Raw genomic sequence first — 56,614 nt, forward strand, 5'->3', positions numbered from 1 at the left:
GAACTTGTCGGCGCTGGTTGTGATGAACCCTTGCTTGAGAATGCCGTCTATAGCCATATTCGTCTCTGATAGCGTGCTGTGAGATAACCCGGCGGGTCATTCCCAATCCAGCGCGCCCTTTTTCCATTCGTAGATGAAGCCGACGGTGAGCACGGCCAGGAAGACCATGACCGTCCAGAACCCGACGAGCCCGACCGTGCCCTGGGCGATGGCCCACGGGAACAGGAACGCGATTTCGAGGTCGAAAAGAATGAACAGAATCGCCACGAGGTAGTAGCGCACGTCAAACTTCATGCGGGCGTCTTCGAAAGCCTCGAAGCCGCACTCATACGGCGAAAGCTTCTCGGCGTACGGACGCCGCGGACCAAGGAGGGAGCCGGCCGTTAGAAGCGCGAACCCGATGAGGGTGGCCACTACGATAAACAGCAGGACGGGGAAATACTGTTGCAGGTTCATTCAGGCGTCCGTCAAATGCGCAAACCTTAGGATTGTAGCATTCGCGCGGTTACTTCTGGCTGAACTCTGTAGCCCGAACAGCAGGTGAAAGACTGCATTCCTCAGATGGAACAGTCGCAGCTTTCCGGACAGCGCTGCAAGCTTACAACAGCCGGCCCGAACCTCTCCGCCAGGCGCCGGAAATCCGTCCACAGGGCGAAAAAAAACCACCCCGAAGGGTGGCTTTCATGCGAACGGGCCGAAGCCCGTTCGCACGCTTTGAATCCAGGCAGGACTTGCGCCCTGCTTTGGATTAGAAGCGGTGACGGATACCGACGCCGACAGCGGTCGACTTGACGTCGTCGATGAAGGCGTAGTTCTTGGCGTACGAACCGTAGGCGTACAGGTTGGTGCGCTTCGACAGGTCGTAGGTGTAGCCCAGCGAGAAGACGTTCATCTTGTCGTCGCCGCCCGTCAGCTTGTCGTTCGACGGGTCAACCATTTGCCACGAACCGAACAGCTTGCTGGCGCCGCCGATGGGGGCGCTCAGGCCGACCATGTACGAATTGGCCTTGAAGCCGTCAGCGAAGATGTTGGTGCCCAGGACGTCACCGGAGGTGATGCCGTTGATGCCTTGGCCGCCGAACCAGCCGTCGGTCGTGCGGGCATAGGCCAGCGACAGCTTGACGACTTCGAAGTCGTACGAACCGCCGATGCCATACGAACGCGGGGTAGCGTCAACAGCAGCTTGCGACTGGTTGTTGCTGGCGTTCAGTTGGTCGTACGACAGAGCGACGTTCAGGGGGCCGTTGACATAGCGCAGGCCGGTGGTGATGCCACGGACGTTGTCGGCGGTGCGGAAGCCAACGCGGTCGGCGCCAGCGTTGTCGTCAACGCTGAACGAGTAGCCAACGCCGAACTGGAAGCCGCTGAAGGACGGGGTTTGGTACATGACCATGTTGTCCCAGCGAACCGTGTTCATCGCGCTCATGCCCATGCCGATGTTGGCTTGGCCGAAGCCGGCGCCGAACGGATCGATCGAGCCGAAGTACTTCGAGGCGATGTTGGTTTGACGACCGAAGTCCAGTTGACCCCAGCTGTCGGAGGCCAGACCGACCGTGGCTTGACGGCCGAACAGACGGCCACCTTGAGCCGACTTGCCGTTGCCCGAATCAAAGCCCGATTCCAGTTGGAAAACAGCGCGCAGGCCGTCACCCAGATCTTCCGAACCACGCAGACCCCAGCGCGAACCGTTCTGGACGCCGTTGATCATGCCAAAACGGCTGCCGTTTTGGGCATCAGTACCGCCGCTGATCTTGTTGTAGCCGAGGCCCGTGTCGATGATGCCGTACAGGGTGACAGACGTTTCTGCCTGGGCGACACCGGCAAAACCGGCGAGCAGGGCGGCAGCGAGCAGAGTCTTTTTCATTTAAGAAATCTCCGTTGATTTGAGTGACAAGAGCAGCAATCCAGCAAACCAGCCTGCCGCCCCCCTAACTCCGCGAAGGGAAGTTGACGCTATTGCATCAAAAATCAGGGGGGCTGGCTATGGTCGGCATCAGAAAAGTGCAGGTTTGCGACAGGCTTGTTGGGATATTGCAACATCCCGCCGACGCTCCGACGATCCCGTTGGGGCTTACCCTAGCAAAAGTGGACAAGGTCCTATTCATGCGACTTTCAGCCCTGCCCCTAATTATTGGGCCCATTTCGGCGGCCATGTTCGCGCCGGATTTCATGCCGGCGAGTCCCCATTCCGGCGCTGCGCGCAGCCGCCCGCCCGCGTATCCCTCTAGAGCCTCCCCCGGCCCGTCCCGGCTTCGTCCGGCGCCTGGCAAATAACATTGTTATAAATAAAAATCGCCGATATGATCGAACGCACCGGATCCTGCTTCCACGCCATGCCCTCCTCCTCTTCCCGCCCCGGCCGCAATGAACGCCTGAACGCGCTGCGCCGGCAGCTCGTTCTCGATGCCGCCCAGCGCGTGTTCGAGCGCGACGGCCTGGAAAAAACGACGATCCGCGCGATCGCTGCGGAAGCCGGCTGCACCACCGGCGCGATCTACCCATGGTTCGCCGGCAAGGAAACCATCTATGGCGCGCTGCTGGAGGAGTCCCTGGAGCGCCTGCACGCCCACCTGAGCCGCGCGGCGGAAGCGGCGGACGCCCGGACGGCCGCGCGCAGCGCGATCCACGCCTTCTTCGGCTACTACGCCGAGCGCCGCACGGACTTCTCGCTGGGCATGTACCTGTTCCAGGGGCTGGGGCCGCGCGGGCTGGGCCGGGAAATGGACGAAAGGCTCAATGCGCGCCTGCGCCAGTGCGTCGACCTGCTGGGCCAGGCCCTGGCCAGGACGAAGTCGTGGAGCGCCGCCGTGGTGGAGGTCGAACAGATGAATCTCTTCACCTACCTGATGGGGCTGCTGCTCCTGCAGCACACCCATCGCCTGAAATCCCTGGGCCAGCGCGCGGACGCGCTGCTGGACAACTACTGCCACGCCCTGGAACAACGATGACCGCAACCGACCTGGACACCCGGACCGAGGCTCCGCTGATCAGCCTCGCCGATTTTCACATCCTGCTGGCGGACCAGCACCCCTTCTCGATGCTGCTGGGCATCGACGTGCTGCGCATCGGCCACGGCACGGCGCGCGCCGTGCTGCCCGCGCGCGACGCCCACCAGCGGCTGGGCGGCATCGTCGCCGGCCCCATGCTGATGGGGCTGGCCGACCTGACCATGTACGCCGCGGTGGTGGGCGCCACCGGGCAGGCGCACGCCGTCACGGCCAGCCTGACGATCAATTTCCTGCGCAAGAGCCCGGCGGGCGCGATTTACGCCGACGCCCGGCTGCTCAAGGTGGGGCGGCTGTCGGCGGGAGAAGTCATCCTGACCGGCGAGGGCTCGGACGAGCCCCTGGCCCATATCGTGAGCACGTGGTCGGTGCCCAAGCCATGAGCCTGCGCGTCAGCATCGTCGGCATGGGCAGGACCGGCACGCAGGCCGCCCAGCGCCTCCTGGCGGCGGAGCCGGACATCGCCCTCACCCTGTACGACATCGAGCCCGATCGCTGCGAGGACTTCCGCGGCAGCGCCACGCTTGCCACGTCCGCGCGCGAGGCGCTTGCGGAATCGGACACCATCGTGCTCGCCTTGCCCCGCGAGCGCGAGATCGACCGCACCCTGGAGCGCTTCAGCGACGGCAACGTAACCGCAGCCATCGCCGGCAAGCTGATCGTGGACCTGGAGCCGCCGTCCGCGGAGCGCGCGCGCCGGCTGAACCAGGCCATCGTCGCGGCGGGCGGGCGCTACGCCTGCGCGCCCTTGGTCGCGGCCGAGGCCGCGGGCGCCGCCGAAGCGCGCTTATTGCAGGCGCTCGCCCCGCTCGCCTGACGCGCGCAGGCCGCGCTCCGCCGCGACGCACAGGGCCAGCCAGCCCAGGCTGACCGAAAAGCCCGCGATCACATCGCTGGCGAAATGGACCTGCAGCAGGATGCGGCTGAGCCCGATCGCCACGATGAGCGCCGCCAGGACCGCAATGCCCGGCAGCCGCCAGGACGGCGGCGCCAGCCGCCACAATAGATAGCAGGCCGTGCCGTAGACCGCCATGGAGGCCGAGGAGTGGCCGCTGGGAAAGCTCCATCCCGCCGCGCTGGCGTAGCCGTGGTCGTGTTCCGGGCGCAGCCGTTCGAAATTCTGCTTGAGCAGCCAGTTGAGCGCGCCGCCCGCGCCCGTGGTGATGGCGCAGAACGCCGCCAGCCGCCATTGCCGGTTCCAGAGCAGGTACAGCGTCATCAGCACGCTTATCCCCGTCAGGAAATTCCGGTCGCCCAGATAGGTGAACCAGGACAGCAGCCATAGCAGGGGCATCGACATCGACATGCTCAGGGAACCGGCCAGGGCCCTGTCGAACTCCACCACCGCGCCCTGGCTGCCGACCGCAATGGCCAGGGCCAGGAACACCGCGAAGGAGGCGCCGATGCCCAGCGCGAAGCACAGCCCGCGCCCTCGGCGCGACAGGCCGCGGCAGCAGCGCGCGAACAGCAACGCCCCCGCGCCGCTCAAAAGCGGCAGCAGGATGAACAACAGCAGGGCATGGGCCGCGGCCCACGCGGCATAGACGTCCGTCATTTGCAAGCGTCCATGAGAAGATTCTCGCCGCCGGCCACGCTACCGCGCGACAAGCGTCTTGTCGACCGGCGCGAATGCATTCGTCCCCGCGGCGTAATCCCACCGCTCGACGTGGCAGCCGCCCTCTGCCTCGCGCGTAATCACATTCACCGAGTTGGGAATCTTGCCGCGCACCCGATGCGAGCAGGTGGTCCCCGCCTGGACGATCCAGCCGCCGGCCGGCGCGGACGGGTCCAGCGGCAGCACGTAGGGCAGATGGATATGGCCGCCAAGCACGAGATCGACCCCGGCCTGGGCCCAGGCCTCGAGCGCGTGCTGGCGTCCGATCAGCAGGTTGGACAAGTCGGATTCCACCTTGGCGCGCACCGGGTGGTGCGCCACCACCACCCGCAGCTGGCCGGGCCGAGCCTGGCGCAGACGCTGGGCGACCCGAGCGATCTGCCCGGCCGAGATCTCGCCGTCCTTGCGGCGGCGCGGTCTGGTCGTGTTCACGCCGATGGCGAGCAGGCCATCGTTCTCGAACACGGGTTCCAGCACGGCGCCCAGGGCGCGCTTGTAGTTGCCATAGGGATTGAGCGCCCGCGCGAACACGTTGAACAGGGGAATATCGTGGTTGCCCGGCACCGCCAGGACGGGCAGCGACAGGCGTTCGATGAATTTGCGCGCGGCGGCGAACTGGCCGCGCCGGGCGCGCTGCGTGATGTCGCCGCTGAGCACGACCAGGTCGGGCGCGAGCGCGCGGGCCAGGTCCAGCGCGGCTTCGACGACCGGCTTGCGCTCGGTGCCGAAGTGAGTGTCGGAAAGATGCAGAATGCGCGTCATGAACGGTCCAGGCATTGCGGGTCCGCCGGCACCACCAGCGGCAACGGATCGGCAGCCACCTTGAATTCCAGCGGCGTATTCATCCAGGAGATCTCGCCGTCCATCGCCACCTTGACCCGCCGGCGTCCGCGGACGTCCACGGTCAAACGATCGAAAGCGAAGCTGACGACGTGCTCGGCGTCGCCGAGCCGGCTGGCCAGGCCGCGCAGCAGCAGGCCGTAGAGAGCCAGCGAGCCGACCGGCCGAGCCGCCATGGCGATGAGGCGGCCCTGGCCGAGCTCTTCGGAGGGGATGCCCACGTGTTCGAGCTGAAGTTTGTTGTTGCCCACCACCAAGGTGGGGGACCGCAGGTTCCGGGCCTTGCCTTCGTAGTCGAGCAGCAGGCTCAGCTGGCGCGGCGCGCGCAGCAGCGTGACCAGCCCCGACCAGAGGGCCACCATGCGGCTGCGGCCGTATTTCTGTTTGTAGGCCTCGCGGTCTTCGAGCAATTGCGGGTACAGGCCCAGGCTGGCATTGACCAGGAACGGCCGGCCGTTGAGCAGGCCGACCTGCACCGGCCGGGGCTGGCCTTGCAGGAAGCCGCGCAGCGCCGTTTCCGTGTCCTGGGAGATACCGTAGCTGCGGCCGAAGTAATTGAAGGTGCCCTGCGGCAGGATGCCGAACGGCACGCCCTGGCCCAGCACGGCGCCGGCGACCGCGTTGAGCGTGCCGTCGCCGCCCGCGGCGATGACGACGCCCTGCTCGCCGCGCGCGCGCCGGACGGCGGCCTGGGCCGATTCGGCCAGCCGGGAAGGATCTTCGATAGGCATCAGCGCATAGCGCCGCCCGGCCGCATCGAGCATGCGGCGGACGGTGTCCTGCAGGGCCTGCGCGTCGCCGCGCCCCGATCCTGTGTTGAGGACGATGAAGAGCGGTTCCTGCCCCGTCAGGGACCGGGCCCCTGCCGCGGGGCTCTGCTGGGATGGCGTCATGGGTCAAACATACCCCATGCCGGCAAACCGCCGCAACAGAGCCCGCCGCGCGGATCGCGGCAGGTCAGCGGCCGACGGCGTAGGCTTGCATCAGGCGCGGCGTGGCGGCCGCGTGCAGCAGTCCGTCGGCGTCGCGCGACGCGGCGGTCAGTCGGCCCACGGACCATTCCGGCACCTGCTCGATCCGGTGCCCGCGCTGGCGCAGCGCCTCGATGACCTCGGCGCCGAAGCTGGCCTCCAGCGCCAGATGCCCCGGCTTGCGGTCCCGCGGATAGAAGGACGTGGGGAAATGCATGGTGTGGGACATCGGCAGGTCGATCGCTTCCTGCAGATTCAGTCCGTGGTGGACGTGGCGCAGGAAGAACAGCAATTGCCACTGTTCCTGCTGGTCGCCGCCCGGCGTGCCGAAAGCCAGATAGGGCTTGCCGTCGCGCAGCGCCAGGGAGGGCGTGAGCGTGGTGCGCGGGCGCTTGCCCGGCGCCAGCGTGCCGGGCAGGCCTTCCTCCAGCCAGAACATCTGCGCGCGCGTATTCAGGCCGAACCCCAGCTCGGGAATGACCGGAGAGGACTGGAACCACCCGCCGGACGGCGTGGCCGAGATCATGTTGCCCCAGCGGTCGATGACATCGACGTGCGTCGTGTCGCCGCGCTTGGCCGAGGCGCGCATGTCGGCAAGGGTAGGCTCGTTGGTGGCGCTGCCGGGCGCGGAGACCGGCGACAGGCGCTGCAGCGTGTCCATGACGCGCGCCACCTGCGCCTCGAAGCCCGGCACCCGGCCCGGCAAGAGGTCCTGCGAGGCCATGTCGCCGATCAGCGCGCGGCGTTCGTCGTTGTAGGCGTCGGACAACAGGTGCTGCAGCGGCACGTCCACGAAGGCCGGATCGCCGTAATAGGCCTCGCGGTCGGCGAAGGCCAGCTTCATGGCCTCCGTGATCCGATGCACGAATTCCGCGCTGGTCGGGCCGACGCCCGCCAGGTCCATGCCCTTGAGCAGCGCCAGGGTCTGCAGGAACACCGGGCCCTGGCTCCACGGGCCGGCCTTGGCCACCGTATAGCCGTGGTAGTCGTAGGCGACCGGCTTGTCGTAGCTGGCGGACCAGCCCGCCAGGTCGTCCGCGGCGATGACGCCCCGATGGGCCGAGCCGCTCTCGTCCATGACGTCGGTGCCGCGCGCGAACCGCTCGATCTCTTCGGCCACGAAGCCTCGATAGAACGCGTCGCGCGCCGCCTCGATCTGGCGTTCGCGATCTCCGCCGGCGCTTTCGGCCTGCTTCAGCACCCGGGTCCAGGTACGCGCCAGCGCCGGGTTGCGGAACAGCTTGCGGGCTTCCGGCACCTTGCCGCCCGGCACATAGACCTGGGCCGTCGTGGGCCAGTGGGTTTCGAAGAAGTCCTTCAGCCCGGCGATGGTGTTGGAGATGCGCGGCATCAGCGCGTGGCCATGCTCCGCGTAGTAAATGGCCGGCTCCAGCACGTCGCGCACGCGCATCGTGCCGTGGTCGCGCAGCAGCAGCATCCAGGCGTCGAAGGCGCCGGGGATGACCGTAGCCAGCAGGCCGTTGCCGGGGATGAGCGTCAGGCCTTCGGCTCGGTAGCGCTCCAGCGTGGCCGCCGCCGGGGTGGTGCCCTGCCCGCACAGCACCTCGACGCGGCCGGTGCGCGCCGAATGGAAGACCGCGGGCACTTCACCGGCGGGACCGACCAGATGGGGCTCGACCACCTGCAGCACGAAGGCCGAGGCGACGCAGGCGTCGAACGCGTTGCCGCCGCGCTCCAGCAGCGACATGCCGGCCGCGCTGGCCAGCCAATGGGTGGAGGTCACGACACCGAAGGTGCCGAGAATTTCCGGACGCGTTGTAAACATGGCTTACCCCCTACCCGCTGCGCGGGTCGCCTCAAGGGGACGACGCCTACGGACCGGCAAAGCCGGATCCGTGGCGTCCCCCATAGCGCGTGCTACGTAGGGACTGTTGTTGACTTGCGCATGCGGCGCGCTGGACGGCATATCCACGTTCTACCTCACAAAAGCTGTCAGACACCAAGAAGGACCGCGATAGAGATACGCAGTGTCCGGCACCCCTGCGAGGCGGACGTCAATCCGCGACGGCGTTCCCCGGGTGCCTGACACGGAATCCGATCTATTTTTTCGCGACGGTTACGCCCTTGAGCCGGATGAGGCCATCGGGGTACGGCACAAAGCCTTCCAGCTTCTTTTGCACGCCGAACGTCCACGGCAGGTAGAACAGGTAGACGATGGGGCGCTGGTCCTGCATGGCCGTCAGCACCTGGTCATACAGGGCGCGGCGCTTGGCCTCGTCGGATTCGGCGCGGGCGTCGTTGAGCAGCTTGTCCACCGCGGGATCGCAGAACTTGCCGTCGTTCAGGTTGCCCTTGCAGCTCACGTACTGGTGGATATTGCCGCTGGGGTCCACCCGGCCGGACCAGCCGCTCTGCCCCACCTCGAAATCACCGCGCGCGAGCGAAGACTGCAGCGACGCGAATTCCACCGGCCGCAGGGTAATGTCGAAGCCCGCCTCGGCGCCCATGGCCTGCACCAGTTCGAACACCTGCTGCATGGTCGTGTTGTTGCCGAAGGTGATCTCGAATTTGACGCGGTCGAAGCCGGCCTCCTTCAGCAGGGCCTGGGCCTTCTTCGGATCGCGGCCCTTGTGCTCGAAAGCGGTGTTGTAGGCGAAGCTGGCCGGCGGGAACGGCTGGTAGGCAGGCTGGAACATACCCTCGCCGACCACCTGGTTCAGTACGTCGCGATCGATCGCCAGGTCCAGCGCCTGGCGCACGCGCTTGTCCTTGGCCAGCGGATTGTCGGCGCGCGCGCCGTTGCCCAGGTTGACCGAGATCGACTGGAAGCCCAGGCCCGTCACGGGAGCCAGGCGCAGGTTCTTGTCGTCCTTGACGGCCTTGGCGTCGCTGGGGGCCACGCGCTCGATGATGTCGAGGTCGCCGGCGCGCAGGTTGTTCAGCCGCACCGTGGTGTCGGGGATCGGCGTGAAGACCAGGCGGTCGAAATGATAGTTGGCGGCATCCCAGTGCTTGGGAAACTTTTCGAGCACGATGCGATCGTTCTGCACGCGCTCCTTGAATTGGTACGGACCCGAGCACACGGGCTTGCCGCCCGGATCCTTGTCGAAGGAGGCCGGCGACATCATCATCCCGGCGCGGTCCGACAGTTGCGACAGCAGCGACGCGTCCGGCTCGGACAGGTTCAGCACGACGGTCCCGGCGTCCGGGGCCTCCACGCTGGCAACCGTGGCCAGCTCGCTCTTGCGGTTGCTGTCGGGCTGGGTGCGGGCGCGGTCCAGGTTGGCCTTCACGGCCGCGGCGTTCACCGGCGTGCCGTCGTGGAAGACGGCATCCGTGCGCAGCTTGAAGGTCAGCACCTTGTTGTCGGGGCTGATGGTCCAGGATTGCGCCAGCTGCGGCACGATCTTCAGGTCAGGCGTAATCTCCACCAGCTTGTCGCACAGCGAGGCGAAAACGATGCGGCCGACGAAAGTGCGGGCACGCACGGGATCCAGCACGTCCGGGTCATCCTGCAGCCCGATGCGCAGGGTCGATTGGGCTTGCGCCAATCCGCTGGCCAGCATTCCCGCCATGGCCATGGCGAGGCAAAGTTTACGCATGAATATCTCCGTCGATTCAGGTCGGCCTGCTTCCCCGCGCGCCTGCGGCACGCCGCCCGGCATGGAGGAACAGACCCGAGCCGTGCTGCACTGCCGGGCCCATCCCCCGCTGCGCACGTTCTTGTCGGATTCTGCGCCAGGCGCGCGGCGATTGTATAGAGCCTCGGCGGTCGCGGGCCTAAATTCCGAGGGAGACGGCCGCCTTGCGGACAAGGCCCCCGCCATGCCGAGCCGCGGGAAGCGGCCTCGCGCTCACGGAATCCGGCAAGGCGCCGAGAAATCCACGGCGGCCCGGACCTGGTCGCGCAGCTTGCCGACGAGCGGCCGGGTGTCGTCGCGCCGATACTGGAACGCATAGGGCAAGGCCGCCAGCCCGGGATCGCAATCCAGCACGCGCAGGCTGCCCTCGGCCTGCAGCGCCCTGGCCCAATGGCTGGGAAGCAGGCCCACGCCGGTGCCTTCGATCAGCAGGCCGACCACCGCGCCCCAGTTGTTGCAGCACAGGCGCTCGCCCCCCGCGTCCCGGCCCGCGAGCCAGCCGTCGATGATGCGCGTGGTGCCCGCGCCCGCCGGCAGCGTCACCAACGGCAGACGCTCCAGCAATTCGGGAACCATGCGGGTGGCGCCAGCCAGCACGGCCGGCGAGGCCGACCAGGAAAAGTCGGCCTGCCCGATGGGCGTGGATGCGATCCCGGGGCGCGACGAACTGCCGGCGATCACCGCGAAATCCAGTTCGCCGTCGGCCACGCGCCGTTCCAGCACCTGCCCGATATCGACATAGGGCTCCAGCACGAGGTCCGGATAGGCGGCGCGCACCCCCCGGATCAGACCTGGCAGCCACGTCAGCGCCGTCAGTTCGCCCACGCCGAAGCGGCAGCGGCCGCGCAGCCCCGGGCTTTCCGCCAGCGAGGCCCGCAACTGCTCGGCGGCGGCCAGCAGGTCGCGCGCCTGGGGCAGGAGGCGCAGGCCGGCGTCGGTAAGCACCGCCTTGTGCCCGCTGCGGTCGAACAGCGGCTGGCCCAGGGCCTCCTCAAGCTCGGTGATGCGCTTGGACAGCGACGACACCGACAGGTGCAGGCGCTCCGCGGCCACGGCGAAACTGGCGCAGGTGGCGGCCCAGTAGAAGGCTTCGAGTTGCTTGAGGGTCATGCGGTGATTGTAGGGGCGCCCGGCTGAGGGGTGCCCGGCTGAGGGGCGCCCGGCTGAGGGCCTACGCGGCTTGAGGCGTCCGCAGGTGCATGGAGAGCCGCAGGGTGTCGATGGCGGCGCGGAGCATGCGATCGACGCGCGGCCAGAGATCGCCCTTGAGGCGGTCGGACCAGCAAAGGCTGTCGAACACACCGTCGACCAGCGAATGCAGGTAGATGTTGGACAGCCTGATATCCAGCGCGCGCGGCAGGTCTTCGCGCTTGACGGCGGCGCGCAGCAATTTCTCGGACGTGCGCAGGGCATGGCGTTCCCAGAGGTCGCGGCGGCGCAGCAGCGGCGCATTCTCGTCGCTGCGTTCGCACTTCAGGTACAGGATCTCCAGCACGCGCTGCACGGACCCCTCTTCGGCGTAGATCTGGATGTACTGGCGCATCGAATCGTAGAGCGCCTCCAGCGCCTCTCCGTCCGTCGACACCTGCGTCAGCGGCGCCGCCTCGCCGAGCGCCCGGTCGCACATCGCGATACAGACATCGATCTTGTTCTTGTAATGGCCGTAGACGGCGCCCCGGGAAATGCCCGCCTGGTCGGCAATATCGCTCATGGTGGTGCCGGCCACGCCTTTGGACAGGAACACGCGCTCCGCGGCATCCAGGATGCGGGTGCGGGTGCGTTGGGACTCTTCTTTCGTCTTGCGGGCCATGCGGAAACCTCCCTTAAAAAAAAGACGGCCTCCCGATCCGAGAGCCGTCTTTCCGTGTTGTGTGAATAAGTGTGAAGCCCGAAGCATACTTTCGAACAAAGTAATTAATCAAGCATGACGGATTAAATGCTAGACTCGCTTCCCCACCTGGAAAGTCGGCGCCTTTCCGCATTCCCTGCCCCCTGCGGGCACATCACAACAATTTTAAAAATGAAGCATCGAGTCTCCTTGCCCTTAGTCGCTCTCTTATCCGTATCGATTCTTATTACAGGCTGCTCCAAGCCTGCGCCTCAGGAGGCCGCGCAGGCGCCGGCCGAGGTCGGCGTCATTGTGGCGGTGGCCACGCCCACCAGCGTCGCCACCGAACTGCCGGGCCGCCTGGAGCCCTATCGCGAAGCCGAGGTGCGCGCCCGCGTGGCCGGCATCGTCACCGCGCGCCTGTACGAGGAAGGACAGGACGTGGCGCGCGGCGCCGCCCTGTTCCAGATCGATCCTGCGCCTCTGCAGGCCGCCTACGATTCCGAAGCGGCGAACCTCGCGCGCGCGCAGGCGAACCTGTCCGCCGCGGCCGACAAGCTGCGCCGATATGCCGACCTGGTGTCCGACCGGGCCATCAGCGAACGCGACCACGCGGAAAGCGTGGCGCAGGAGCGGCAGGCCCGCGCGGAGGTGGCGCTGGCCCGCGCCAACCTGCAGAGCGCCAGGCTGAAGCTGGGCTATGCGCGCGTCACCTCGCCCATCGACGGCCGGGCGCGCCGCGCCCTGGTGACGGAGGGCGCGCTGGTGGGCGAAGGCCAGGCCACGCCCCTGACGATGGTCCAGCAGATCGATCCCATCTACGTGAACTTCGCGCAGCCGGCCGCCGACGTCATGCGGCTGCAAAAGCAGATCCGCGCCGGCACCTTGCAAGGCGTATCGCCGGACCAGGTGCGGGTGCGGCTGCTGCTGCCCGACGGCTCCGAGTACGGGCGCGGCGGCACGCTGTCCTTCGAGGATCTGGCGGTCGACCCCGGCACCGACAACGTGACGATGCGGGCGCTGTTCGACAACCCGGACCGGGTCCTGCTGCCTGGCATGTACGTGCGGGTGCGGCTGGAGCAGGCGATCAACCGAGACACCTACCTGGTGCCGCGCGACGCCCTGCTGCGCAACGCCGAGGGCGCCCACTTGCTGGCTGCCGGCGAGGACGGCGAGCTGCGGAAGGTCGCCGTCGAGGCCCACCGCCTGCTGGGCCCCAACTGGATCGTCACGCAAGGCCTGGAAGGCGGCGAACGCATCGTCGTCGAGAACGCCGCCCAATTGGCGGCGGGCCAGAAGATCAAAGCGGTAGAGCGGCCCGCGCCCGGCGCACCGGCGCGCCCCCCCGCCTCCGCCCAACAAGGATAAGCCGCCATGGCGCGTTTTTTCATCGATCGTCCCGTCTTCGCGTGGGTGATCTCCCTGCTGATCGCGCTGGTCGGCATCCTCTCCCTCCGCGCGTTGCCGGTGGCGCAGTATCCGGACATCGCGCCTCCCGTGGTCAACGTGGGCGCCAGCTATCCCGGCGCCTCGGCCAAGGTGGTCGAGGAAGCGGTCACCGCCATCATCGAGCGCGAAATGAACGGCGCGCCCGGACTGATGTACACCTCGTCCTCGAGCGACTCGACGGGATGGGCCAGCATCAACCTGACCTTCAAGCAAGGCACCAACCCGGACCTGGCGGCCGTGGAGGTGCAGAACCGCCTGAAGGCCGTGGAGCCCCGGCTGCCGGAAGCCGTGCGCCGCGACGGCGTGCGCGTGGAAAAGGCCGCCGACAACATCCAGCTGGTGGTGTCGCTGAAGTCGGATGGCGCCCTGGACGACATGCAGCTGGGCGAGCTGGCCGCCTCCAACGTGCTGCAGGCCCTGCGCCGCGTGGAGGGCGTGGGCAAGGTGCAGTCCTTCGGCGCCGAGGCGGCAATGCGCATCTGGCCGGATCCGGCCAAGCTGACGGCCATGTCGCTGACGCCCGGCGATCTCGTCGCGGCCCTGCGCAGCCACAATGCGCGGGTCACCATCGGCGAGCTCGGCAATCAGGCCGTGCCCAAGGACGCCCCGCTGAACGCCAGCATCGTGGCGGCCGAATCCCTGCAGACGCCCGAGCAATTCGCCAACATCCCGCTGCGCGCGCAGCCGGACGGCGCCACCCTGCGCCTGAAGGACGTGGCCCGGGTGGAGCTGGGCGGCACCGACTATATGTACCTGTCCCGCGTGAACGGCATGACCGGCACCGGGCTGGGGATCAAGCTGGCGCCGGGATCGAACGCGGTGGAAACCACCAAGCGCATCCGGGCGACCATGCAGGAACTGGCCCAGTACTTTCCGCCCGGCGTGAGCTGGGACATCCCGTACGAAACGTCCACCTTCGTCGAAATCTCCATCCAGAAGGTATTGATGACCCTGCTGGAGGCGGTGGCCCTGGTTTTCTGCGTGATGTACCTGTTCATGCAGAACTTCCGCGCCACGCTGATCCCGACGCTGGTGGTGCCGGTGGCGCTGCTGGGCACGCTGGGCGTGATGCTGGGGCTGGGCTACTCCATCAACGTGCTGACGATGTTCGGCATGGTGCTGGCCATCGGCATCCTGGTGGACGACGCCATCGTGGTGGTCGAGAACGTCGAGCGCATCATGACCGAGGAAGGCCTGCCTCCGCGCGAAGCCACCGTGAAGGCCATGCGCCAGATCAGCGGCGCCATCGTGGGCATCACGGTCGTGCTGGTGTCGGTGTTCGTGCCCATGGCGTTCTTCGACGGCGCGGTCGGCAACATCTACCGCCAGTTCGCCGTGACGCTGGCCGTGTCGATCGCGTTCTCGGCATTCCTGGCGCTGTCGCTGACGCCGGCGCTATGCGCCAGCATGCTGCGGCCGGTCGCCGCCGGACACCACGAGAAGCGGGGCTTCTTCGGCTGGTTCAACCGGGCATTCGCGCGCCTGACCGTCCGCTACACGGCGACGGTATCCGGGGTGCTGTCCCGGCCGGTGCGCTTCGGCCTGGCGTACCTGGCGGTGATCGCCGCCGTGGCGCTGTTGTTCGCGCGCCTGCCGTCGTCTTTCCTCCCCGAGGAGGACCAGGGCAGCTTCATGGCCATGGTCATCCTGCCCCAGGGCTCCCCCCAGGCCGAGACCATGGCGATCGTGAAGGACGTCGAGCGCTACATGATGGAGAACGAGCCCGTCGAATACGTCTATTCCGTCAACGGTTTCAGCCAATACGGCAGCGGCCCGAACTCGGCCATGTTCTTCGTGACCCTCAAGGACTGGAAACAGCGCCGCGATCCCGACCTGCACGTGGACGCGGTGGTCGAGCGCATCAACGCCGCCTTCGCCGCGCGCAGGAACGTCATGGTGCATGCGCTGAACTCTCCGCCGCTGCCCGACCTGGGCTCCACGTCGGGATTCGACTTCCGCCTGCAGGACCGCGCCGGCCTGGGCCACCAGGCCCTGGCCCAGGCGCGCCAGCACCTGCTGGCGGCGGCGTCCGCGCACCCGGCGATGGCCGACGTGGTGTTCGCGGGCCAGGAAGACGCTCCGCAGCTGGAACTGCGCGTGGACCGCGACAAGGCCCAGGCCATGGGCGTATCCATGGACGAGATCAACACGGCGCTGGCGGTCATGTACGGATCGGACTACATCGGCGACTTCATGCTCAACGGCCAGGTGCGGCGCGTCACCGTCCAGGCCGACGGCAAGAGCCGCGTCGACGTGGACGACGTGTCGCGCCTGCACGTGCGCAATCTGCAGGGCCAGATGGTGCCGCTCTCCGCCTTCGCCACGCTGGAATGGACGATGGGTCCGCCGCAGCTCAATCGCTACAACGGCTTCCCGTCCTTCACCATCAACGGATCGGCGGCCCCGGGGCACAGCAGCGGCGAAGCCATGCGCGCCATGGAGGAGCTCGCGGCGGACCTGCCCCGGGGCATCGGTTTCGACTGGTCGGGCCAATCCTATGAAGAGCGGCTGTCCGGCAATCAGGCGCCCGTGCTGTTCGCGCTATCGGTGCTGGTGGTATTCCTGGCGCTGGCCGCCCTGTACGAAAGCTGGTCCATTCCGCTGGCGGTGATCCTCGTGGTGCCGCTGGGCGTGATCGGCGCGGTGTTCGGCGTAACCCTGCGCGGCATGCCCAACGACATCTACTTCAAGGTCGGGCTGATCGCCACCATCGGCCTGTCGGCCAAGAACGCGATCCTGATCGTGGAAGTGGCCAAGGACCTGGTGCGCGACGGCCAGGGCCTGGTGTCGGCCACGCTGGAGGCGGCGCGGCTGCGGCTGCGGCCCATCGTGATGACCTCGCTGGCCTTCGGCGTGGGCGTGCTGCCGCTGGCGCTGGCCACCGGCGCGGCCTCCGGCGCCCAGGCAGCGATCGGCACGGGCGTGCTGGGCGGCATCGTCACCGCCACGGTGCTGGCCATCTTCCTGGTGCCGCTCTTTTTCCTTATCGTGGGCCGCGTGCTTGGCATGCGCGTCCGCCCCGCGCGCCCCGAAGGCCGCGAATCGCTGGAGACCTCGCCATGAAGGCTATGGCAATGACCCTGCTTGCGCTGGCCCTGGCCGGCTGCTCGCTGGCCCCCGCCTACGAACGCCCGGCCGCGCCGGTGCCGGCCGCCTATGGCACGCCGCCCGTGGACGGGCAGGCCGCCATGCCGCAAGATTGGCGCGGCTATTTCAACGACCCGGCGCTGCAGGCCTGGATCGAAGCCGCGCTGGACAACAACCGCAACCTGCGCGTGGCGGCCCTGCGCATCCAGGAAGCCCGCGCGCTGTATGGCGTGCAACGGGCCGACCGGCTGCCGTCCGTGGAGGGCACGGGCGAATTCACCCGCGGACGCGCCACCGAGCCCGGACAAACCGGCATGCCGGTCGCGAACCGCTACCGGGCGGCGGTCGGCGTCGCCGCGTTCGAGCTGGATTTCTTCGGACGGGTCAAGAGCCTGAGCGATGCCGCGCTGTCCCGTTACCTGGCCAGCGAGGAAGCGCACCGCGCGGCCACGCTGTCGCTGGTGTCGGAAACCGCCACGGCATACTTCAACCAGCGCTCGCTGGCCGAACAGCTGAGGCTGACGGACAGCACCCTCGCGCTGCGCGAGTCCTCGCTCACGCTCACGCAGCGGCGCTACGACGCGGGGCTGGAAACAGCCATGGGGCTGCGCACCGCGCAGATGCTGGTGGAATCGTCGCGCGCAACGCGCGCCGAGCTGAGCCGGGAGTACCGCCAGGCCGTGCATGCGCTGGGGCTGCTCGCGGGCGACTTCTCGCTGCCGCCCGACACGGACGCCGTCGCGCTGGAAAGCCAGAGCCTGACGCCGCTGGCGGCGGGCCTGCCGTCGGCCCTGCTGGCTCGGCGCCCGGACCTGCGCCAGGCGGAGGACGCCTTGCGGGCCGCCAACGCCGACATCGGCGCGGCGCGGGCGGCGTTCTTCCCGTCCGTGCAGCTGACGACCGATATCGGCACCACGGCCGGCAGCTTTTCCGGCCTGTTCGGGCCGGGCACGGGAAACTGGGTGTTCTCGCCCAGGCTCACGCTGCCCATCTTCAACGCCGGACGCAACAGCGCCAACCTGTCGCTGGCGGAAGCCCGCAAGCACATCGCCGTGGCGCAATACGAGGGCAGCATCCAGCAGGCCTTCCGCGAAGTGGCCGATGCGCTGTCGGCGCGCGACACGCTGCGCGACCAGATCGACGCGCAGCGCAAGGTGCGCGATGCCGACCGCGAACGCCAGCGCCTGGCCGAACGGCGCTATGACCGCGGCGTGGCCAGCTATCTCGAAATGCTGGAGGCGCAGCGCAGCCTGTTCGAATCGGAGCAGGAATACATCCGCTTGCAGCAGCGCCGGCTGGTCAACGCGGTGGATCTGTACAAGGCCCTGGGCGGATGGGACCAGGAAGCCGGTCCGTCATGAGCGGCCGGCGGGGCCGCGCTTGCGCACGCGATAGGCGCAGCGCCGCGCGCCGGTGAGGATGTGTTCTTCCCGTTCCACCTGCACCTCATCGCCAAGCACCTTGTTGAAGAGTTCCAACTCGCTGCGGCAAAAGCCCATACAGGCTTTGGCCGCAGAGCAGATCGGGCAATGGTTCTCGATGAACAGGAAATCCGCGCCGTCCTGGCGCAACTCGGCCATATAGCCTTCCGCGCTGCGGACTTCCGCCAGGCGTTCCAGCCGCCCTTTCAGGCTCCTGGCGCCCTGCATGGCCTCGCGATAGCTGCTGAGCATGGCGGCTTCGCGCACCTGGATCAGCTTGTCCACGCCCTCGTCGCCGAAAACCTGGCGCACGGCGCCGATCATCTGCACCGTCATCTCGGCATGGGTGTCCGGGAAGCGCGCGTGCCCGGCCTCGGTCAGGAACCAGATCTGCGTGGGCCGGCCCCGGCCCGCGCTGCGGCTTTCGGCGTCGACCAGCCCGTCCGCGTGCAGCCGGGCCATCTGCTGGCGCACCGCCTCGGCCGTCACGTCCATGGCCTTCGCGATGACCGCGATGGACTGCGGGCCGCGCGTCTTCAGGGTCATGAGCACGCGGTCCGCGGGTTGATGCGGCCAGGCGACGGGATGGGACAGGCTGTCGGACATGGGTGTAATGAAGCTCCGGATGGTTTCCTATGGTGCCACGAACGGCGCCGAGGGGGGCGGCCCGGGGCGCGTCAGCCCGGGGCGCGCTAGCCCGGGGCCGGGCCCGGCGGAACGCCCGCCGTCTCCCGGCCCGCCTCCCAGCCGCCCCCCAGCGCCTTGTAGAGCGCGATCAGGCGGGTATAGGACTCGGTCTCCGCCACGGCGACGGCGTCCTGGGCGCGCAAAAGCGTACGCTGCGCGTCCAGCACCGTCAAATAGGGCGTGCCGCCTTCCCGGTAGCGCAGCTGCGCCAATTCGGCCGCCCTGCCGCTATGGGCGGCCGCCTGCGCCAGGCTGCCCAGCCGCTGCTGGGTCTGGCCGTACTCGGTCAGCGCGGACTCCAGTTCCTCCACCGCGCGCAGCACCGTCTGTTCGTAGCGCGCCGCCTCTCCTTCGGAACGCGCGACCGCGCCGCGCTTGCGCGCCAGCGCCGTGGGCAGGTGGAACGCGGGCCAGTTCGCCCCCGCCGCCACGCTGAACCCCCGGCTGGCCGCGGAACCGAAGTCCGCGCCGCGCAACGCGATGAAGCCCAGGAATCCCCCCAGGTCGACGCGCGGATACAGCTCGGCCGTCGCCACGCCCACATCCGCGTTGGCCGCCGCCATGCCGCGCTCGGCCGCCAGGATGTCGGGGCGGCGGGACAGCAGCGCGCCCACGTCGCCGATCGGCAGGCGGACGTTGAGGGGGGCCAGCGGTTTGCCCGCGTCCAGCTCGCCCAGTTCCACCGGCCGCAGGCCCGCCAGCACCGCGATCCGGTACTGCGCCAGGCGGCGGGCCGCGATCTGCACCGGCACGCTCGCCTGGACGGTTTCCAGTTCGGCGCGCGCGCTAGCCAGGTCTCCCTCGTCGCCGCGGCCCGCGGACACCATGGCCTGGATGACGCGCAGGCTGTCCTGCTGGCTCGCCAGGTTCGCGCGCGCCACCGACAGCCGCTGCTCCGCCCCGCGCAGCTCGAAATAGTTGCGCGCCACTTCGGCCGCCACCACGATGCGGGCCTGGGCCAGGTCCGCCGCCTGCGCCTCGCTGCGCGCGGCCGCGCCTTCGGCGGCCCGGCGCAAGCGTCCGAAAAGATCCAGTTCCCAGGTGGCGTCGAAACCCGCCCGGTAGCTTTCGGCCAGATTGCGTCGCCCGGCCGGCCCCGGGTTGGCCTGGGACAGGCTGCGCTCGTAGCCGCCGTCGAGGGTCACCGTGGGCAGCCTGTCCAGTTCCTTCTCGTCCAGCACCGCCCGGGACTCGGCAAGGCGAGCCTGCGCGATGCGGATATCGAGGTTGCGCTCCAGCGCAAGCGCGATCAGGCGGTCCAGCTGCGGATCCTGCAGCTGCTTCCACCAATCGCGCTGCACGCGGTCCGCGGAAAAAAGCGCCTGTTCGGGGCTGGCCAGGACGACGGGCCGGGGCTTCGGTTCCCGGTAGTCGGGCCCGACCGCGCAGCCGGCGGCGGCCAGCGCCGCCAGGAGCGCCGTGGCGCCGCGGCGCAGGCGTGTGTATCGGGAAAGGTCATTCATGATCGGCTCCTTCGGCTAGGCGGAGGCACCGGGCGCCGCGGCGTCCTCGGCCTGCGCCAGCGCCAGTTCCCGCGCGCGCGGCGTATCGTTCGCCGCCCGGTGGTCGCGGGCGAATACGGTGTAGACGGTGGGCAGCACGAACAGCGTAAAGAGCGTGCCCACCAGCAGGCCCACCACGATGACCAGGCCCAGGCTGTAGCGGCTGTGCGCGCCCGCGCCGGTCGCGAACAGCAGCGGAATCAGCCCCATGACCATGGCGGCCGTGGTCATCAGGATGGGGCGCAACCGGATCCGGGCGGCCTGCTCCATCGCCGCGCGCCGGTCCAGCCCGTGGCTGACCTGCATCTCGTTGGCGAACTCCACCATCAGGATGCCGTGCTTGCTGATCAGCCCGATCAGCGTCACCAGCCCGATCTGGGTATAGATGTTGACCGTCGCCATCCCGAGCGCCAGCGGGATCAGCGCGCCGCAAATCGACATGGGCACGCTCACCAGGATGATGAAAGGATCGCGCAGGCTTTCGTACTGCGCGGCCAGCACCAGATAGATCACGATGATGGCGAAAATGAAGGTGATCATCAGCGCCGTCCCCTCCTGGGTGAACTGGCGCGCGTCCGACTGCCAGTCGTAGCTGAAGCCCGCGGGCAGCGCCTGCGCCTGCCGGGTCAGGAACTGCACCGCGTCGCCCATGGTGACGCCCGGCATGGGGATCGCCTGGAAGGTGGCGGCGTTGAGCTGGTTGAATTGCGTGAGCTTGTTGGGCTCGACGTCCATGGACACGGCCACGATGTTCGACAGCGGCACCTGCGCGCCGCTGGCGCTCTTGACGTAGTAACGCGCCAGCGATTCGGGCGAAATGCGCTGTTCGCGCAGGCTCTGCGGAATGACGTCGTAGGAACGCCCGTCCATGCCGAAGCGGTTCACGTAGTTCTCGCCCACCAGCACGGCCAGCGTGTCGCCGATGGCCTTCATGGTGACCCCCAGGCTATTGGCCTTGGCCCGGTCCACCTTGAGCCGCACGACCGGGTTGTTGTAGTCCAGGTCGCTGTCGACCACCATGAAGAGACCGCTTTCGCGCGCCGCCTTCTTCAGTTCCTCCATGGCCTCGTAGACCACCGGGTAGTCCGAAGCGCTCATCAGCACCATCTGCACCGGCAGCCCCCCGGTGGAGCCAGGCAGGGAAGGCAGCTGGAACGCAAAGATATTGCTGCCTTCGATCCGGTTGGCCATCGATTGCATGTCGGCCTGGATTTCGTCTGCCGAACGCTTGCGCTGCTCCCAGGGCACGAAATCCACGCCGCCGATGCTGTTGGAGACGCCATCTGAACCGTTGATCAGCCAACGCCCGTTCTGCTCCGGCAACGTCTTCATGACGTCGTCCCACTTCTTGCCGAATTTTTCGACGTAGTCGATGTTGGCGTGCTGCGGCGACTTCACCGCGGTCAGCACCGTGGACTGGTCCTCTACCGGCGCCAGCTCGCGCTGGGCGGCGTTGTACAGGAACGGCAGGCTCGCCAGCACGGCCACCGCAACCACGCCCGTCACCCAGCGATGGTGCAGCGACACGTCCAGCAGGCGGCCGTAGGCGTCGCCCAGGCGGCCGAAGAAATGCTCTGCCCGGCGCGCCATCCACCCTTCGGAAACGTGCGCGTCCAGCAGGAAGGAGCTCATCACGGGCGACAGGGTCAGCGCAATCACGCCCGAGACGACCACGGCCCCCGCCAGGGTGAAGGCAAACTCCTTGAAGAGCGAGCCCGTAAGGCCGCCCATCAGGCCGATGGGCGCATAGACCGCGGCCAGCGTGATCGTCATCGCGATCACCGGCCCCGCCACCTCGCGCGCGCCGATGAGGGCCGCGCGCACCGGCGACTTGCCCTCCTCGATGTGGCGGTGCACGTTCTCCACCACCACGATGGCGTCGTCCACCACCAGGCCGATGGCCAGCACCATGGCCAGCAGGGTCAGGAGGTTCACGCTGAACCCGAACAGGGCCATGATCGCCGCCCCGCCCAGCATCGACAGGGGAATCGTCACCACCGGAATCACCACGGCGCGCAAGGAGCCCAGACACAGGAAGATCACCACCACCACGATGGCGATGGCCTCGATCAGCGTGTGCACCACGCCGTCGATGGAGGCGCTGATGAAGCGGGCGAGCTCGAACGGCACCTGCACGCTGGTGCCCGGGGGCAGGTTCTGCTTGATGTTGGGCAGCAGTTCGTTCAGGCGTTTGACGATGACCAGCGGATTGCCCACCGGCGTGGCGTTCAGGCCGAAGTACACCGCCGGCTCGCCGTCCATCAGGCCGCTGGAATCCGTGGACGCCGCGCCCAGTTCCACGGTGGCCACGTCGCCCAGCCTCACGATGGCATCGCCGTCGCGCTTGACGACCATGTCGCGGAATTCGGCCACGTTGACGAGGTCCGTGTTGACCTGGATGTTGGACACGACGTACAGGCCCTTGGCCTGCCCGGGCGCGGCCTGGACGTTGTTCTCCCGCAGCGCGTCGGCCAGCTCGCCCGCCGAAATGCCCCGCGCGGCCATGCGGTTCGGGTCCAGCCACACCCGCATGGCCAGCTTCTGCCCGCCGTACAGCTCCACGCTCGCCACGCCGTCGATCGAGGACAGCTGGGGCTGCACCACGCGCGACAGGTAGTCGGTCAGCGAGGCCAGCGACAGGGTCGAGCTGGAGAAACCCACGTAGGCCACCGCGGTCGCTTCGCCGGCGGACTTCACCAGCACGGGGTCATACGCATCCTGCGGCAGCCGGTACTTGACCTCGTTGACCTTGGCCATCACCTCGGTCATGGCCTTGTTCGAATCGGCGTTGAGCTTCATGCGCACCGTGATCACGCTGCGCCCCTGGGTGGATGAGGAAGACAGATAGTCGATGCCCTCCACCGTGGCCACCGACTGCGCGATCGGCTGGGTGACGAAGCCCTGCATCAGGTCGGGCGATGCGCCCGGGTACTGCGTGGTAATCGTGATCGTGGTGCTTTCCGTGAGCGGGTACTGCCGCACCGGCAGGCCGCTCAGGGCCTTGATGCCCAGCAGCAGGATCAGGGTGCTGACCACCAGGGCCAGCACCGGACGGCGCACGAAGAGATCGGTGAATTTCATGGTCTGCTCCGCGCCCTCAGCGGGCCTGCGCCACGGCTTGCTGCGCGCCGCCGAGCGCCACGGTGTCCTCGGCGCTGACCTCCACCGCCGCGCCGTTGTGCAGGCGCAATTGGCCCGAGGTCACCACGCGGTCTCCGGCCCGCAGGCCTTCGGTCACGACGACGCGCCCGCGCGCGCGCTCGGCGGTTTTCACGTAGGCCTGCCGCACCGTCGGGCCGGCGGCTTCCTGCCCCGCCTTCGGCGGCGTCAGCACATAGACGGAATCGCCGTAGGCGCTGTAGCTGACGGCGGTCTCCGGCACGGTGATCACGTCCGGCCGGGCGGGCAGGCCGACCTCGGCATGCGCAAACATGCCGGCGGCCAGCGCGCCGTCGGCATTGGGCAGGGTCGCCTGCACTCGCACGGTGCGCGAGCCCGGATCCACCTGCGGCTCCACCGTAGTGACCTTGCCATCGAAGACGCGCCCCGCATGGGCGTCCACCGTCACCGCCACGGGCTGGCCCACGCGCAGCGCGCCGAGGGCCAGCTCAGGCAGCGTGATGTTCGCGTACATGGTGGCCCCGTCGGTCAGGGACACCAGGGGATCGCCCGCCCGGGCGAATTGCCCCAGATTCACGCGCCGCACGCCGAGCACGCCGTCGAACGGGGCCTTGACGCGCTTTTGCTCGATCAGCGCCTGCACCCGCTTGATGTCTCCGGCGGCCTGGTCGTAGTCGGCCTGGGCCTGGTCCAGCTGTTCGCGCGTGGCGGCCTGCTGCGGCAACAGGCGGCGGGTGCGATCCAGCAGGGCCCGCGCGTTGCGCGCCTGGGCCTGCAGCCGCGCCAGTTCGCCCTGTTCCGGCGCGTCGTTCAGCTGCACCAGCAACTGGCCGGCCTTCACGCTTTCTCCGGGCGTGAACAGGATCTGCGCCACCCTGCCGTCAACCTCGGCCGCCACCTGCACCTGGCGCGAGGCCTCCAGCGAGCCGATGCCGGCCAGGGTGACGGGGAAGTCCGCCTGCTCGGCGGCCGCGACGGCGACTTTGGCCGGCGCCATGGCCCAGCCGCCGCCCTGCTTTGCGCCGCCGTATTTCCAATACAGGCCGCCGCCGGCCAGCGCCACCGCCAATGCGACGGCCCCTGCCGTCCACGCTCCTGAATTCGACCTCATGATTCGCTCGCTATTTTTCAAAGAATACGCTTGGAATATTCGATGATAGCCGCGATTTGGTCAAAATGGTTTACGCAATCCCCGCGATAGCGCAGGGTTATTGGCGGAGATTGCGCGAAAAAAAGCCGCCAGGAAACTGGCGGCAGGCAGGCGGGCGTGGCGGCTAGCGCACCATGTGCAGGTAATGGCGGTGGCGCTCGTATTGGTCGAGGATGTCGCCGATGACGGCGTCGCGGCTCCAGCCCATGATGTCGTAGTCCTGTCCGCCTTCGCGCAGATGGACTTCGGCGCGGAAGTATTTGCGCTCCTCCTCGTCGGCCGCCTCTTCGGGCGTCAGGCTGGGCCGCACGAAGGCCTCGGGCCTGACGGCATACCAGAAGTCCAGGTAATCGCCATGCGACACCTCAAGGGTGACGGCGCCCTCGTCCCCGTCCTCGCGCACTGCCACAGCGTAGCCCTGGCGGCGCAGTTCATCGGCCACGTCCTCCAGCGCCGGCCGCACCACGTCCGCGATGAAGCGCAGCACGTGGGCGCGGCGCGGCATCATGACCATGTTCCGCAGGCGCCGCTCCCAGGATTGGCCGCCGCGCGCGGGACGCGACAGGGTCAGCGACTGATAGCGGATGCCGCGCTTGGTCGCGTCCAGCTTCAGCGCCTTGAACAGGCCCCACAACGACAGCAGCAGAATGACCGAAAACGGCAGCGCGCTCGCGATGGTCGCCGTCTGCAAGGCGGTCAGGCCGTCGGCCAGCAGCAAGGCGATGGCCACGGCGCCCATCAGCAAGGACCAGAAAATCCGCTGCCAAACGGGCGTGCGGTCCGAGCCCCCCGATGCCAGCAGGTCGACCACCAGCGCCCCCGAGTCCGCGGACGTGACGAAGAATACCGCCACCATCGCGATCGCGATGACCGACAGCACGCTGCTCCAGGGCAATTGCTCCAGGAAGGCGAACAGCGCCAGCGACGAATCGGCCTGCACGACCTCCGCGAGGCCCTGCACCTTGTCGACCAGAATCATGTGGATGGCGGTATCGCCGAACACCGTCATCCAGAACAGGGTGAAGCCCGCCGGCACGAGCAGGACGCCGGTAACGAACTCACGGATCGTGCGGCCGCGCGATATGCGCGCGATGAACAGGCCCACGAAGGGCGACCATGCGATCCACCATCCCCAGTAGAACAGCGTCCAGCCGCCGATCCAGTCGGTGGGCTCGTAGGCGTAGAGGTTGAAGGTCTTGTTGACGATGTCGGACAGGTAGGCGCCGGTGTTCTGCACGAAGGTCTGGAACAGGAACACCGTGGGCCCGACCACCAGCACGAACAGCAGGAGCACGGCGGCCAGCACCAGGTTGGTTTCGGACAGGATGCGGATGCCCTTGTCCAGGCCGCTGGCCACCGACAGGGTCGCCAGGCCGCAGGTCACGATGATCAGGATGATCTGCGTGGGTACGCCGATGGGCGTGTCGAACAGATGGTTGAGGCCGCTGTTGATCTGCGCCACGCCGAGCCCCAGGGACGTCGCCACGCCCAGCACCGTGCCGATGATGGCGAAAATGTCCACGGCGTGCCCCATCGGCCCGTAGATGCGGTTCCCGATCAGAGGATACAGGGCCGATCGCAGCGTCAAGGGCAAGCCATGCCGGTAGCTGAAGAACGCCAGGATCAGCGCCACCACCGCGTAGATGGCCCATGCGTGCAGGCCCCAGTGGAAGAAGGTGATCTTCATGGCCTCGCGGGCCGCCGCGACCGTGCCGCCTTCTCCTACCGGCGGCGACATGAAGTGCATGACGGGTTCCGCCACGCCGAAGAACATCAGCCCGATCCCCATGCCGGCCGAGAACAGCATGGCGAACCAGGTGAAATTGCGGTAGTCGGGCTCGCTGTGGTCCGGTCCGAGCTTGATGTCGCCATAGCGGCTCACCGCCAGGAACACCACGGCTAGCAGAATGATGGCCACGACCAATATATAGAACCAGCTGGCGTTGCCCAGGATCCAGCCCTGCACGGATTCGAACAGGCTTTGCGCGGCTTTCGGCGCCAGGATCGCGAAACCGACCAGCAGCAGCGTGAAGATGGCCGCCGGAAAAAACACCGGCCGGTTGATGGTGGATGGTCGGGTTTCTGAAGACATGCAGCCGCTCCTTTCGCCCGAGGGGTTGATTATTGCGGCGCGCGGCCCCCTCAGCCCGGCCAATGCGCCGCAGGTATTACTATCATGCCCCAAGCCCGGCTGACAATACGGAGACGCTCATGATCGATCACCTGGACCATCTGGTCCTGACCTGCACGGACCCCGACGCCACGGTGGATTTCTACACCCGCATCCTGGGCATGCGCCTGGAAACCTTCGGCGAGGGCCGGCAGGCGCTGCGCTTCGGCAATCAGAAGATCAACCTGCATGTGCGCGGCCATGAATTCGAGCCCAAGGCCCATCTGCCGGTGCCGGGCGCGCTGGACCTGTGTTTCATTGCCGATCGCCCCCTGGACGAGGTCATCGCCCAGTTGCGCCAGGCCGGCGCCTCCATCATCGAAGGCCCCGTGCCGCGCACCGGCGCGACCGGCAAGATCCGCTCGGTCTACCTGCGCGACCCGGACCTGAACCTGATCGAGATCTCGGAATTGCTGGCCTGACTATTCCTGGCTGGGTCCGCCAAACACCACGCGGCGGAAGAACCCGGCCAGAACCGCCTCGGTCATTTCCGGGGTGACGGCCTGCGGGTCGAAGGCATAGCTGAACTGCATGCCGTCCGACAGGGCCAGCAGGCCCAGCGCCAGCTGTTCCGCCGGCAAGGGCAGCGGCGTGCCCACCCGCGCCGAGAACTGGCGGATGTATTCCGTGGTGGCCTCGCGCAGCTCGCGCAGACAGGTCGTGAAGCCCACCCGGAAATCCGGGTCGCGCGCGGCCTGGAGCTTGGCCTCCATCCACAGCAGGAAACAGTCGTTCTCGCGGTAGTGCGTGGAGTAGTACTCGAGCACGCGGGCTTCCATCTGCGCCCGCGACTCGCCGTCCTCGAAGATGGCCCGCATATCGGCCATCACGTTCTCGTGGTCGCGCTTGAGCAATTGCAGGAACAGTTCCGACTTGCTGCCGAAATTGGAATAGAACGCGCCGCGCGTGTACCCCGCCTGTTCGGCGATGTCCTCGACGCTGGCGGCCACGAACCCCTTGGCCAGAAAAATCGATTGCGCAGCGTCGAACAGACGCTGCCGCGTCTGGTCACGGCTCTGCTCTCGCGTAAGGCGGACTTTTGACATGGCGGGAGTTTAGCATTCGGCCCGGTTTTGGATTCAGCATTGAATCCAGATACACACCTGTATTAGAATCCATGCCGTATCAAGGCCGGATCCGGCCTTCGAAGCCTGTTTCCTTCCCTCCACGCGCCGCGAGGTGTTCCGTGAATTGCCCTGGCCCTTGCGCGCGCCTTGCCGCCCGCAACCTCGCCGCCGACGCGGCGCCGCCCCCTTCCCAGGCTCGCCGCCGGCCGCGCGCGCTGGCGCTGTCCGCCGCGGCGGCCCTGGCGCTGGCCATCGGCGGCTGCGGCCGCAACGAAGCTCCGGCGCCCGCCCCTCGCCCGGTCGTAGCCATGCCGGCGAAGGCCGATGAACGCCTGCCCGCCTGGACCTTGCCGGGGGAGGTCCAGGCGCGCTACAGCACGCCGCTGTCCTTTCGCGTGAGCGGCAAGATCATCGAACGCAGCGTCAGGCTGGGCGACGCGGTCGAGCCCGGACAGGTCGTGGCCCGGCTGGATCCGGCCGACGCCAGCAAGAATGCGGCAAGCGCCCGCGCGCAGTTGTCGGCCGCCCAGCATCAGCTCGACTATGCGCGCCGGCAACTGGACCGCGACCGCGCCCAGGCACGAGAGAACCTGATCGCCGCGACCCAGCTGGAGCAGACCCGCAATGCCTACGCCGCCGCGCTGGCGCAGCGAGATCAGGCCGCCCAGCAGGCCGCGCTGTCGGCCGACCAACTGCAGTACACGACACTGCTGGCCGACCACGCGGGCGTCATCACGGCGGAACAGGCCGATACCGGCCAGAACGTCAGCGCGGGCGAGCCGGTGTACAGCCTGGCATGGGCCGGAGACATCGACGCCCTCTGCGACGTGCCGGAAAGCGTGCTGGCCGGTCTGGCCATCGGCCAGCGGGCGAGCGTCACCCTCGGCCCCCTGCCCGGCCGGACCTATGCCGCCGTGCTGCGCGAGATCTCGCCCGCCGCGGATCCGCGCAGCCGCACCTATCGCGCCAAGCTCACGCTGGAGGCGCCTGGCCCCGAAGTGCGGCTGGGCATGACCGCCAGCATCAGCTTCGACAATCCCGCGGACGAAGCGCGCGCCACCTACACCGTTCCGGCCACCGCGCTGTTCCATGAAGGGCCGGCGCCCGCGGTCTGGGTCGTGAAGCATGGCGAAGACACACTGGAACTGCGCCGCGTCGAAGTGCTGCGCTACGACGCGCGCACCGTCACCCTCGCGAAGGGGCTGCAAGCCGGCGAGCGCGTGGTGTGGCAGGGCGTGCATACCGTGACGGCCGGCGAAAAGGTGCGCCCCGTGCCGCCGCTGCATCCCGAGGACTACGCCTCATGAGCCGCCCCGACCAGGACGGCCGGGCGACCCGCCACGAGGAAGGCCGCTTCAACCTGTCGGCGTGGGCGCTGCGCCACCAGCCGCTGGTCATTTTCATCATCACGCTGGTGACCCTTTTCGGCGTGCTCTCCTACTCGAAACTGGCGCAGTCGGAGGACCCCCCGTTCACCTTCCGCGTCATGGTCATCCAGACGCTCTGGCCCGGCGCCACCGCCCAGCAGGTGCAGGAGCAGGTCACCGACCGCATCGCCAGGAAGCTGCAGGAAGCCTCCAATACGGATTTCATGCGCAGTTATTCCCGGCCCGGCGAGTCCCTGATCTTCTACACCATGAAGGACTCGGCGCCCGCCAGCACCGTCTCCGAGCAGTGGTACCAGGTCCGCAAGAAGGTCGGCGACATCGCGGCGACCCTGCCCCAGGGCGTGCAAGGCCCCTTTTTCAACGACGAATTCGGCGACGTCTACACGAACATCTACACGCTGCAGGGGGACGGTTTTTCGCCGGCCCAGCTGCGCGACTACGCGGACAAGCTGCGCACCGTGCTCCTGCGCGTGCCCGGGGTGGCCAAGGTGGACTACTTTGGCGAGCAGCCCGAGCACGTCTATGTCGAGATCACCAACACACAGCTGACCCGGCTGGGCGCATCGCCCCAGCAGATCGCCCAGGCCATCAACAGCCAGAACGCCGTGGCGAGCGCCGGCACGCTGACCACCGCCGACGACCGCGTGTTCGTGCGCCCCACCGGCCAGTATGCGAACACCCGCGCGCTGGCGGACACGTTGATCCGGATCGACGGCAAATCGGTACGGCTGGGCGACATCGCCACGATCCGCCGCGGCTACGACGACCCGCCCGTGGAGCAGATGCGTCTGGGCGGCCGCCTGGCGCTGGGCATAGGCATCACGATGCAGCCCGGGCAGGACGTGGTTCATCTGGGCAAATCGCTGACCGCGAGGTTCGGCGAGCTCCAGGCCCAACTGCCTGCCGGGCTCACTCTGAAGGAAGTGTCCAGCATGCCGCGGGCGGTGTCGAACTCGGTCGACGAGTTCCTGCGCTCGGTGGCGGAGGCCGTCGCCATCGTGCTGATCGTGAGCCTGGTCTCGCTGGGGCTGCGCACCGGCATGGTGGTGGTGATCTCCATTCCGGTGGTGCTGGCGGTCACGGCCTTGTTCATGGATGTGTTCGGCATCGGTTTGCACAAGGTGTCGCTCGGCACGCTGGTGCTGGCCCTGGGCCTGCTGGTGGACGACGCGATCATCGCGGTCGAAATGATGGCCGTGAAGCTGGAACAGGGCTGGAGCCGCGCGCGCGCGGCGGCGTTCGCCTACACCAGCACCGCCTTTCCCATGCTGACCGGCACCCTGGTCACCGTGGCGGGCTTCCTGCCGATCGCGCTGGCCAAGTCCAGCACCGGCGAATACACCCGCTCGATCTTCCAGGTGTCGGCCATCGCGCTGATCACGTCCTGGTTCGCCGCCGTGGTGCTGATCCCGCTGCTGGGCTACCGGATGCTGCCCGAGCGCAAGCGCGAGGCCCACTTGCCCGACGACCACGAACACGACATCTACAACACCCGTTTCTACCTGCGCCTGCGCGGCTGGGTCGCGTGGTGCGTGGACCGCCGCTACCTCGTGCTGGGTGGCACGATCGTGGCGTTCGCGATCTCGATGGCCGGTTTCGGACTCGTGCCCCAGCAGTTCTTCCCCAGCTCCGACCGCAGCGAACTGCTGGTGGACGTGCGCCTGCAGGAAGGCGCCTCGTTCGCGGCGACGCTGCGCCAGGTCGAGCGGCTGGAAAAGGCCCTGGAAGGACGTCCCGAGATCGAGCATTCGGTGAGCTTCGTCGGCAGTGGCGCGCCGCGCTTCTATTTGCCGCTGGACCAGCAGCTCGCCACGCCCAACTTCGCCCAATTGGTGATCACCACCCATTCCGTGGAAGAGCGGGAAAAACTGGCCCAGTGGCTGCAGCCCATGCTGCGCAATGAATTTCCGGCCATCCGCAGCCGCCTGTCGCGGCTGGAGAACGGGCCGCCCGTCGGCTTCCAGGTGCAGTTCCGCGTCAGCGGCGACGACATAGCGGAAGTGCGGGCGGTGGCCGAAAAGGTGGCCGCCCAGGTCCGCGCCGACAAGCGTTCGACGAACGTGCAGTTCGATTGGGACGAGCCCTCGGAACGTTCGGTGCGCTTCGAGATCGATCAGCAGAAGGCGCGCGAGCTGGGCATCAGTTCCAGCGACATCTCCGATTTCCTGGCCATGACGCTGTCGGGCTACGCGGTGACGCAATACCGCGAACGCGACAAGCTGATCAACGTCAGCCTGCGCGCGCCGCTGGCCGAGCGGATCGACCCCGCGCGCCTGGCCACCCTGGCCATGCCCACCCCCAACGGCCCCGTGCCGCTGGGCAGCCTGGGCCATGTCCGCTACGACCTGGAATACGGCGTCATCTGGGAACGCGACCGCCAGCCCACGATCACCGTGCAGGCCGACGTGACCGGCGGCGCGCAGGGCATCGACGTCACCCGCGCCATCGACGCCAAGCTCGACGCCCTGCGCGCCGCGCTGCCGGTCGGCTACCGCATCGAAGTGGGCGGCCCCGTGGAGGAAAGCGGCAAGGGCCAGTCGTCCATCAATGCCCAGATGCCGCTGATGGCGGTCGCCGTGCTGACCCTGCTGATGATTCAGCTGCAGAGTTTCGCCCGGGTGATGATGGTGGTGCTGACCGCCCCCCTCGGGCTCATCGGCGTGGTCGCCGCGCTGCTGATGTTCGGCAAGCCATTCGGCTTCGTGGCCATGCTGGGCGTGATCGCCATGTTCGGCATCATCATGCGCAACTCGGTCATCCTGGTGGACCAGATCGAACAGGACATAGGCGCGGGCCACGAGCGCGTGGACGCAATCGTAGGCGCCACCGTGCGGCGCTTCCGCCCCATCACGCTGACCGCCGCGGCGGCCGTGCTGGCCCTGATCCCGCTGTTGCGCAGCAACTTCTTCGGCCCCATGGCCACCGCCCTGATGGGCGGGATCACCAGCGCTACGGTGCTCACGCTGTTCTTCCTTCCCGCGCTCTACGCCGCCTGGTTCCGCGTCCGCCACGACGAGCGCGACGAGCCCGAAGGCGTGCCGCCGGGCGCGAACGCCGGCGACACGGTGGAGCGGGGAGCATGACGATGGCCCGATTCCCGATCCGCTCCGTCCGGCTCGCCGCCCTGCCCCTGGTGCTGGCCCTGGGCGCCTGCGCCTTCGCTCCCAGCAGCAAGCCGCCCGCCATGGCCCAGCCCGCGCGATACGGCGTGGAGCCGGCGCCCGCCACCGGCGCCGCCGCCCAGGGCGTGGCGCAGCGCTTCGAACAAGGCGCCCGGCCGGTTCCGGAATGGTGGAAGCGCTATGGTTCCGACGCGCTGAACGCCTTGGTCGAAGAGGGCCTGGCCAACAGTCCCGACCTGGCCGCGGCGGAGCGCAATCTTGCCGGCGCGCGCGAACAATTGCGCGGCCAGGTGAATTCGTCGCTGCTGCCTGCTGTCGACGCGGGCGCGGACGCCTCGCGCAGGCGCGCGCTCACGATGCCGAACCTGCCGGAACCCACCGCCCGCTACAACGTCTTCACCGGCCAGGTCCAGGCCCGGTACGATCTGGACCTGTTCGGCGCGGCGCGCTTCGCGAACCTGTCGCTGGCCGCCCAGGTGGCGCAGCAGGCCTTCCAGCTCGAATCCGCCAGGCGCTCGCTGGCCGGCAATATCGTCACCGGCGCCATCGCCTCCGCCGCGCTGGCGGAGCGCGTGGCGCTGACCGAAAAACAGGTGGTGCTGGCTCGCCAGGTCGCGCGCGACACGCAGCGGCGCTACGAGCTGGGCGCCGCGTCGCAGAACGATGCGCTCGATGCCGACCAGGATGCCGCCACGCTGGAGGCCTCGCTGCCCGGATTACGCGCCCGCTGGCATGCCACGCGGCACGCGCTGGCCGTGCTGCTCGGCCGCAGCCCCGACCAGGCTCCGCCCGACCTGGCGTTCGGCATGCTCGCCGTGCCCGGGCAGGTGCCCGTGGTGGTGCCGTCGGAACTGCTGGCTTCGCGCCCCGATATCCTGTTGGCCGACGCCGTGGTGCAGGCCGCGGCCGCCGACGTGGGCACGGCCACGGCGCAGCTGTTCCCCAGCCTGTCGCTGTCGGCCTCCATGGGGCAGGCGGGCTTCAACTGGGCCACGGCCATGTCGGGCGCCGGCGCCATCTGGGCCGTCGGCGCGTCGCTGACGCAGCCCATCTTCCATGGCGGCGCGCTGATGGCCGAACGCAGCGCGGCCAAGGAACGCTATGAAGCCTCGCTGCTGCAGTACAAGCAAACCGTGCTGACGGCGTTCCGCGACGTGGCCGACACGCTGTCGCGCCTGGATGCGGGCGGACAGGCCCTGGCCTCGGCCGAAGCGTCGCGCAAGGCCGCGGAACAATCCTACCGCAACACGGCCAGCCGGGTCCGCCTGGGCGCGCTTCCGCCCTATACGGAGTACGCGGCCGAGCAGCACTACGTCGCCGCCCGCCTGCGCGAGATCGACTACGCCGATGCCCGCCTGACCGAAACGGCGGCGCTGTTCCAGGCCATGGGGTCTCCGGTGCGCGCGCCGCAGGAAGCGGCGCCGCAGTAGCCGGCCGGGCCGTTCCCGCCCCGCGCTCACGCCGCGGGGGCCTGCTCCTTCATGCGCGTCGCCAGTGCCAGCGACTCGATGCGGCGGGCGGCCGACTGCAGCAGCGCGGCAGTCTTGTCCTGCGCAATCGTGTTCAGACGCGTCGCCAGGAAAGTGACCGTCAGCGCGCCGAAAATGCGGCGGTCTTCCTGGAACACGGGCACCGCGATGCCCGCGCGCTCCGGCGAAATCTCGCCCACGCCCAGATAAAAGCCCTGCACCCGGATCTGGTCCAGCGCGCCGGTGAATTCCGCCAGCGTCCCGCCCAAGCCCAGATCGCGGATTTCGTCCGGATGCGCCTCGTAGAGGCGGCGCTGGTCCTTGCGCGACAGGAATGCCACGATGGTCTTGGCGGTGGCGCCGCGGAACAGCGGGTGCGCGCGGCCGCGTCCATGCGGAATGCCCAGTTCGTCCGGGCCGCGTTCATGATGGATGTTCAGGATGCGCAGGCCATGGATCACGCTGAGCAGCACGTCGCCGCCCACCTGATCCACCACCTCGCGCATGATGGGCCGCGCCACGGCCAGCACCGGGTCGCCGTCGATGATGAGGTGGTCCAGCTCGATGATGCGCGGCCCCAGCTTGTAGCCGCCTCCCGTCATGCGCAGCAGATAGCCCAGGTCCGACAGATCGCGGATGTACCGGTAGCCCGTGGGCGCGGAATACGCCAGGCGGGAAATGATCTCTTCCGCCGTCAGCACCGGGGTTTCGAGGCTGAAGAGGTCAAGAATCGCTAGGGCTCGCTTCAGGGTGGACATGGGGTCGGGGCCAGGAACAACGCGGAATCGGGCGCAGCGTATCACAGGCGCTACGGGTGGCCATTGCGTCATCGACCCAGCCTATCGATACGTGCTTGGGTTAAAGATCAAAGCTATGAATATTCCCATTTTTATCATTTATAGATAAATTAAACTTGGAATAGTTAAATTTTTATCGAATAATGATATTTGTCACTTAGCACCCGTATGCCAATCCATGGGACGAAGGCTTGCGGACCACGACAAGGGGAATATCCATGAAGCAATTTCGCGGCACCGAAGGCGGAATCAGCCGCCGCCATTTCCTGGGGGCTTCCGCCGCCGCCCTGGCGGGCGCGGCGCTGGGCCGGCCGGGCCGAGCCTGGGCGGCCGGCTATCCGTCCGAGCGCCCCGTCCAGTTCATCGTGCCCTTCCCGGCCGGCGGCGGCACCGACCTGGTGGCGCGTCCGCTGGCCCAGGGCATCGGCGAAGCCCTCAAGCAAAGCGTCGTCGTCATCAACAAAGGCGGCGCGGCGGGCATCATCGGCACTCAGCAGGCGGCGCGCGCCGTGCCCGACGGCTACACCATCGCGCTCGGCTCCACCGGCACGCATACCGTGAACCAGAGCCTGTACGAGAACATCGCCTACGACCCCATCAAGGATTTCGCGCCGGTGTCGATGGTCTGCTACTACAACAACGTGCTGGTCGTGCATCCGTCGTTCCCGGCGCGCAATTTGCAGGAGCTCGTGGCCATCATCAAGGCCAATCCGGGCAAGTACTTCTACGGCATCACGCAGAACGGCAGTTCGGCGCACCTGGCCATGGAGCTGCTCAAGGCCACGGCGGGGCTGGACCTGCCCGGCGTTCCGTACAAGGGCGCGGCGGCGGCGGTCAACGACTTCCTGGGCGGACAGTTCCCGATCCTGATGGACGTGGTGATCAACCAGCAGCAATTCATCCAGGGCGGTAAATCGCGCCCGCTGGCCGTGACTTCGGCGCAGCGCGCCCAAGCGCTGCCCGAGGTGCCGACCGTGGCTGAATCCGGCTTTCCCGGCTATCAGGCCATCGGCTGGAACGGCGTGTTCGCGCCCGCCGGCACGCCCGCCGACATCGTCGGGACGCTCAACGACGCCGTGCAAAGCGCGCTCAAGCAGCCAGCCCTGGCGCAGCTGACGCGAAACGGGCTGGAACTGCATGGCGGGACGCCCGCGGAACTGGGCCGCTTCGTGGCCTCGGAAAGCGACAAATGGCGCGCCCTGATCAAGAACGCCAACATCAAGGCCAGCTGATGCAACGGATTCCCTATGGCGTTGCACCCGACGCCTGCCCCAACCCCTGGCTGGCGCTGGACGGCGAATTGCGCGCACAGGGGCTGCGCGCCGCGGACGCAGCGCCCGTGCGCGCGGTGCTCTGCGTCACCGTCCACGTCGACGGCCCGGCCGTCGAGGTCGGCCGCAAGCAGTTTCCCGCCGGCCCGCACACCGCGGGCCGCTACGCCATCCGGCGAGGCGTGCCCCGCCACCTGGAGATACTGGCCCGCCACGGCATGCCCGCCACGTTTTTCGCCTGCGGCTATGACGTGGAGCACTACCCTGCCGTCTTCCACGACATCCTGGCGGCGGGGCACGAAATCGCCGCGCACGGCTATCTGCACGAAGCCTGGGATCTGGGCGAGGACGAACCCGCGCTGCTGGAGAAGACCCACCGCATCATCCAGCAGGAACTGGGCGTGACGCCTGTGGGCTGGTGTTCGCCGTCGGGCCGCAAGAGCCACCGCACCCTGCCCGTGCTGCGGCGCCTGGGCTACCGCTACGACGCCAGCGAAAAAGACCGGGACCGGCCCTACCTGCCCCCGGACGCGGAGCGCGGGGACGACACGGCGGCGGACTTCATCATGCTGCCCAACAATACCGTCTCGCTGGACGACTACCCCTTTTATTTCACGGGCCACAGCCTGGCAGCGGAAGCCTGCGACAACTGGGTGCAGGAGTTCGAGGCCTTGCGCCGGGCCGAAGGCTATGTGCACCTGACCGTGCATCCCAAGGCGGCCGGAGGCTCCGGCACGCCCGCGCGGGCCGCCGCCCTGGACCGTTTCCTTGCCTACGTGGACGCGCAGCCCGACGTGCACGTCATGACGCTGGAAACGCTGGCCCGCCACTGCCTGGCCCATCCCGATGCCTGGAGAAGCGCATGAGCGCCGGCAAGACCGTACTTGTCACCCTGAACGTGCACGGCATTGGCCCCGAGGCCGCGGCCCAGCCCGAATCCTCGCTGCACGGCCGCGACGCGCACGGCCGCTACGCTTATGGCGGAGGGCTGGCCCGTGTGCTGGACATGCTGCGCCGGCAAGGCGTCCGCGCCACCCTGTTCTGGCCCGCCTTCGAGGCCGAGCGGTGCCTCGGCCTGCTGGAGCAAAGCCTGCGCGACGGACACGAAATTGCCTCCCACGGCAACGCCTTCGAAGACCTGGCTGCGCTGGGGGACCGGGAAGGCGAAGTGCTGGAGCGGGCCCGCGACCGCCTGGCCAAACTGACCGGCTCGCTACCGCAAGGTTTCCGCTACACGAGCAGCGGATTCACGCCCCGCACCGTACCGCTGCTGCATCGGCTTGGCTACCGCTACGACAGCAGCGCCATCGACGACGACGCCCCCTATGCCCTGGACGCCGACGGCGGGCCGGGCATGCTGGAACTGCCCTGGAGCGAAGGCCTGTGCGACGCCACGCATTTCAGCCGACGCGTTACCCAGGACCGCGCCTATGCGCACTGGGTGGAACAAGGCGACGCGCTGCTGGAGGCGGACGGCTACGCCTGCCTGACGCTGCACCCGCGCGCGGACATCGGCGTCGGCCGGGCGGCCCGCCTGCAAAAGGTCGAGCAATTGCTGGACCGCTTCCGGACCGCCGGCGCCTCGTTCATGACCTGCGCGGACCTGACCGCCCGCCACGCGCGGGCCCGCTGACGCCGGTGGCGGCAGACGCCGGCGCATACCCGCGCCGGCGTCTGCCCTGGTAAACCCTGAGCAATATTGGCGCCAAAATAAGCTAACATTTTTCGGCACTCATTTCTCATCCCTGCTTTCGCGGCGAAATTCGCCGCCACCCGTCCATGACCCAGATCACCCAATTTCCCTTCGTATCGGTTTCGGGTTCGCCCGAGGCCCGCGGCCGCTCCTATGGCCAGCAAGCCGCCGACCGCGTGCGCAAGAGCGCCGCGATGTATGGCCAGACGCTGGTCGATCTGGGTTATGACGCCATGGCGCGCACCCAGCTCATCACCAGCTTCGCCCGCGAAATCGAGAATTTCGCCCCCCATTACCTGGAGGAAATGCGCGGCATCGCCGCCGGCGCCGACGTGCCTTTCGAGGACATCGTGATGGTCAACGCGCGCACCGAGGTGATCGCCAAGGCCCGCGCCGAGAAGAAGAAAGCCGCCGAACTGGAGCCGGGCGACGGCTGCACCGGCGCGATGATCCTGCCCACGCGCTCGGCCAACGGGCGCCTCATCCACGGCCAGAACTGGGACTGGCGCGCCGAGTGCGCCGAGACCGCCATCGTGCTGCGCGTGCGCAACGACAACGGCCCCGACATCCTGACCTTCGTCGAAGCGGGCGGCCTGGCGCGCAGCGGCCTGAACAGCGCCGGCGTCTCCATCACCGCCAATTACCTGGAATCCGACCGCGACTTCCGCCAGCTGGGCGTGCCGCTGTCGCTGATCCGCCGCAAGGTGCTGGAGCAGGAGCATTTCGCGCTCGCCATCAAGGCGGTGGCGACGACACCCAAGTCCTGCTCGAACAACATCATGATCGGCATGGCGGCGGGGTTCGGCGTGGACTATGAATGCACTATCGACGAGGCCTTCCCCATCTACCCCGGCAACGACGACCTGATCGTCCACGCCAACCACTGGGTCAGCGAAGTGGCCTTGAGCAAGCTGCGCGACACGGGCCGCGCCAGCACGCCTGAAAGCGCCTACCGCGACTGGCGCGTGCGCCGTCTGCTGAACGAGCGCCAGCAACTGACGCGGGAAGACCTCAAGCGCGCCCTGTTCGACGATTTCGGCACGCCCTATTCGGTGTGCCGCCCGCCGCGCCCGGGCAGCCACGACAACCTGTCGGCCACGGTCGCCATGGTCATCATGGAACCCGCCGCCGGCCTGATGGAAGTCGCTCCGCTGCCCGCCCTGAACCGCAGCTTCACCCGGTACAGCCTGAACGCCGAACCCGAATTGCTGGCCGCCGCCTGAGCGCGCGGACGCCGGCGCAACCCGAGGAAGACATAGACATGAAAATCCATCTATTGAGCGCCGCGGTTGCGCTGGCCCTGGGCGGCTTGTCCGCCCCGGCGTGGGCGCAGGGTGCCGCGCCCCTGCGCATTTCGCTGACGGCCGACATCCGCTCGACCGAACCCGGCGTGAACCGCGACAGCAATAGCGACGCGGTCGTGCTGCACATCGTCGAAGGCCTGGTCGCCTATGGCGAAGACGCCGAGGTCCGCCCCCTGCTGGCCAAGTCGATCGACATCAGCCCCGACGGCAAGACCTATACCTTCAAGCTGCGCGACGACGTTAAATTCCACAACGGCGCGCCGCTGACGTCGGCGGACGTGCTGTGGAGCTGGCAGCATTACACGGCGGCCAAGTCGGGCTGGCGCTGCGCCAGCGAATTCGATGGCCGCGGCACCGTGAAGGTCACCGGCGTGGAAGCGCCGGACGCCCACACGGTCGTGTACCGGCTGGAGAAGCCCAGCGCGCTGTTCCTGGCGTCGCTGGCGCGCACGGATTGCGGCGGCACGGGCATCCTGCACAAGGATTCGGTCAAGGCCGACGGCACCTGGGACAAACCCATCGGCACCGGCCCCTTCGCGCTGGCCGAATGGAAGCGCGGCGAATACGTGCGCCTGACGAAGTTCACCGACTACGCCAACCTCGGCGGCAAGCGGGACGGCTACACCGGATCCAAGCGCCCGCTGGTGGACGAGGTGCGGTTCGTCATCGTGCCCGACGATTCCACGGCCAAGGCGGCGCTGGAGCGCGGCGACATCGACATCATCGAAGACCTGTCCAACAGCGACGTGCCGGTCCTGCAGAAGACGCCGAACATCAAGGTGGCGTACGCGCCCGTGATGAGCATGACGGCGCTGCTGTTGCAGACCAAGGACCCGCTGCTCTCCAATCCCAAGATGCGCCAGGCCCTGGCTCACGCCATCGACTACGCCCAGCTCGCCGGCGCCGTGACCGAGGGGCTGGCCCAGCCCAACAATTCCATCGTGCCCCTGGTGTCTCCCTATCACGATGCCGCGCAGAAGCAGGGCTGGAACTATGACGTGGCGCTGTCGCAGAAGCTGCTGCAGGAGGCGGGCTACAAGGGCCAGGAACTGGTGCTGATGACGACCAAGCGCTACCCGCAGTCGTACAACTCGGCGGTGATCCTGCAAGCCATGCTGCAGGCCGCGGGCATCAACGCGCGCTTGTCGGTGGTGGAGTGGGCGACGCAGCTGGACCGCTACAACGCCGGCACCTACCAGATGATGGCCTTCCCCTATTCCGCCCGCCTGGACGCGGCGCTGAACTACGAGATGGTGACGGGCGACAAGGCAAAACAGCCCCGCAAGGTCTGGGACAGCCCGGAAGCGCTGAAGCTGATCGATACGGCATCGGTGGATACCGACCATGCGAAGCGGCAGGCCGCGTTCGACCAGTTGCATAAGCTGTTCCTGGCGGAGGTGCCCAGCATTCCGCTTTACAACGGGCTGGACATCGGGGCGTACCGGGCGAATGTGCAGGGATACCAGCCCTGGGCGGTGAAGAAGCCGCGCGCCTGGGAAGTGGAGAGAATCTCCTCGAAATAGCGCCGGCCGGTTTTTGCGGCAGCGCCCGGCCGGCCCCGGCGCCTGGCGGGCGCCCGTCAGATCGGTTTACCCGACGCCACGGCGGATCCCGCCGTGGCGTTTTTTGCTGGCGGGCCTCCGTTGCCAGGCAAGGCCGCGACCTGCTCATGTGCCTGGCGTCCCCGCCCCCTACTTCCCGGCGGCCACCTTGGTTTCCCAGACGCGCGGCTTGCCCTCCCAGACCGAAAAGCCCTGGACCCGCTTGTTATTCGCCCAGGCGTCCGCGCCGTTGTAGAGCACCAGCAGCGGCGTCTGTTCCAGCATCAGCGCGTGCAGCTGGTCGAACAGGGCCTGGCGCTTGGCCGGGTCCGATTCCAGGAAGCTCTCGTCGATCAGCTTCTGCGCGGCGGGGTCGTCCCAGACCTTGCGGGGCTGCTTGGCCTTGTCCCCGGCGAACTGCTCGAAGCTCAGCGCGGGATCGAGGCGCGACGAATAGGTGAACGAGCTGATCTGGTATTTACCGGTGTTGTAGCGGTCCAGCTGCGTGGCCCATTCCAGCACTTCGATCTTGGCGTTGATGCCCACCGCCTGCATCATGGCCTGCGCGATCACCGCCACCTGGTAGCTGGGCACGTGGGCGCGCTTGTTGGCGTAGATGACGATGGGCTCGCCCTTGTAGCCGGCTTCCTTCAGCAGCTGCTGCGCGCGCGCCGGATCGTACTTGTAGGTGCGCTTTTCGGCGTCCTGATAGTAGGCGGAGCCGGCATAAACGGCGGAGTTGTTCAGCTGGCCCAGGCCTTCCGAGGCAGCCGCCACCACTTGCGGGATGTCCAGCGAGGCGGCGATGGCCTGGCGCAGCTTCACGTTCTTCAGCACCGGGTCCTGGGTCTGGAACAGCAGCGCGTGCTTGGTGGCGTCGTGCGGACCGAACACGTTCAGGTTCGGCGCGCTCTTCAGTTCGGTAAAGTCGGTGCTGGTGATCTGCCCGGCGTCGATGGCGCCCGACATCAAGCCCGCCTTCGAGGTGGACGGGTCCGGCACGACCAGGAATTTCACCTCGTCCACCAGCGGGCGCTTGGAACCCACGTAGCCGTCCGGCTTATCGCCGGCGGGAGAGACGTAGTCCTTGAAGGCGGACAACAGGGTGTACTCGCCGCGCTTCCATTCCTTGAGCATGAACGGGCCGGTGCCGACCGGCTTGATCCAGGAGCCATCGGCGGCGACGGAATCCTTGGACAGGATGGCCGTCATGCCGCAGTCGGTGCGGGCAAGCGAATCCAGGAAGACCGCCGACTTGCGGTCCAGCTTCATCACCACGGTCTGGGCGTCGGGCGCCGACACGTCCGTCACCTTCAGGCCATTGCGGCCGTCGAAATCGCTGCGGCAGCGCCAGTCCGTTTTCGGATCCATGTAGCGCTGCCAGTTCCACAGCACGTCCGCCGAGCTCAGCGCGGCGCCGTTATGGAACTTGACGCCGTCGCGCAGCTTGAAGGTGTAGGTTAGGCCGTCTTCCGACAGATCCACCGACTTGGCCAGCAAGGGACCCACCGTGCCGTTCTCGCGGTAGCCGACGAGACCTTCGACAATGTTGAGCACCACGCCATCCGTCGTGTTGTCACGGTTGACGCCGGGATTGGTCGAGCGGATGTCGGCCGGTTGGGCGACGGTCAACAATTCCGCGTGGGCCGGACCGGCTGCGGCCAGGGCCAGGCTGAGCGCGAGCGCTCTGGGGACGAAAACGTGGTGCATGCAAAAACTCCCGGGGCGTGCGGCGCAAGATTCACGCACATATTGGCGCCAAAATAAGTAGACAATTATGGACGCTCCGCCGGCCGCCGCCATACGGGGTATCCCTGAAACGGAGCGCGAAATGCGCCGCGGCGGCCTCCTTTCCAGGATGGCCGCCGCGGACGATGGGGAGAAGAGGTTCAGGAGATGTCTTGGCCGACGTGCGCCGCGATGATTTTCTGCAGCCGTTTCACGTCGCGCGCTTCCAGCGCCTCGACCATGTCGAAGTGCTCGCGCGCGGAGGTCTCTATGCGCGAGCGCGTCACCCATTCCTTGGCCGGCGCCGCCGGCCCGCGGGCGCGGGTTTCCTGGATCAGCGCGGCCAGCTCGCGGTTGCGGCACATGTCGTACATGCCGGCGTGAAACGCCAGGTTGACTTCGTACTGCTCCAGCAGCGTGCCGTCCTGGAGCAGCTCGGCGAAACGCTCGGCCAGGGCGCGCAACGCCCTCACCTTGGCGGCGGTGACGTTGGGCATCAGGTCTGCAGCCGCGCCCGTTTCGAGCAGGATGCGGATGTCCCGGATCTGCAGGTGCTGGTCCGGGTCCATGGCATACACGTGGTAGCCCCGGTTCGGAATGTGCGCAATCAGCCGCTTCGCGGCCAATTGGTCTAGCGCCCGCCGGACGTCCAGGCGCTTGGCCTCGTAACGTTCCTGCAGGTCGATCTGTTTCAGCCAGGCGCCGGGACCATATACGCCCGCCTGAATATCATGGGCAATACGATCAACCAGGCCGGGCCGTGTCGCCGCCGCTTTCGGCATGAACCCCTCCCGTCAATCAAATCCTAAGCGCGTATTTTAGGGGCAAGTCAGCGCCGCGCCAGCAAGCCCGCGCGGCGCCATCCCCAGGGCCTACGCCGTCGCCCGCAAGGGTTCCTGCCCCTCCAGCCGCCAGCGCAGGCGGACCCCGCCGGTCTCGGTCGATTCCAGCGCCGGAATGGCCGAAAGCAGGCTGCGGGTATAGTCCTCGCGCGGATGGTCGAATACCTCGTCCCGGCTGCCCTGCTCCACGATGCCGCCGTCGCGCATCACCACCACGCGGTCGGCCACCTGCTCCACCACGCCGAGGTCGTGGCTGATGAACAGGCAGGAGAATCCGTGGCGCTCCTGCAGATCGGCGAACAGGTCCAGCACCTGCGCGCGCACCGTCACGTCCAGCGCGGAAACCGGCTCGTCCGCGATCACGAAAGCGGGCCGCCGCACCACCGCGCGGGCGATCGCCACCCGCTGGCGCTGGCCTCCGGACAGTTCGTGCGGGAAACGCTTGGCGTATTCCGAGCCCAGGCCCACTTCCGCCAGCACTTCGTCCACGCGGCGGCGCTTGTCGGCCGCGGGCATGTCGTTCAGCATGCGCAGGCCCTCGCCCACCAATTGCCCGATGGTCATGCGCGGATCCAGCGATGAATAGGGATCCTGGAACACCATCTGGCAGTTCAGGCGGTAGTCGCGCCAGGCCGGCGTGCGGCGCCCCGCCTGCTGGTTCCGGAACAGGATCTGGCCCGATGTGGGCGTCAGGAGTCCCGCGATGGCCCGCCCCAGCGTGGTCTTGCCCGACCCGGAACCGCCGACCACCGCCACCACTTCCCGCGGCTTGACGTGCAGGTCGATGCCGTTCAGCGCGCGCTTGGCCCCCGTGCGGGAAAACAGCCGCTGATGGCCCGCGTAGTCCACGATCAGGTTCTTGACCTCGACGATCGGCGCTTCCTTCGTCTGCGGTCGCGCCGGCAGGCGGCGCGGCATGGCGTCCAGCAGCTTGCGCGTGTAGGGATGCTGCGGCCGTTCCAGGATGCCGGCCGTGGTGCCGGTTTCCAGCACCTTGCCATGCTGCATGACCACCATGCGCTCGGTGTAGCGCGCCACCATGGGCAGGTCGTGGCTGATCATCAGCACGGCGGTATGGTGTTCGCGGGTCAGGTCCACCATCAGTTCCAGCACGTCGCGCTGCACCACCGCATCCAGCGCCGTGGTGGGTTCGTCCGCGATCAGGAGGGCCGGCTCCAGCAGCATCACGGAGGCCAGCATCATGCGCTGCCGCATGCCGCCCGAGAACTCGTGCGGCCAGGCCTCCATCGCCCCCTTCGGGTCGCGGATGCCCACGCGCCGCAGCATTTCCAGGATGCGTTCGCGGCGCGCTTCCGCCGGCAGGTCCCTGCGGTGCAGCTTCAGGCCTTCGTCCAGCTGGCGCCCGATGGACATGGAGGGATTGAGCGAGGTCATGGGTTCCTGGAACACCATGCCTATGCGCGCCCCGCGCAGCTTGCGCAGCGCCGCCGCGCTCGCCTTCGTGACGTCCACGCCTTCGAACAGGATGGAACCGCCCGCCACCACCAGCGGCGGAGGCGTCAGCCCCATGATGGCGCGCGCAGCCTGGGTCTTGCCGCTGCCGGACTCCCCGACGATGCCGACCATCTCGCCCGGCGCCACGTCGAACGACACGCCGCCGACGATCTCGCGTCCGCCCGGCCCCACCGTCAGGGACAGATTCGATACGGATACCAGTGCGCTCATTGCACGCCCCTCATGCGGGGATCGAGGCGGTCTCGCACCGCGTCGCCCAGCAGGTTGATCCCCAGCAGCGCGAGCGCGATGGCCAGGCCGGGAAGAATGGAAAGATAGGATGCCTGCGCCATGAACGGCCGCGCCGCCGCGAGCATGTTGCCCCAGGTGGGCGCGGGCGGCGGAACGCCCAGGCCCAGGAAGGACAGCGCGCTTTCCGCCAGGATCACCCAGCCGAACATCGACGTGGCCAGCACGGTCAGCGGCGCCACGCAGTTGGGCAGCACGTGGCGGAACATGGTGTAGAGCTCGGAGTTGCCCAGCACCCGGGAAGACTCGATGAATTCCTTCTCGCGCAGGGACAGCACCGTGCCGCGCACGATGCGCGTCACCGAGGGCGTATAGGCCAGGCCCAGCGCCAGGATGATGCCGTACTTGTTCGCGCCCACCACGGCCAGCAGGCCCAGCGCCAGCAACAGACCGGGAAAGGCCAGCAGCGCATTGTTGAACGCCATGATGACGCGGTCGGTCCAGCCCCGCACAAAGCCGGTCAGGGTGCCGATGGCCGTGCCCGCCACGATGGCGAAGGTCACGGTCAGGAGGCTGATCCAGACGCTGCTGGACGCTCCCGCCAGGAGGCGGGACAGTTCGTCGCGGCCGAACTCGTCCGTGCCCAGCAGGAAATCCCCGCCGGGCGGGCGCAGGCGCGCCGCGAAATTGATCTTGAGCGGGTCGTGGGGCGTCCAGAAGGCGCCCATGATCGCCGCGACGATCATCAGCGCCACGATCGCGCCGCCCAGTAGCGCATTGGCCGGGATTCGCTTTTTCATTCGGCGGTCACTCTCGGGTCGAAGATGGGATAGCAGAGGTCGATGAGCAGGTTCACGATCACGTAGACCACGCCCACGAACAGCAGACAGCCCTGGATCACGGGATAGTCGCGGGCGAAGATCGAATCCACCAGCAGACGGCCCAGGCCGGGAATCGTGAACACGGTTTCCACCACCGCGATGCCGCCCAGCAGGTTGCCCAGCACCAGGCCGATCAAGGTCCATGTCGGGCCGAAGGCATTGCGGAAGGCGTGGCGCATCAGCACGGCCGATTCGGACAGGCCCTTGGCGCGCGCGTGAGTGATGTAGTCCAGCCTCAGGACTTCCAGCGTGCTGGCACGCGCCATCCGCATCAGGACGCCGATCTCGTGCAGGAACAGCGTGGCGATCGGCATGACCAGGTACAGCAGGCCCGCCTTCCAGTCGTCGCCGATCGACACGTAGCCCACCACCGGCAGCCACTGCAGTTTCAGGCCGAAGAAGATCAGGAGCAGCAGGCCCAGCCAGAAAGTCGGGATGGACACCAGCAGCGTGGCCGTCCCGACCAGGAACAGGTCCGGAGCCTTGTTCTGCTTCCAGGCCGCGATCATGCCCGCCGGCACCGCCACCAGCGCGGCGAACAGCACCGCCACCAGCACCACGCGGCCGCTGATCAGGAAGCGGTCCCACACCAGCGGCAGCACCGGCTGGCCGGTATTGATGGAGGCGCCCAGGTCGCCGTGCAGCATGTTGCCGAACCAGATTCCGAACTGGGTCGCCCAGGTCTGGTCCAGGCCCAGCCTGGCCCGCAGGTCCGCCAGCGCGGCCGGCGTGGCCAGGTCGCCCAGCAGCAGTTGGGCCGGGTCGCCGGGGATGAGCCGGATCATCACGAACACGGCCACCGCCACGATCAGCAGCGTGGGCACGGCCATGACGATACGGGATAGCGCGAAACGCAGCATGACCCTCTCCTTATTGCCCCGCGCGCGGGCATCCGCGCCGCGCGCGCTTCAAGATTCCGGTGTTACGCATTGCGCAGCCTGGCCAGCGCCACGGCCAGGAAATCCTGGACCTGGCCGACGCATTTCAGGCCGTCGTGCGGCACGTTGTCCACCATGTCCAGCGTCACGTCCACGCCCGCGGCCTCGAACGAACGGCGCAGCGATTCCAGGCGCTCCGGACGGTTCTTGCCGGCGGAATTCGCGCCGGGCATGAAGAACTTGCCGCCTTCGCGGTGCGTGATTTCCCAGGTTTCCAGGTCGGCCTTGCCCACGATCATGTGCACGGCCACCTTGCGCAGGGCATCCACGTCGATGCGCTTGCCGTAGCGAGCTTCCACGTCGCGCACGCCCACCCACCAGTCCTGCTCCGGGTCCAGCAGCGTCACCGAACCCGGCGCGCCGATCGACACGGCCCACAGGCGTTCGGGGTGCAACAGCGCGAAGCGGTTCACGAACTGGCCGCCGCCCGAATAGCCGAACAGGGCGAACTGCTTGAAATCGCGGCCGAACTTCTCGCCCACCTCCGCCACCATGTCCAGCAGGATCTGGTCATAGCGGATATCGCCTTCGCGCAGCTGCTTGAAGCCGTCGCGGTTGCCATCGCCCAGCGGGCCGACGGGAAACAGCGGGCACAGCACGATGCAGTCGTTCCAGCGGGCGAACTCCGCGAACGCGTCGCGGTATTCCACGAAGGCCCGGCCCGTGCCGTGCATGATCACGACCAGTTCCATGGGGTGCTTGGCCGCGTCGATATGCGGCGGCACGTACATGCAATAGGAAAAGCGCGGATCGGTGCGCGCCGCGAAGACGGTGCTGTGGCCCAGATCGTAGATGGCCCGGGCGCGGGCGGCGTCGGGTTGGATGGCGAGTGCTGCGTCGGACTGCATGATTTCCTCTTTTCCACGGGCACCTTGGGCGTACCGTGGTCTATGCCGGTGGTCGAAATAATAATCACATAAATTGGCGCCAATTTTAGGCATCACTATGCCGGCGCAACAAGGCAGGGGATTCCCTAGGGCCTGCGCAAGGCTCGATTTAGTATGAACAGGCCCTGGGGCGGCGCGCCCGCCGAGGGCGCGCCGGGCGTCAGCGCTTGGCGAACAGCCGCGTGGCCAGGCCGACGGCCCCCAGCACCACGGCCCCGGCAACGACGCCAAAGAGAGCGTTGAGCAGGGTGGAAACCAGCGCGGGGACCACGCCGCCCTCGCCCACGGCGGCGGCAGCGTGTTCGATGAGCCCGTGCACGGGCGCGATGCCGTGCGTCAGGATGGCGCCTCCGACCATGAACATGGCCGCCGTGCCCACCACGGACAGCGTTTTCATCAGGTAGGGCGCGGCGCCCACGATGCGGCTGCCCAGCCAGGCCAGGGCCCGCGACGGCTTGCGGCTGAGGTACAGGCCCAGGTCATCCAGCTTGACGATGCCGGCCACCAGGCCATAGACGCCGACCGTCATGGCGACGGCGATGATGGACAGCACCATGACCTGGCGGACGAAGTCGGCGTCGGCCACCGCCCCCAGGCTGATGACGATGATTTCCGCCGACAGGATGAAATCGGTGCGCACCGCGCCTTTGATCTTGGACCGCTCGAAGGCGACCATGTCGACAGCCCTGTCCTGCAGGGCTTCGGAAAGCGCCGCGTGGTGGCCTTCGGGGGAATCGCCGTGCGACAGGTATTGATGGGCCAGCTTCTCGACGCCCTCATAGCAGAGGAACGCGCCGCCCAGCATCAGGAGCGGCGTAATGGCCCAGGGCGCGAAAGCGCTGATGAGCAGCGCCGCCGGCACCAGGATCAGTTTATTGACGAAGGAGCCCCTGGCCACCGCCCAGACCACCGCCAGCTCGCGGTTGACGGGCACGCCGGTGACCTGCTGCGCGTTCAGCGCCAGGTCGTCGCCGAGGACCCCGGCGGTTTTCTTGGCGGCCACCTTGGTCATGACGGATACGTCGTCCAGGATGGTGGCGATGTCGTCGAACAATGCAAAGAAACTGCTTCCGGCCATCAAGAATCCCCTGTCGCCCCGTGAGGTTTTCCGAGTTTACAGGCGGTGGCCGGATATGCGCCTCGCGCATGGCCGTTTTCATTCCTTTTGTGTCCGGATCCGCATGGCCGTCCGGCGCGTAAGCGCCTACCCTGGAAGTCCACCGTCCCAGGAGCTCCCCATGCTCGCCTTGCGTCCGACTTGCGAACACTGCGACACCGCGTTGCCGCCGGCATCCTCCAAGGCCAGGATATGCAGCTTCGAATGCACCTTCTGCGCCGATTGCGCGGAAGGCCTGCTGGGCAACGTCTGCCCCAATTGCGGCGGCGGCTTCGCGCCCCGCCCCGTGCGGCCGGCCAGCGACTGCAAGGGCGGGAACTACCTGGGCCGGTACCCGGCCAGCACGGAGCGCAAGCATCGCCCCGTCGACCTGGACGCCCATGCCAGCCTGCTGCGCGGCCTGGCGGGCGTCCCTCCCGAGGAACGCTAGGCGCTACAGCGCTTCGATGCGGGGATAGAGATCCCGGTTTTCGCGCTGCATGCGTTCATGGACGCGGCGCAGCACGATATTGGCGTCCGCCCGGAAGCCGGCTTCGTCCCGTTCCAGGCTGCCCGCATTGTTCCAGCGGCGGGCGAAGTCCTCGTAGCTGCGCGCGATCTCGTCCATTTCATCCTGGAAGGCGCGGCTGGTGCGGGCCAGGTCGGCGTCGGCGCTGCGGGCAACGGCCGGGTACAGGGCCCTGTCCTCGACGGCCAGGTGCAGCTTGATCGTCGCGCTGATGGACACGATGCCGCGCGCGATCTCGGCCGCGTTGCGGGCAACGCCCGCATGCGCCAGCCGGCGCAGCGAGGCGATACCCTGCAGGATATCCACGTGTTGCTGTTTGAATTTGTCGATGTTCATGCCGGATTCCTCCTGGGCGGGGCTGGCCGCCCCGCCCAGCGCTGCGTCTTTCAGCCCACCGCCCGTTGCATTGCGGGCGGCTCGGCCGGGCCGGCGGCGTTTTCGAACAGGATGTTGTTTTCCAGGTGGATGTGCGCCATCAGGTCTTCCTTGAAGGTCCGGATGCCGAGGTAGAGCGCCCGCCAGGTATTGCAGGCGGCGCGCGGCAGGGTCAGGCCGTTGGTCAGGGCCAGCAGGCGCTCCAGCGCCACGCCGTGGTCGTCGTGCTCCATGCGCATGACCCGGATGGGCATGGTCGCCATGGCGCCGTGCCCGCGGGCCAGCATGGGGAACAGCACCTGTTCCTCTTTCTGCATATGGCTTTCCAGTTCCTGCTGCATGACGCGCAGGTGGTCCGCCAGGCCGGTCGGACAATCCGGGCTGGCGGCGTGCACCTGTTCCACTTTCAGCGCCAACCGGATCAGTTCGGGCAGCTGCTGGCGGTGTACCTCGTGATAGCGCTCCAGGATGTGATCGATCAGTTCCGCGGGCGAAGCCAGGCCCCAATCCCTTTCCTGCGGCGCGTTCCGCGCCAGCGCGACGAGCCGGGCCTCGATCTGCGACACATCCAGCGAACGCTGGGCAGCCGCCTCGGCCAGGCTTTTCTTGCCTCCGCAGCAGAAGTCCAGTTCGTATTCATGAAAAACCTGGGTGGCGCCGGGAATGCTGCGGGCCAACTGTCCCAGGGATTGCTCGACCATGCTCATCGTCTTCTCCAGTGATCGTGACGGGTACCTGGACTAGAGCGAAATCCATGCCAGAAAAAACTTGTGATTTATCAAACACCTGCAAATTAAATGGTAAATAGCACCCTTGCCGGTCGCGGTCATATTCACCTTCTGGCGGTAGAATTCACCCCATGCAAAATCTCCTGCTCGCCGATCTGGTCGTGGACCTTCCCCCCGCCGTCCGCCTGCAACGGCTGCTCTCCAGCCTGCGCACGCATTTCCGCTGCGGCGCCGTGGCGCTGCTGCAACTGGAAGAAGACCACCTGCGCCCCGTCGCGGTGGACGGCCTGACGCAGGACGCCCTCGGACGCCGCTTCGCCGTGCAGCATCACCCGCGGCTGGCGGCCATCCTGGCCCGGCGCGGCGTCACCTGCTTCCATCACGACAGCACCTTGCCCGATCCCTACGACGGGCTGATCAACGGCATGGCGGGCGAACCGCTGCCGGTGCACGATTGCATGGGCACCAGCCTGCACGTCGAGGGCAGGCCCTGGGGCGTGCTGACCCTGGATGCGCTGGAAGTCGGCACCTTCGACGCGCAAGCCCAATCCGACCTGCGCGACTACATCGTGGTGCTGGAAGCGGCGCTGCGGACCACGCGGCTGGAGGCCGAGATCCGCGCGCTGCGCGTGGCGCGCGGCGCCGAGCCGGCGGACAGCGCCGCCCCCGACAGCAACGACATCCTCGGGCAGAGCGAATCCATCGGCCGGCTGCTGCACGAGATCGAGGTGGTGGCCGATTCCGAACTGCCCATCCTGCTGCTGGGCGAAACCGGCGTGGGCAAGGAGTTGTTCGCGCATCGCGTGCATCGTCTTTCGCGCCGCCGCGACAAGCCGCTGGTGCACGTGAACTGCGCCGCGCTGCCCGAGTCGCTGGCCGAAAGCGAACTGTTTGGCCATGCCAAGGGCGCTTTCTCGGGAGCGGTCACCGACCGCCCGGGCCGCTTCGAGGCCGCCAACGGCGGCACGCTGTTCCTGGACGAAGTGGGAGAGCTGCCGCTGCTGGTGCAGGCCAAGCTGTTGCGCACCTTGCAGAACGGCGAAATCCAGCGGCTGGGCGACGACCGGCCGCGCAGGGTGGACGTGCGCATCGTGGCCGCCACCAACCGCAGCCTGCGGGATCTGGTCCGCGCGGGCGATTTCCGCGCCGACCTCTATCACCGCCTGTCCGTCTACCCGATCCCGATCCCGCCGCTGCGCGACCGCGGCAACGACGTGCTGCTGCTGGCTGGCCGCTACCTGGAGTTGAACCGCGCTCGCCTGGGGCTGCGCAGTCTGAGGCTGTCCCCGGAAGCCGAGGAAATGCTGCGCCGCTATCGCTGGCCCGGAAACGTGCGCGAACTGGAGCACGTCATCAGCCGCGCGGCCATCAAGGCCGTCAGCCACGGCGCCAGCCGCAACGAAATCGTTACGCTGGGCGCCAAGCTGCTGGACCTGTCCGACGGAGGCATGGAGGTGGCCGGGCCCGACGAAGACATCGACGCGCCCGAGCCCGCGGGCCCCACCCTGGCGCTGCGCGACGCGGTGGACGCCTGCCAGCGCCAGGCGATCCGCCGCGCCCTGGCGGCGCACCAGGGCAACTGGGCCGTCGCCGCGCGCGCCCTCGAGGTGGACCCCAGCAACCTGCACAAGCTGGCAAAGCGCCTGGGGCTCAAGGGCTGACGCGGCGGGCGGCGGCGGGCGGCGGCGGGAGCGCTTGCGCCAGGATGGCGGGCTCCCGGGCGCGAGCCCGCCGCCAAGCGAGGAATCACTCGATCTTGATCCCCGTGTCGCGTATGAGCTTGTCCCAGCGCTTCGATTCGGCCTGCACGCGCCGCTGGAACTCCTCGGGCGTGCTGGAGACGATGTTGAAGCCGCCTTGCTCCATGCCGTTCTTGACCTGAGGCGTTGCGAGCGTGTCGCGCAGAGCCTGCTGCACGCGCTGGCGCACGTCGGGCGGCAGGCCCGCCGGCGCCAGCATGCCGACCCAGGAATAGGCTTCGAAACCCGGCACCCGCTCGGCGATGGGCGGAACGTCCGGCAACGCGGGAGCCGGTTTCGCCGAACCGATCGCCAGCGCATTCAGCCGGCCGCCCTGCACGAAGCCGACGATGGTGGGCAGGCTGGCAATCACCACGTCCACCTCGCCGCCCAGGATCGCATTGAACATCGGCCCGCCCCCGCGGTAAGGCACGTGCGTCACTTTGATGTCCGTGCGGGCGGCGAGCGCCGCCAGGTTGAGGTGATTGGAGCCGCCCACGCCGGACGAACCGTAATTCACCTGCCCCGGATGCGCGCGCGCATAGTCCAGGAATTGCTGCAAGGTGGTGATGCCCGTTTTCTTGGCCGTCAACAGCACTGCGGGCATGGTGCCGATCAGGCTGATGTAGTCGAATGACTTGATCGTGTCGTATTGCAGGTTCTTGTACAGCGAACCATTGACCGCGTGCGAGTCGAAGGCCAGCATCAGCGTATAGCCGTCGGCCGGCGCGCGCGCCAATTCCGCCGTGCCGATGGTGCCCGACGCGCCTCCCTTGTTGTCCACCACCACCGTCTGCCCCAGTTTCTGCGACAGCACCGGGGCGATATTGCGCGCCACGTAGTCCACCGAACCGCCCGGTGGAAACGGCACGATCAGCCTCACCGGCCTGTCCGGATATCCCTGTCCCCATGCCGCCCCCGCGGCGGCGCAAAGCGCCGCCGCAGCGATGACGGAACGCCATCGTTGCTTCATCATGCCCAGTCTCCTTTGGTGGTGGTATGCGGGCCGCTATGCTGCGGCCCTTTCGGTTCGGCGGCCGCTAACGATTCACGTCGACGACGATGCGGCCTCGTATCCTGCCGTCCAGCAGCGGCACGGCGGCCGCGGCGATCTCCGACAGCCCCAGCTCGCGCGTGTTGGCTTCCAGCATGCCTTGGGGCAGCTCATCGGCCAGCCTGCGCCACGCCTCGGCGCGCAGCCCCATGGGCGCGTAGACGCTGTCCACGCCGACCAGCGTCACGCCGCGGAGGATGAACGGCGCCACGGTCGCGGGCAGGTCCATGCCCTGGGCGAGCCCGCAGGCCGCTACCGGCGCGCCGTAGCGCATGCCGGCCAGCACATTGGCCAGCGTGTGGCTGCCTACGCAATCGACCGCCGCCGCCCATGCCTCCTTCTGCAGCGGCTTGCCCGGACCCGACAGCGTGGCGCGGTCCAGGATGCCGCTGGCGCCGAGACCGCGCAGATAGTCCGCCTCCTGCGGACGTCCGGTGCTGGCCGTAACCGTGTAGCCCCTGCCCGCGAGCAGCGCGATGGCGACCGTGCCGACGCCGCCGTTGGCCCCGGTGACCAGCACCGGCCCGCCCTCGGGCGTGGCGTTGTGGCGCTCCAGCGCCATTACGCAGAGCATGGCGGTATAGCCGGCCGTGCCGATGGCCATGGCCCGGCGCGGGTCCATGCCCGCGGGCAGGCGCAGCAGCCAGTCGGCGGGCACGCGCGCGGCCTGCGCCAGGCCGCCCCAGCGGGTTTCTCCCAGGCCCCAGCCGTTGAGCAGCACGGCATCGCCCGGCTTGAAGCGCGGATCGGCGCTATGGCGCACCGTGCCCGCGAAATCGATGCCCGGCACCATGGGAAAACTGCGCACCACGGGCGACTTTCCTGTGATCGCCAGCGCATCCTTGTAGTTCAGCGACGAATACGCCACGTCCACCAATACCTCGCCGTCGGGAAGCTCGTCCTCGGCGATCTGCTCCAGCCGGGCCTGCGTGGCGCCGTCCTCTCCTCGCGTCAATTTCAATGCCCGATACTGCACTCCTCTCTCCCCATCGACAGAGACGCCCGGCGCGGTGGCCTGCGGCGCCGTGGCGAACCGCGCGGCCAGCCCCGCCGCGATGCGCTCGTTCATCATTTCCGTGGTTCCGTCGGCGAAACACAGCGCCTTGGCCGCCAGCAGCCGCCGCGCCATGCCGTGGGCCGGCAGCAATCCGCCCGCGCCCAGGACCTGTACGCACGCGGACACGGCGTCCAGGCATTCTTCCCCGGCGTATTTCTTGGCCATGGCGGCCGCGGGCACGGCTTCGTCGGATCCCGCGTCGATCAGGCCCGCGGCGCGGTCCGCCAGCATCCGCAGTATCTGCAAACGCATCGACACGTCCGCGAGCGACCAGCGCAAGCCCTGCTGCTCGATGATCGGGCGGCCGAAAGCCTGCCGCGTCGAAGCGTGGCGCACCGCAAGCCGCAGCGCGCTGTCGAGCAGGCCCGCGGCCATCGCGGCGATGTGCGTGCGCGCCTTGTTCACGCCAGCCAGCGCCATGGCGAATCCCTGGCCCGGCGCGTAAAGCACGTCGCTTTCCTCGGCCCGATAGCCCGTCAGGCGGATGCCGGCGATGCCCGCCGCGCCCAGGCCTTCGAGCGGCGCGCCCGCCACCCGCTCGCATTGTGGCGCCCGCAGGTCGACGATGAAGCAGGCGATACCCGCCGGTCCGCGCGCGGGATCCGTCTGCGCGAACACCAGCGCCAGTTCGCCGCCCGCGGCGTTGGCCACCCAGGCCTTCTCGCCGTCCAGGATCCAGCCCGCGCCTTCGCTGCGCCGCGCCCGCGTGGCGATGGCGGCGAAATCGCTGCCGGCGCGCGGTTCCGACATGGCGGTGCCGCCGATGAGCGCTCCCGTCAACAGGCCGGGCAAATAGCGCGCGCGCGCCGCCGCGCTGCCGTGCTCGGCGATGCGCAGCGCCACGTTGTGCTGGTTGATGAAGGCGAAGGCGAACGCGAAATCCGCCGCCGCCAGGGTTTCCGCCACCCTGGCGCGCATGCGATAGGGCAGGCCCAGCCCGCCCTCGCCCGCCGGAACCTCGATCCCCGCATAGCCCCGCCGGCACGCCTGCCGGATCAGGTCGCCGGCCCAGGGCTGTTCGCCGCAGCCCGCCGCAGCCAAGGGCCCCAGCTCGCTGTGCGCGAATGCCGCGACGCCGCGCAACAAGGCGCGCGCGTCCTCGCCCAACCCGGCATCGCGATCGTCCTGTCTGCCGGTCATCGCGCCGCTCCCGCCGCCGCGGCGCGCGCGCGGATCACGCCGGCCGCCCGCAAGGCGGCCAGCCTGTCATCGTCATAGCCCGCCATGCCGCGCAACAGCGCCTCCGTATCCTCGCCCAATGCGGGCGGGTAGCCCAGTTGCGGCTGGCCGGCGAATTTGAAGGGGTTGCCCAACATCGGCACGGGCTCGCCGCCTTGCGGCCGGGCCACAGCCTCCACCATGCCGCGCGACGCGGCCAGCGGATGCGCCAGCGCCTCGTCCACGCCCAGCACAAGCGCAGCGGGCACCCGCCGGGCCTCGAAGATGTCCAACCATTCCCGCGCCGTGCGCCCGCCGATGGCGCCGGCCAGGTCCTCGGTCAGGGCTTCCACATTGGCGACCCGCGCCGCCGGCGTGGCGTAGCGGGCATCCGTGGCCAAAGCGGGCAACCCGATCGCGGCGCACAGGGCCTGCCAGAACGCGTCGCCGGTCGGCGCCAGCGCGATCCAGCGCCCGTCCGACGTGCGATAGATATCGCTGGGCGCGATCATGGCATGCCGCGCGCCGCTGGCGCGCGGCGCGGGGCCTCCTTGCAGATAGCCCTGCGCCTGCCAGGTCAGCATGGCCATCTGCGCGTCGAACAGCGACACCTGGACGCGTTCTCCGGCGCCGGTGGCCTGCGCCTGCGCCAGGCCCGCCGCCACCCCCAGCGCCAGATAAAGCCCGCCGGCCAGATCCGCTACCTGATAGCCCACCCGCACCGGCTTGCCGCCCGGCTCCCCCGTTATGCTCATCAGGCCGGACATGGCCTGCAGCATCAGGTCGAAGGCCGGCGCGCCCGCATAGGGCCCCTGATCGTCCAGCCCGATCAGCTGGCCGACCACGATGCGGGGGTTGATCGCGGCCAGGGTCGCGTGATCCAGGCCCAGCCGCGCCGGCACGTCGGATGCGAAACCGTAGATCACCGCGTCCGCTTCCCGCACCAAGTCCTGGAAGGCCTGGCGGCCCAGGGGGTGTTTCAGGTCCAGCGCCACGCTGCGCTTGCCGCGGTTCACCGACAGGAAGAAAGGCGAATCCTGCGTATCGGACACCGGAGGCACCGAACGGGCATAGTCGCCGCTCACCGGCTCCACCTTGACGACCTCGGCGCCCAGTTGCGCCAGCAGTTGGCCGGCGAACGGCCCGCCCAGCACCCACGTCAGATCCAGTATGACCTTGCCCTGCAGCATGCCTGCCACCCTCCAGTGAGTAAAATTCACAGATCTTCCCGGCACGGCCTCCAGCACCGACATTTCCGGTCTGCAATCGTTCGGCGTATTCCAGCACGGCGCACGCGCCGAGGCCAGGCATCATTTTTCGCGACTGTTGTGAGACAAATTCACAATGAAACCCAGACTGCCGCCATTGACGTCCATTCGCGCCTTCGAATCCGCCGGCCGCCAGCTGAGCTTTACGCAGGCCGCGGACGAACTGTCCGTCACTCATGGCGCGATCAGCCATCAGATCAAGGCGCTGGAAGACTGGCTGGGCGTGAAGCTGTTCCGGCGCCTGGGCAAACGGATCGAGCTCACCGACCAGGGGCGCCTGTACCTGGATACCATCAGCCCGGCGCTTGACGCCATCGCCTCGGCCTCGCGCAGCCTGCGCTCGCGGGAGGTGCTGCGTGTCAACGCGCTGCCCACTTTCACCATGCGCTGGCTGTTCCCCCGCCTGGCGAGATTCCGGCAGCAGTATCCGGAAGTGGAAGTGGAGATCTCCACCGGGCTGGAGCCTTTTCGCCTCCTGCCCTCGAATCTGGACGTGGTGATCCGGCGCGAGGCCGAGCCCGCGCCCGGCCT

The 56,614-nt window shown here is 68.0% G+C and carries 46 protein-coding genes and 2 pseudogenes (1 of these 48 cut by a window edge); 19 read left to right on the plus strand and 29 right to left on the minus strand.

From position 1 onward, the window contains the following. Positions 1–96 precede the first annotated feature (96 nt). Both ACN6PJ_RS24305 and ACN6PJ_RS24310 read right to left on the minus strand, forming a co-directional pair. Positions 97–456: an NADH-quinone oxidoreductase subunit A gene (locus ACN6PJ_RS24305; protein ID WP_006217959.1), complete on the minus strand. Its 360-nt coding sequence runs from the start codon at positions 454–456 to the stop codon at positions 97–99. Between the two features lie 292 nt (positions 457–748). After that, positions 749–1,864, minus strand: a complete 1,116-nt coding sequence (locus ACN6PJ_RS24310) for a porin (protein ID WP_427998359.1) — start codon at positions 1,862–1,864, stop codon at positions 749–751. 469 nt (positions 1,865–2,333) lie between these two features. On the opposite strand from ACN6PJ_RS24310, the gene ACN6PJ_RS24315 reads away from it, so the two are divergent. Genes ACN6PJ_RS24315 through ACN6PJ_RS24325 form a run of 3 tightly spaced genes read left to right on the plus strand, consistent with a single transcriptional unit; the run spans position 2,334 to position 3,822 of the window. Next, entirely contained in the window at positions 2,334–2,948 is a 615-nt protein-coding gene (locus ACN6PJ_RS24315; RefSeq protein ID WP_427998409.1) for a TetR/AcrR family transcriptional regulator, read from the plus strand. Next, complete coding sequence (locus ACN6PJ_RS24320) at positions 2,945–3,388, plus strand: PaaI family thioesterase (protein ID WP_129242893.1); 444 nt, start codon at positions 2,945–2,947, stop codon at positions 3,386–3,388. The genes ACN6PJ_RS24315 and ACN6PJ_RS24320 overlap by 4 nt, the downstream gene beginning before the upstream one ends. Then, the gene (locus ACN6PJ_RS24325) at positions 3,385–3,822 is read left to right on the plus strand and encodes an NAD(P)-binding domain-containing protein (RefSeq protein ID WP_427998360.1); all 438 of its coding nucleotides are present in this window, start codon (positions 3,385–3,387) and stop codon (positions 3,820–3,822) included. Before ACN6PJ_RS24320 ends, ACN6PJ_RS24325 begins: the two co-directional genes overlap by 4 nt. Here ACN6PJ_RS24325 and ACN6PJ_RS24330 read toward each other — a convergent pair. From ACN6PJ_RS24330 to ACN6PJ_RS24355, 6 genes are all read right to left on the minus strand, one after another. After that, positions 3,793–4,560, minus strand: a complete 768-nt coding sequence (locus ACN6PJ_RS24330; RefSeq protein WP_427998361.1) for a phosphatase PAP2 family protein — start codon at positions 4,558–4,560, stop codon at positions 3,793–3,795. The two genes, ACN6PJ_RS24325 and ACN6PJ_RS24330, sit on opposite strands and share 30 nt — an antisense overlap. A gap of 39 nt (positions 4,561–4,599) precedes the next feature. Beyond that, entirely contained in the window at positions 4,600–5,382 is a 783-nt protein-coding gene (locus tag ACN6PJ_RS24335) for a metallophosphoesterase family protein (RefSeq protein ID WP_427998362.1), read from the minus strand. Beyond that, positions 5,379–6,353 carry a diacylglycerol/lipid kinase family protein gene (locus tag ACN6PJ_RS24340; RefSeq protein ID WP_427998363.1) on the minus strand — a complete coding sequence of 325 codons (975 nt, stop codon included), beginning with the start codon at positions 6,351–6,353 and terminating at the stop codon, positions 5,379–5,381. The genes ACN6PJ_RS24335 and ACN6PJ_RS24340 overlap by 4 nt, the downstream gene beginning before the upstream one ends. Positions 6,354–6,417: 64 nt before the next feature. Next, a complete protein-coding gene (locus ACN6PJ_RS24345; RefSeq protein ID WP_427998364.1) occupies positions 6,418–8,217 on the minus strand; it encodes a gamma-glutamyltransferase family protein in 1,800 nt (599 codons plus the stop codon). A gap of 274 nt (positions 8,218–8,491) precedes the next feature. Beyond that, positions 8,492–9,994, minus strand: a complete 1,503-nt coding sequence (locus ACN6PJ_RS24350; RefSeq protein WP_427998365.1) for an ABC transporter substrate-binding protein — start codon at positions 9,992–9,994, stop codon at positions 8,492–8,494. 252 nt (positions 9,995–10,246) lie between these two features. Further along, the gene (locus ACN6PJ_RS24355) at positions 10,247–11,143 is read right to left on the minus strand and encodes a LysR family transcriptional regulator (protein WP_427998366.1); all 897 of its coding nucleotides are present in this window, start codon (positions 11,141–11,143) and stop codon (positions 10,247–10,249) included. Between the two features lie 8 nt (positions 11,144–11,151). Between ACN6PJ_RS24355 and ACN6PJ_RS24360 the strand changes: the two are divergent. Further along, positions 11,152–11,217 (plus strand): annotated as a pseudogene (locus tag ACN6PJ_RS24360) (hypothetical protein); the annotation flags it as partial. On the opposite strand, the gene axyZ reads toward ACN6PJ_RS24360, so the two are convergent. Beyond that, positions 11,205–11,843, minus strand: a complete 639-nt coding sequence (gene axyZ, locus ACN6PJ_RS24365) for a multidrug efflux transcriptional repressor AxyZ (protein ID WP_427998367.1) — start codon at positions 11,841–11,843, stop codon at positions 11,205–11,207. The pseudogene ACN6PJ_RS24360 and the gene axyZ sit on opposite strands and share 13 nt — an antisense overlap. Positions 11,844–12,053: 210 nt before the next feature. Here axyZ and ACN6PJ_RS24370 point away from each other — a divergent pair, with 210 nt between their 5' ends. Genes ACN6PJ_RS24370 through oprZ form a run of 3 tightly spaced genes read left to right on the plus strand, consistent with a single transcriptional unit; the run spans position 12,054 to position 17,758 of the window. Continuing rightward, a complete protein-coding gene (locus ACN6PJ_RS24370; RefSeq protein WP_427998368.1) occupies positions 12,054–13,229 on the plus strand; it encodes a MexX/AxyX family multidrug efflux RND transporter periplasmic adaptor subunit in 1,176 nt (391 codons plus the stop codon). Between the two features lie 6 nt (positions 13,230–13,235). After that, complete coding sequence (locus tag ACN6PJ_RS24375; protein WP_427998369.1) at positions 13,236–16,373, plus strand: multidrug efflux RND transporter permease subunit; 3,138 nt, start codon at positions 13,236–13,238, stop codon at positions 16,371–16,373. Further along, positions 16,370–17,758, plus strand: coding sequence for a multidrug efflux RND transporter outer membrane subunit OprZ (gene oprZ, locus ACN6PJ_RS24380; protein ID WP_427998370.1), 1,389 nt, complete (start codon positions 16,370–16,372; stop codon positions 17,756–17,758). The genes ACN6PJ_RS24375 and oprZ overlap by 4 nt, the downstream gene beginning before the upstream one ends. Here the strand turns inward: oprZ and ACN6PJ_RS24385 are convergent. The 5 genes from ACN6PJ_RS24385 to ACN6PJ_RS24405 all read right to left on the minus strand — a co-directional run bounded on the left by ACN6PJ_RS24385 (position 17,753) and on the right by ACN6PJ_RS24405 (position 26,369). Beyond that, positions 17,753–18,424 (minus strand): helix-turn-helix transcriptional regulator, encoded by a 672-nt coding sequence (locus ACN6PJ_RS24385; RefSeq protein ID WP_427998371.1) that lies wholly within the window; start codon positions 18,422–18,424, stop codon positions 17,753–17,755. The two genes, oprZ and ACN6PJ_RS24385, sit on opposite strands and share 6 nt — an antisense overlap. A gap of 86 nt (positions 18,425–18,510) precedes the next feature. Then, positions 18,511–19,968: an efflux transporter outer membrane subunit gene (locus tag ACN6PJ_RS24390; RefSeq protein WP_427998372.1), complete on the minus strand. Its 1,458-nt coding sequence runs from the start codon at positions 19,966–19,968 to the stop codon at positions 18,511–18,513. A 15-nt stretch (positions 19,969–19,983) separates the two neighbouring features. Next, positions 19,984–23,088: a MexW/MexI family multidrug efflux RND transporter permease subunit gene (locus tag ACN6PJ_RS24395; protein ID WP_427998373.1), complete on the minus strand. Its 3,105-nt coding sequence runs from the start codon at positions 23,086–23,088 to the stop codon at positions 19,984–19,986. Between the two features lie 16 nt (positions 23,089–23,104). Next, positions 23,105–24,238 carry an efflux RND transporter periplasmic adaptor subunit gene (locus tag ACN6PJ_RS24400; protein ID WP_427998374.1) on the minus strand — a complete coding sequence of 378 codons (1,134 nt, stop codon included), beginning with the start codon at positions 24,236–24,238 and terminating at the stop codon, positions 23,105–23,107. A gap of 163 nt (positions 24,239–24,401) precedes the next feature. Then, entirely contained in the window at positions 24,402–26,369 is a 1,968-nt protein-coding gene (locus ACN6PJ_RS24405) for a BCCT family transporter (protein WP_427998375.1), read from the minus strand. A gap of 119 nt (positions 26,370–26,488) precedes the next feature. Here ACN6PJ_RS24405 and ACN6PJ_RS24410 point away from each other — a divergent pair, with 119 nt between their 5' ends. After that, on the plus strand, positions 26,489–26,869 hold the full coding sequence (locus ACN6PJ_RS24410) for a VOC family protein (protein ID WP_427998376.1): 381 nt from the start codon (positions 26,489–26,491) through the stop codon (positions 26,867–26,869). Here ACN6PJ_RS24410 and ACN6PJ_RS24415 read toward each other — a convergent pair whose 3' ends face one another. Then, complete coding sequence (locus ACN6PJ_RS24415) at positions 26,870–27,493, minus strand: TetR/AcrR family transcriptional regulator (protein WP_427998377.1); 624 nt, start codon at positions 27,491–27,493, stop codon at positions 26,870–26,872. Positions 27,494–27,633: 140 nt separating this feature from the next. Between ACN6PJ_RS24415 and ACN6PJ_RS24420 the strand changes: the two genes are divergently transcribed. The 3 genes from ACN6PJ_RS24420 to ACN6PJ_RS24430 are packed head-to-tail and all read left to right on the plus strand — an operon-like array spanning position 27,634 to position 33,454. Then, the gene (locus ACN6PJ_RS24420) at positions 27,634–28,821 is read left to right on the plus strand and encodes an efflux RND transporter periplasmic adaptor subunit (protein WP_427998378.1); all 1,188 of its coding nucleotides are present in this window, start codon (positions 27,634–27,636) and stop codon (positions 28,819–28,821) included. Then, entirely contained in the window at positions 28,818–31,985 is a 3,168-nt protein-coding gene (locus tag ACN6PJ_RS24425; RefSeq protein WP_427998379.1) for an efflux RND transporter permease subunit, read from the plus strand. Before ACN6PJ_RS24420 ends, ACN6PJ_RS24425 begins: the two co-directional genes overlap by 4 nt. Positions 31,986–31,987: 2 nt before the next feature. Then, a complete protein-coding gene (locus tag ACN6PJ_RS24430) occupies positions 31,988–33,454 on the plus strand; it encodes an efflux transporter outer membrane subunit (protein WP_427998410.1) in 1,467 nt (488 codons plus the stop codon). 26 nt (positions 33,455–33,480) lie between these two features. Here the strand turns inward: ACN6PJ_RS24430 and ACN6PJ_RS24435 are convergent, their stop codons facing one another. Next, positions 33,481–34,251 carry an IclR family transcriptional regulator gene (locus ACN6PJ_RS24435; protein ID WP_427998380.1) on the minus strand — a complete coding sequence of 257 codons (771 nt, stop codon included), beginning with the start codon at positions 34,249–34,251 and terminating at the stop codon, positions 33,481–33,483. Between the two features lie 257 nt (positions 34,252–34,508). Between ACN6PJ_RS24435 and ACN6PJ_RS24440 the strand changes: the two genes are divergently transcribed. The 5 genes from ACN6PJ_RS24440 to ACN6PJ_RS24460 all read left to right on the plus strand — a co-directional run bounded on the left by ACN6PJ_RS24440 (position 34,509) and on the right by ACN6PJ_RS24460 (position 40,081). Beyond that, positions 34,509–35,522 carry a Bug family tripartite tricarboxylate transporter substrate binding protein gene (locus ACN6PJ_RS24440; RefSeq protein WP_427998381.1) on the plus strand — a complete coding sequence of 338 codons (1,014 nt, stop codon included), beginning with the start codon at positions 34,509–34,511 and terminating at the stop codon, positions 35,520–35,522. After that, entirely contained in the window at positions 35,522–36,427 is a 906-nt protein-coding gene (locus ACN6PJ_RS24445; RefSeq protein ID WP_427998382.1) for a polysaccharide deacetylase family protein, read from the plus strand. Before ACN6PJ_RS24440 ends, ACN6PJ_RS24445 begins: the two co-directional genes overlap by 1 nt. Continuing rightward, positions 36,424–37,194, plus strand: a complete 771-nt coding sequence (locus ACN6PJ_RS24450; RefSeq protein WP_427998383.1) for a polysaccharide deacetylase family protein — start codon at positions 36,424–36,426, stop codon at positions 37,192–37,194. Before ACN6PJ_RS24445 ends, ACN6PJ_RS24450 begins: the two co-directional genes overlap by 4 nt. Before the next feature lie 146 nt (positions 37,195–37,340). Further along, positions 37,341–38,477, plus strand: a complete 1,137-nt coding sequence (locus tag ACN6PJ_RS24455; RefSeq protein WP_427998384.1) for a C45 family autoproteolytic acyltransferase/hydolase — start codon at positions 37,341–37,343, stop codon at positions 38,475–38,477. 38 nt (positions 38,478–38,515) lie between these two features. Beyond that, entirely contained in the window at positions 38,516–40,081 is a 1,566-nt protein-coding gene (locus ACN6PJ_RS24460; RefSeq protein WP_427998385.1) for an ABC transporter substrate-binding protein, read from the plus strand. 168 nt (positions 40,082–40,249) lie between these two features. On the opposite strand, the gene ACN6PJ_RS24465 is transcribed toward ACN6PJ_RS24460, so the two are convergent. From ACN6PJ_RS24465 to ACN6PJ_RS24495, 7 genes are all read right to left on the minus strand, one after another. Beyond that, positions 40,250–41,809, minus strand: a complete 1,560-nt coding sequence (locus tag ACN6PJ_RS24465; protein WP_427998386.1) for an ABC transporter substrate-binding protein — start codon at positions 41,807–41,809, stop codon at positions 40,250–40,252. Between the two features lie 179 nt (positions 41,810–41,988). Continuing rightward, complete coding sequence (locus tag ACN6PJ_RS24470; RefSeq protein WP_043543468.1) at positions 41,989–42,609, minus strand: GntR family transcriptional regulator; 621 nt, start codon at positions 42,607–42,609, stop codon at positions 41,989–41,991. A 90-nt stretch (positions 42,610–42,699) separates the two neighbouring features. Next, entirely contained in the window at positions 42,700–44,355 is a 1,656-nt protein-coding gene (locus ACN6PJ_RS24475) for an ABC transporter ATP-binding protein (RefSeq protein ID WP_427998387.1), read from the minus strand. Continuing rightward, positions 44,352–45,173, minus strand: a complete 822-nt coding sequence (locus ACN6PJ_RS24480) for an ABC transporter permease (RefSeq protein WP_427998388.1) — start codon at positions 45,171–45,173, stop codon at positions 44,352–44,354. Before ACN6PJ_RS24480 ends, ACN6PJ_RS24475 begins: the two co-directional genes overlap by 4 nt. Further along, a complete protein-coding gene (locus tag ACN6PJ_RS24485; RefSeq protein ID WP_427998389.1) occupies positions 45,170–46,114 on the minus strand; it encodes an ABC transporter permease in 945 nt (314 codons plus the stop codon). Before ACN6PJ_RS24485 ends, ACN6PJ_RS24480 begins: the two co-directional genes overlap by 4 nt. A gap of 62 nt (positions 46,115–46,176) precedes the next feature. Continuing rightward, complete coding sequence (locus tag ACN6PJ_RS24490) at positions 46,177–47,040, minus strand: alpha/beta hydrolase (RefSeq protein WP_427998390.1); 864 nt, start codon at positions 47,038–47,040, stop codon at positions 46,177–46,179. A gap of 199 nt (positions 47,041–47,239) precedes the next feature. Continuing rightward, positions 47,240–48,157 carry a DUF808 domain-containing protein gene (locus ACN6PJ_RS24495; RefSeq protein WP_427998391.1) on the minus strand — a complete coding sequence of 306 codons (918 nt, stop codon included), beginning with the start codon at positions 48,155–48,157 and terminating at the stop codon, positions 47,240–47,242. A gap of 160 nt (positions 48,158–48,317) precedes the next feature. Between ACN6PJ_RS24495 and ACN6PJ_RS24500 the strand changes: the two genes are divergently transcribed. Then, the gene (locus ACN6PJ_RS24500; protein WP_427998392.1) at positions 48,318–48,626 is read left to right on the plus strand and encodes a DUF1272 domain-containing protein; all 309 of its coding nucleotides are present in this window, start codon (positions 48,318–48,320) and stop codon (positions 48,624–48,626) included. A gap of 3 nt (positions 48,627–48,629) precedes the next feature. Here the strand turns inward: ACN6PJ_RS24500 and ACN6PJ_RS24505 are convergent, their stop codons facing one another. Both ACN6PJ_RS24505 and ytfE read right to left on the minus strand, forming a co-directional pair. Further along, positions 48,630–49,040 carry a hemerythrin domain-containing protein gene (locus ACN6PJ_RS24505; RefSeq protein WP_427998393.1) on the minus strand — a complete coding sequence of 137 codons (411 nt, stop codon included), beginning with the start codon at positions 49,038–49,040 and terminating at the stop codon, positions 48,630–48,632. A 50-nt stretch (positions 49,041–49,090) separates the two neighbouring features. Next, entirely contained in the window at positions 49,091–49,786 is a 696-nt protein-coding gene (ytfE, locus tag ACN6PJ_RS24510; protein ID WP_427998394.1) for an iron-sulfur cluster repair protein YtfE, read from the minus strand. Between the two features lie 152 nt (positions 49,787–49,938). Here ytfE and norR point away from each other — a divergent pair, with 152 nt between their 5' ends. Beyond that, positions 49,939–51,468: a nitric oxide reductase transcriptional regulator NorR gene (gene norR / locus ACN6PJ_RS24515; RefSeq protein ID WP_427998395.1), complete on the plus strand. Its 1,530-nt coding sequence runs from the start codon at positions 49,939–49,941 to the stop codon at positions 51,466–51,468. 85 nt (positions 51,469–51,553) lie between these two features. Here norR and ACN6PJ_RS24520 read toward each other — a convergent pair whose 3' ends face one another. The 4 genes and pseudogenes from ACN6PJ_RS24520 to ACN6PJ_RS24535 form a co-directional block, all read right to left on the minus strand. Then, positions 51,554–52,522, minus strand: coding sequence for a tripartite tricarboxylate transporter substrate binding protein (locus ACN6PJ_RS24520; protein WP_427998396.1), 969 nt, complete (start codon positions 52,520–52,522; stop codon positions 51,554–51,556). A 64-nt stretch (positions 52,523–52,586) separates the two neighbouring features. Beyond that, complete coding sequence (locus ACN6PJ_RS24525) at positions 52,587–53,555, minus strand: MDR family oxidoreductase (RefSeq protein ID WP_427998411.1); 969 nt, start codon at positions 53,553–53,555, stop codon at positions 52,587–52,589. A gap of 99 nt (positions 53,556–53,654) precedes the next feature. Beyond that, positions 53,655–54,797: pseudogene (locus tag ACN6PJ_RS24530) on the minus strand (acyl-CoA dehydrogenase family protein); the annotation flags it as partial. Then, a complete protein-coding gene (locus tag ACN6PJ_RS24535) occupies positions 54,794–56,035 on the minus strand; it encodes a CaiB/BaiF CoA transferase family protein (RefSeq protein ID WP_427998397.1) in 1,242 nt (413 codons plus the stop codon). The pseudogene ACN6PJ_RS24530 and the gene ACN6PJ_RS24535, both read right to left, overlap by 4 nt. 124 nt (positions 56,036–56,159) lie before the next feature. Between ACN6PJ_RS24535 and gcvA the strand changes: the two genes are divergently transcribed. Continuing rightward, positions 56,160–56,614, plus strand: the beginning of a protein-coding gene (gene gcvA, locus ACN6PJ_RS24540) for a transcriptional regulator GcvA (RefSeq protein ID WP_427998398.1). Its footprint extends 457 nt past the window's final position; 455 of the gene's 912 nt are visible here — the first part of the coding sequence; it begins with the start codon at positions 56,160–56,162; its stop codon lies off the right edge, out of view.

Origin of the sequence: Achromobacter sp., assembly GCF_050285585.1 — a bacterium.
GTDB lineage: Bacteria > Pseudomonadota > Gammaproteobacteria > Burkholderiales > Burkholderiaceae_B > Achromobacter.

What these genes read in the sequence shown, in the direction of transcription:
- ACN6PJ_RS24305 (WP_006217959.1), bottom strand. Translation starts at nt 456, where the DNA reads ATGAACCTGCAACAGTATTTCCCCGTCCTGCTGTTTATCGTAGTGGCC.
- ACN6PJ_RS24310 (WP_427998359.1), bottom strand. Translation starts at nt 1,864, where the DNA reads ATGAAAAAGACTCTGCTCGCTGCCGCCCTGCTCGCCGGTTTTGCCGGT.
- ACN6PJ_RS24315 (WP_427998409.1), top strand. Translation starts at nt 2,334, where the DNA reads ATGCCCTCCTCCTCTTCCCGCCCCGGCCGCAATGAACGCCTGAACGCG.
- ACN6PJ_RS24320 (WP_129242893.1), top strand. Translation starts at nt 2,945, where the DNA reads ATGACCGCAACCGACCTGGACACCCGGACCGAGGCTCCGCTGATCAGC.
- ACN6PJ_RS24325 (WP_427998360.1), top strand. Translation starts at nt 3,385, where the DNA reads ATGAGCCTGCGCGTCAGCATCGTCGGCATGGGCAGGACCGGCACGCAG.
- ACN6PJ_RS24330 (WP_427998361.1), bottom strand. Translation starts at nt 4,560, where the DNA reads ATGACGGACGTCTATGCCGCGTGGGCCGCGGCCCATGCCCTGCTGTTG.
- ACN6PJ_RS24335 (WP_427998362.1), bottom strand. Translation starts at nt 5,382, where the DNA reads ATGACGCGCATTCTGCATCTTTCCGACACTCACTTCGGCACCGAGCGC.
- ACN6PJ_RS24340 (WP_427998363.1), bottom strand. Translation starts at nt 6,353, where the DNA reads ATGACGCCATCCCAGCAGAGCCCCGCGGCAGGGGCCCGGTCCCTGACG.
- ACN6PJ_RS24345 (WP_427998364.1), bottom strand. Translation starts at nt 8,217, where the DNA reads ATGTTTACAACGCGTCCGGAAATTCTCGGCACCTTCGGTGTCGTGACC.
- ACN6PJ_RS24350 (WP_427998365.1), bottom strand. Translation starts at nt 9,994, where the DNA reads ATGCGTAAACTTTGCCTCGCCATGGCCATGGCGGGAATGCTGGCCAGC.
- ACN6PJ_RS24355 (WP_427998366.1), bottom strand. Translation starts at nt 11,143, where the DNA reads ATGACCCTCAAGCAACTCGAAGCCTTCTACTGGGCCGCCACCTGCGCC.
- axyZ (WP_427998367.1), bottom strand. Translation starts at nt 11,843, where the DNA reads ATGGCCCGCAAGACGAAAGAAGAGTCCCAACGCACCCGCACCCGCATC.
- ACN6PJ_RS24370 (WP_427998368.1), top strand. Translation starts at nt 12,054, where the DNA reads ATGAAGCATCGAGTCTCCTTGCCCTTAGTCGCTCTCTTATCCGTATCG.
- ACN6PJ_RS24375 (WP_427998369.1), top strand. Translation starts at nt 13,236, where the DNA reads ATGGCGCGTTTTTTCATCGATCGTCCCGTCTTCGCGTGGGTGATCTCC.
- oprZ (WP_427998370.1), top strand. Translation starts at nt 16,370, where the DNA reads ATGAAGGCTATGGCAATGACCCTGCTTGCGCTGGCCCTGGCCGGCTGC.
- ACN6PJ_RS24385 (WP_427998371.1), bottom strand. Translation starts at nt 18,424, where the DNA reads ATGTCCGACAGCCTGTCCCATCCCGTCGCCTGGCCGCATCAACCCGCG.
- ACN6PJ_RS24390 (WP_427998372.1), bottom strand. Translation starts at nt 19,968, where the DNA reads ATGAATGACCTTTCCCGATACACACGCCTGCGCCGCGGCGCCACGGCG.
- ACN6PJ_RS24395 (WP_427998373.1), bottom strand. Translation starts at nt 23,088, where the DNA reads ATGAAATTCACCGATCTCTTCGTGCGCCGTCCGGTGCTGGCCCTGGTG.
- ACN6PJ_RS24400 (WP_427998374.1), bottom strand. Translation starts at nt 24,238, where the DNA reads ATGAGGTCGAATTCAGGAGCGTGGACGGCAGGGGCCGTCGCATTGGCG.
- ACN6PJ_RS24405 (WP_427998375.1), bottom strand. Translation starts at nt 26,369, where the DNA reads ATGTCTTCAGAAACCCGACCATCCACCATCAACCGGCCGGTGTTTTTT.
- ACN6PJ_RS24410 (WP_427998376.1), top strand. Translation starts at nt 26,489, where the DNA reads ATGATCGATCACCTGGACCATCTGGTCCTGACCTGCACGGACCCCGAC.
- ACN6PJ_RS24415 (WP_427998377.1), bottom strand. Translation starts at nt 27,493, where the DNA reads ATGTCAAAAGTCCGCCTTACGCGAGAGCAGAGCCGTGACCAGACGCGG.
- ACN6PJ_RS24425 (WP_427998379.1), top strand. Translation starts at nt 28,818, where the DNA reads ATGAGCCGCCCCGACCAGGACGGCCGGGCGACCCGCCACGAGGAAGGC.
- ACN6PJ_RS24430 (WP_427998410.1), top strand. Translation starts at nt 31,988, where the DNA reads ATGGCCCGATTCCCGATCCGCTCCGTCCGGCTCGCCGCCCTGCCCCTG.
- ACN6PJ_RS24435 (WP_427998380.1), bottom strand. Translation starts at nt 34,251, where the DNA reads ATGTCCACCCTGAAGCGAGCCCTAGCGATTCTTGACCTCTTCAGCCTC.
- ACN6PJ_RS24440 (WP_427998381.1), top strand. Translation starts at nt 34,509, where the DNA reads ATGAAGCAATTTCGCGGCACCGAAGGCGGAATCAGCCGCCGCCATTTC.
- ACN6PJ_RS24445 (WP_427998382.1), top strand. Translation starts at nt 35,522, where the DNA reads ATGCAACGGATTCCCTATGGCGTTGCACCCGACGCCTGCCCCAACCCC.
- ACN6PJ_RS24450 (WP_427998383.1), top strand. Translation starts at nt 36,424, where the DNA reads ATGAGCGCCGGCAAGACCGTACTTGTCACCCTGAACGTGCACGGCATT.
- ACN6PJ_RS24455 (WP_427998384.1), top strand. Translation starts at nt 37,341, where the DNA reads ATGACCCAGATCACCCAATTTCCCTTCGTATCGGTTTCGGGTTCGCCC.
- ACN6PJ_RS24460 (WP_427998385.1), top strand. Translation starts at nt 38,516, where the DNA reads ATGAAAATCCATCTATTGAGCGCCGCGGTTGCGCTGGCCCTGGGCGGC.
- ACN6PJ_RS24465 (WP_427998386.1), bottom strand. Translation starts at nt 41,809, where the DNA reads ATGCACCACGTTTTCGTCCCCAGAGCGCTCGCGCTCAGCCTGGCCCTG.
- ACN6PJ_RS24470 (WP_043543468.1), bottom strand. Translation starts at nt 42,609, where the DNA reads ATGCCGAAAGCGGCGGCGACACGGCCCGGCCTGGTTGATCGTATTGCC.
- ACN6PJ_RS24475 (WP_427998387.1), bottom strand. Translation starts at nt 44,355, where the DNA reads ATGAGCGCACTGGTATCCGTATCGAATCTGTCCCTGACGGTGGGGCCG.
- ACN6PJ_RS24480 (WP_427998388.1), bottom strand. Translation starts at nt 45,173, where the DNA reads ATGAAAAAGCGAATCCCGGCCAATGCGCTACTGGGCGGCGCGATCGTG.
- ACN6PJ_RS24485 (WP_427998389.1), bottom strand. Translation starts at nt 46,114, where the DNA reads ATGCTGCGTTTCGCGCTATCCCGTATCGTCATGGCCGTGCCCACGCTG.
- ACN6PJ_RS24490 (WP_427998390.1), bottom strand. Translation starts at nt 47,040, where the DNA reads ATGCAGTCCGACGCAGCACTCGCCATCCAACCCGACGCCGCCCGCGCC.
- ACN6PJ_RS24495 (WP_427998391.1), bottom strand. Translation starts at nt 48,157, where the DNA reads ATGGCCGGAAGCAGTTTCTTTGCATTGTTCGACGACATCGCCACCATC.
- ACN6PJ_RS24500 (WP_427998392.1), top strand. Translation starts at nt 48,318, where the DNA reads ATGCTCGCCTTGCGTCCGACTTGCGAACACTGCGACACCGCGTTGCCG.
- ACN6PJ_RS24505 (WP_427998393.1), bottom strand. Translation starts at nt 49,040, where the DNA reads ATGAACATCGACAAATTCAAACAGCAACACGTGGATATCCTGCAGGGT.
- ytfE (WP_427998394.1), bottom strand. Translation starts at nt 49,786, where the DNA reads ATGAGCATGGTCGAGCAATCCCTGGGACAGTTGGCCCGCAGCATTCCC.
- norR (WP_427998395.1), top strand. Translation starts at nt 49,939, where the DNA reads ATGCAAAATCTCCTGCTCGCCGATCTGGTCGTGGACCTTCCCCCCGCC.
- ACN6PJ_RS24520 (WP_427998396.1), bottom strand. Translation starts at nt 52,522, where the DNA reads ATGATGAAGCAACGATGGCGTTCCGTCATCGCTGCGGCGGCGCTTTGC.